The organism is Mycobacteroides chelonae (assembly GCF_016767715.1).
In the GTDB taxonomy this organism is placed as follows: Bacteria; Actinomycetota; Actinomycetes; order Mycobacteriales; family Mycobacteriaceae; genus Mycobacterium; species Mycobacterium gwanakae.
The window spans coordinates 3,260,266-3,314,311 of sequence record NZ_CP050145.1 but is presented as its reverse complement, the minus strand read 5'-3'; the positions used below and the strand labels follow the sequence as shown (position 1 = coordinate 3,314,311).

General features: G+C 64.1%; 68 protein-coding genes (2 of these 68 running past the window's edge). 47 read left to right on the top strand and 21 right to left on the bottom strand.

What is annotated here, in order from left to right; genetic code table 11:
• From HBA99_RS16360 to HBA99_RS16330, 7 genes are all read left to right on the top strand, one after another.
• Positions 1-128, top strand: partial view of an ammonium transporter gene (locus HBA99_RS16360; RefSeq protein WP_202692835.1) — the end only. The gene continues 1,240 nt to the left of window position 1, outside the view; the window shows 128 of its 1,368 coding nt (coding positions 1,241-1,368); its start codon lies beyond the left edge, outside the window; it ends in the stop codon at positions 126-128.
• A 5-nt stretch (positions 129-133) separates the two neighbouring features.
• Positions 134-472 carry a P-II family nitrogen regulator gene (locus HBA99_RS16355; protein ID WP_005056967.1) on the top strand — a complete coding sequence of 113 codons (339 nt, stop codon included), beginning with the start codon at positions 134-136 and terminating at the stop codon, positions 470-472.
• Between the two features lie 19 nt (positions 473-491).
• Positions 492-2,870 carry a [protein-PII] uridylyltransferase gene (locus HBA99_RS16350; protein ID WP_070923622.1) on the top strand — a complete coding sequence of 793 codons (2,379 nt, stop codon included), beginning with the start codon at positions 492-494 and terminating at the stop codon, positions 2,868-2,870.
• A 76-nt stretch (positions 2,871-2,946) separates the two neighbouring features.
• Positions 2,947-3,420, top strand: coding sequence for a limonene-1,2-epoxide hydrolase family protein (locus HBA99_RS16345; protein WP_070931394.1), 474 nt, complete (start codon positions 2,947-2,949; stop codon positions 3,418-3,420).
• Positions 3,421-3,495: 75 nt separating this feature from the next.
• Positions 3,496-5,067: a signal recognition particle protein gene (ffh, locus tag HBA99_RS16340; RefSeq protein WP_070923624.1), complete on the top strand. Its 1,572-nt coding sequence runs from the start codon at positions 3,496-3,498 to the stop codon at positions 5,065-5,067.
• Positions 5,068-5,072: 5 nt separating this feature from the next.
• A complete protein-coding gene (locus HBA99_RS16335; protein ID WP_070952655.1) occupies positions 5,073-6,140 on the top strand; it encodes an amidohydrolase family protein in 1,068 nt (355 codons plus the stop codon).
• 9 nt (positions 6,141-6,149) lie between these two features.
• Positions 6,150-6,419 (top strand): hypothetical protein, encoded by a 270-nt coding sequence (locus HBA99_RS16330; RefSeq protein WP_057969139.1) that lies wholly within the window; start codon positions 6,150-6,152, stop codon positions 6,417-6,419.
• Here HBA99_RS16330 and HBA99_RS16325 read toward each other — a convergent pair.
• The gene (locus tag HBA99_RS16325; RefSeq protein WP_109418574.1) at positions 6,416-7,291 is read right to left on the bottom strand and encodes a D-alanyl-D-alanine carboxypeptidase family protein; all 876 of its coding nucleotides are present in this window, start codon (positions 7,289-7,291) and stop codon (positions 6,416-6,418) included. The two genes, HBA99_RS16330 and HBA99_RS16325, sit on opposite strands and share 4 nt — an antisense overlap.
• Positions 7,292-7,355: 64 nt before the next feature.
• Between HBA99_RS16325 and HBA99_RS16320 the strand changes: the two genes are divergently transcribed.
• Complete coding sequence (locus tag HBA99_RS16320; RefSeq protein WP_081342864.1) at positions 7,356-8,375, top strand: LLM class flavin-dependent oxidoreductase; 1,020 nt, start codon at positions 7,356-7,358, stop codon at positions 8,373-8,375.
• Here the strand turns inward: HBA99_RS16320 and HBA99_RS16315 are convergent.
• The gene (locus tag HBA99_RS16315; protein WP_030094040.1) at positions 8,372-8,779 is read right to left on the bottom strand and encodes a PaaI family thioesterase; all 408 of its coding nucleotides are present in this window, start codon (positions 8,777-8,779) and stop codon (positions 8,372-8,374) included. The genes HBA99_RS16320 and HBA99_RS16315 overlap by 4 nt on opposite strands.
• An 11-nt stretch (positions 8,780-8,790) precedes the next feature.
• Between HBA99_RS16315 and HBA99_RS16310 the strand changes: the two genes are divergently transcribed.
• The 5 genes from HBA99_RS16310 to trmD all read left to right on the top strand — a co-directional run bounded on the left by HBA99_RS16310 (position 8,791) and on the right by trmD (position 11,395).
• Positions 8,791-9,228, top strand: a complete 438-nt coding sequence (locus HBA99_RS16310; protein ID WP_030094039.1) for a nuclear transport factor 2 family protein — start codon at positions 8,791-8,793, stop codon at positions 9,226-9,228.
• 170 nt (positions 9,229-9,398) lie between these two features.
• A complete protein-coding gene (gene rpsP, locus HBA99_RS16305) occupies positions 9,399-9,878 on the top strand; it encodes a 30S ribosomal protein S16 (RefSeq protein ID WP_030094038.1) in 480 nt (159 codons plus the stop codon).
• 8 nt (positions 9,879-9,886) lie between these two features.
• Entirely contained in the window at positions 9,887-10,129 is a 243-nt protein-coding gene (locus tag HBA99_RS16300; protein WP_005081564.1) for an RNA-binding protein, read from the top strand.
• Between the two features lie 5 nt (positions 10,130-10,134).
• Entirely contained in the window at positions 10,135-10,665 is a 531-nt protein-coding gene (gene rimM, locus HBA99_RS16295) for a ribosome maturation factor RimM (RefSeq protein WP_057966449.1), read from the top strand.
• A 10-nt stretch (positions 10,666-10,675) separates the two neighbouring features.
• Positions 10,676-11,395 (top strand): tRNA (guanosine(37)-N1)-methyltransferase TrmD, encoded by a 720-nt coding sequence (gene trmD / locus HBA99_RS16290; RefSeq protein WP_057969137.1) that lies wholly within the window; start codon positions 10,676-10,678, stop codon positions 11,393-11,395.
• Here the strand turns inward: trmD and HBA99_RS16285 are convergent.
• The gene (locus tag HBA99_RS16285) at positions 11,342-12,247 is read right to left on the bottom strand and encodes a serine hydrolase (RefSeq protein ID WP_070931285.1); all 906 of its coding nucleotides are present in this window, start codon (positions 12,245-12,247) and stop codon (positions 11,342-11,344) included. The two genes, trmD and HBA99_RS16285, sit on opposite strands and share 54 nt — an antisense overlap.
• A 281-nt stretch (positions 12,248-12,528) precedes the next feature.
• Here HBA99_RS16285 and rplS point away from each other — a divergent pair, with 281 nt between their 5' ends.
• From rplS to HBA99_RS16265, 4 genes are read left to right on the top strand one after another with little or no spacing between them, the layout of a single operon-like run.
• Positions 12,529-12,870 (top strand): 50S ribosomal protein L19, encoded by a 342-nt coding sequence (rplS, locus tag HBA99_RS16280; protein ID WP_030094034.1) that lies wholly within the window; start codon positions 12,529-12,531, stop codon positions 12,868-12,870.
• 16 nt (positions 12,871-12,886) lie between these two features.
• A complete protein-coding gene (gene lepB / locus HBA99_RS16275) occupies positions 12,887-13,765 on the top strand; it encodes a signal peptidase I (protein WP_070952656.1) in 879 nt (292 codons plus the stop codon).
• A 10-nt stretch (positions 13,766-13,775) separates the two neighbouring features.
• The gene (locus HBA99_RS16270) at positions 13,776-14,447 is read left to right on the top strand and encodes a ribonuclease HII (RefSeq protein ID WP_057966451.1); all 672 of its coding nucleotides are present in this window, start codon (positions 13,776-13,778) and stop codon (positions 14,445-14,447) included.
• A 10-nt stretch (positions 14,448-14,457) separates the two neighbouring features.
• The gene (locus HBA99_RS16265; RefSeq protein WP_005056986.1) at positions 14,458-14,763 is read left to right on the top strand and encodes a DUF2469 domain-containing protein; all 306 of its coding nucleotides are present in this window, start codon (positions 14,458-14,460) and stop codon (positions 14,761-14,763) included.
• 38 nt (positions 14,764-14,801) lie between these two features.
• Here HBA99_RS16265 and HBA99_RS16260 read toward each other — a convergent pair whose 3' ends face one another.
• The 4 genes from HBA99_RS16260 to mbp1 are packed head-to-tail and all read right to left on the bottom strand — an operon-like array spanning position 14,802 to position 16,168.
• Positions 14,802-15,224 (bottom strand): hypothetical protein, encoded by a 423-nt coding sequence (locus tag HBA99_RS16260; RefSeq protein WP_057966452.1) that lies wholly within the window; start codon positions 15,222-15,224, stop codon positions 14,802-14,804.
• Between the two features lie 13 nt (positions 15,225-15,237).
• Positions 15,238-15,525 (bottom strand): hypothetical protein, encoded by a 288-nt coding sequence (locus HBA99_RS16255; RefSeq protein WP_030094030.1) that lies wholly within the window; start codon positions 15,523-15,525, stop codon positions 15,238-15,240.
• Between the two features lie 41 nt (positions 15,526-15,566).
• Positions 15,567-15,872 carry a GlsB/YeaQ/YmgE family stress response membrane protein gene (locus HBA99_RS16250; protein ID WP_030094029.1) on the bottom strand — a complete coding sequence of 102 codons (306 nt, stop codon included), beginning with the start codon at positions 15,870-15,872 and terminating at the stop codon, positions 15,567-15,569.
• 53 nt (positions 15,873-15,925) lie between these two features.
• Positions 15,926-16,168 (bottom strand): microaggregate-binding protein 1, encoded by a 243-nt coding sequence (gene mbp1, locus HBA99_RS16245; RefSeq protein ID WP_046255897.1) that lies wholly within the window; start codon positions 16,166-16,168, stop codon positions 15,926-15,928.
• Between the two features lie 231 nt (positions 16,169-16,399).
• Here mbp1 and HBA99_RS16240 point away from each other — a divergent pair, with 231 nt between their 5' ends.
• From HBA99_RS16240 to HBA99_RS16200, 9 genes are all read left to right on the top strand, one after another.
• Positions 16,400-17,110, top strand: a complete 711-nt coding sequence (locus HBA99_RS16240; protein ID WP_070952657.1) for a TetR/AcrR family transcriptional regulator — start codon at positions 16,400-16,402, stop codon at positions 17,108-17,110.
• A gap of 130 nt (positions 17,111-17,240) precedes the next feature.
• Positions 17,241-17,498 (top strand): hypothetical protein, encoded by a 258-nt coding sequence (locus tag HBA99_RS16235; protein WP_227457772.1) that lies wholly within the window; start codon positions 17,241-17,243, stop codon positions 17,496-17,498.
• A 204-nt stretch (positions 17,499-17,702) separates the two neighbouring features.
• A complete protein-coding gene (locus tag HBA99_RS16230) occupies positions 17,703-18,062 on the top strand; it encodes a YraN family protein (protein WP_057969134.1) in 360 nt (119 codons plus the stop codon).
• 1 nt (position 18,063) lies between these two features.
• On the top strand, positions 18,064-19,563 hold the full coding sequence (locus HBA99_RS16225) for a YifB family Mg chelatase-like AAA ATPase (protein WP_070952658.1): 1,500 nt from the start codon (positions 18,064-18,066) through the stop codon (positions 19,561-19,563).
• Positions 19,560-20,696: a DNA-processing protein DprA gene (gene dprA / locus HBA99_RS16220; protein ID WP_070923631.1), complete on the top strand. Its 1,137-nt coding sequence runs from the start codon at positions 19,560-19,562 to the stop codon at positions 20,694-20,696. The genes HBA99_RS16225 and dprA overlap by 4 nt, the downstream gene beginning before the upstream one ends.
• A 692-nt stretch (positions 20,697-21,388) precedes the next feature.
• Positions 21,389-22,006 carry a carbonic anhydrase gene (locus HBA99_RS16215; protein ID WP_070952659.1) on the top strand — a complete coding sequence of 206 codons (618 nt, stop codon included), beginning with the start codon at positions 21,389-21,391 and terminating at the stop codon, positions 22,004-22,006.
• A 10-nt stretch (positions 22,007-22,016) separates the two neighbouring features.
• A complete protein-coding gene (locus tag HBA99_RS16210) occupies positions 22,017-22,838 on the top strand; it encodes a YoaK family protein (protein WP_057966669.1) in 822 nt (273 codons plus the stop codon).
• Positions 22,839-22,921: 83 nt separating this feature from the next.
• Positions 22,922-23,077: a hypothetical protein gene (locus HBA99_RS16205; RefSeq protein ID WP_109494466.1), complete on the top strand. Its 156-nt coding sequence runs from the start codon at positions 22,922-22,924 to the stop codon at positions 23,075-23,077.
• 51 nt (positions 23,078-23,128) lie between these two features.
• On the top strand, positions 23,129-24,028 hold the full coding sequence (locus HBA99_RS16200; protein WP_070952660.1) for a LysR family transcriptional regulator: 900 nt from the start codon (positions 23,129-23,131) through the stop codon (positions 24,026-24,028).
• Here HBA99_RS16200 and HBA99_RS16195 read toward each other — a convergent pair whose 3' ends face one another.
• Positions 24,029-24,412 carry a DoxX family protein gene (locus tag HBA99_RS16195; RefSeq protein ID WP_057966671.1) on the bottom strand — a complete coding sequence of 128 codons (384 nt, stop codon included), beginning with the start codon at positions 24,410-24,412 and terminating at the stop codon, positions 24,029-24,031.
• Positions 24,413-24,610: 198 nt separating this feature from the next.
• Between HBA99_RS16195 and HBA99_RS16190 the strand changes: the two genes are divergently transcribed.
• From HBA99_RS16190 to HBA99_RS16180, 3 genes are all read left to right on the top strand, one after another.
• Positions 24,611-25,198: a TetR/AcrR family transcriptional regulator gene (locus HBA99_RS16190; RefSeq protein ID WP_057966672.1), complete on the top strand. Its 588-nt coding sequence runs from the start codon at positions 24,611-24,613 to the stop codon at positions 25,196-25,198.
• Positions 25,199-25,273: 75 nt separating this feature from the next.
• Complete coding sequence (locus HBA99_RS16185) at positions 25,274-26,104, top strand: siderophore-interacting protein (RefSeq protein ID WP_070952661.1); 831 nt, start codon at positions 25,274-25,276, stop codon at positions 26,102-26,104.
• Entirely contained in the window at positions 26,101-27,015 is a 915-nt protein-coding gene (locus HBA99_RS16180) for a tyrosine recombinase XerC (RefSeq protein ID WP_101312521.1), read from the top strand. The genes HBA99_RS16185 and HBA99_RS16180 overlap by 4 nt, the downstream gene beginning before the upstream one ends.
• 5 nt (positions 27,016-27,020) lie before the next feature.
• On the opposite strand, the gene HBA99_RS16175 is transcribed toward HBA99_RS16180, so the two are convergent.
• The 4 genes from HBA99_RS16175 to HBA99_RS16160 form a co-directional block, all read right to left on the bottom strand.
• A complete protein-coding gene (locus tag HBA99_RS16175; protein WP_081342865.1) occupies positions 27,021-27,239 on the bottom strand; it encodes a hypothetical protein in 219 nt (72 codons plus the stop codon).
• 361 nt (positions 27,240-27,600) lie between these two features.
• Entirely contained in the window at positions 27,601-28,041 is a 441-nt protein-coding gene (locus HBA99_RS16170) for a hypothetical protein (RefSeq protein ID WP_131821657.1), read from the bottom strand.
• A gap of 105 nt (positions 28,042-28,146) precedes the next feature.
• Entirely contained in the window at positions 28,147-31,086 is a 2,940-nt protein-coding gene (locus tag HBA99_RS16165) for an MMPL/RND family transporter (RefSeq protein WP_070923638.1), read from the bottom strand.
• Positions 31,083-31,490, bottom strand: a complete 408-nt coding sequence (locus HBA99_RS16160) for an MmpS family transport accessory protein (protein ID WP_030094014.1) — start codon at positions 31,488-31,490, stop codon at positions 31,083-31,085. Before HBA99_RS16160 ends, HBA99_RS16165 begins: the two co-directional genes overlap by 4 nt.
• A 157-nt stretch (positions 31,491-31,647) precedes the next feature.
• Here HBA99_RS16160 and HBA99_RS16155 point away from each other — a divergent pair, with 157 nt between their 5' ends.
• Positions 31,648-32,613, top strand: a complete 966-nt coding sequence (locus HBA99_RS16155; protein WP_070923639.1) for a TetR family transcriptional regulator — start codon at positions 31,648-31,650, stop codon at positions 32,611-32,613.
• A 14-nt stretch (positions 32,614-32,627) separates the two neighbouring features.
• Positions 32,628-32,870, top strand: a complete 243-nt coding sequence (locus HBA99_RS16150; RefSeq protein ID WP_070923640.1) for a hypothetical protein — start codon at positions 32,628-32,630, stop codon at positions 32,868-32,870.
• On the opposite strand, the gene HBA99_RS16145 is transcribed toward HBA99_RS16150, so the two are convergent.
• Positions 32,858-33,316, bottom strand: coding sequence for a M23 family metallopeptidase (locus tag HBA99_RS16145; protein ID WP_081347053.1), 459 nt, complete (start codon positions 33,314-33,316; stop codon positions 32,858-32,860). The genes HBA99_RS16150 and HBA99_RS16145 overlap by 13 nt on opposite strands.
• Before the next feature lie 372 nt (positions 33,317-33,688).
• Between HBA99_RS16145 and rpsB the strand changes: the two genes are divergently transcribed.
• From rpsB to HBA99_RS16125, 4 genes are all read left to right on the top strand, one after another.
• A complete protein-coding gene (gene rpsB, locus HBA99_RS16140; protein WP_030094010.1) occupies positions 33,689-34,522 on the top strand; it encodes a 30S ribosomal protein S2 in 834 nt (277 codons plus the stop codon).
• Entirely contained in the window at positions 34,523-35,341 is an 819-nt protein-coding gene (tsf, locus tag HBA99_RS16135; RefSeq protein ID WP_046254186.1) for a translation elongation factor Ts, read from the top strand.
• Between the two features lie 76 nt (positions 35,342-35,417).
• A complete protein-coding gene (locus HBA99_RS16130) occupies positions 35,418-36,011 on the top strand; it encodes a TetR/AcrR family transcriptional regulator (RefSeq protein WP_057969245.1) in 594 nt (197 codons plus the stop codon).
• A gap of 26 nt (positions 36,012-36,037) precedes the next feature.
• Positions 36,038-37,420, top strand: a complete 1,383-nt coding sequence (locus HBA99_RS16125; RefSeq protein WP_070931283.1) for a family 1 glycosylhydrolase — start codon at positions 36,038-36,040, stop codon at positions 37,418-37,420.
• Here the strand turns inward: HBA99_RS16125 and HBA99_RS16120 are convergent.
• Complete coding sequence (locus tag HBA99_RS16120) at positions 37,417-38,034, bottom strand: uridine kinase family protein (protein WP_070923642.1); 618 nt, start codon at positions 38,032-38,034, stop codon at positions 37,417-37,419. The two genes, HBA99_RS16125 and HBA99_RS16120, sit on opposite strands and share 4 nt — an antisense overlap.
• A gap of 36 nt (positions 38,035-38,070) precedes the next feature.
• On the opposite strand from HBA99_RS16120, the gene pnuC reads away from it, so the two are divergent.
• The 5 genes from pnuC (at position 38,071) to HBA99_RS16095 (ending at position 43,366) form a co-directional block, all read left to right on the top strand.
• A complete protein-coding gene (gene pnuC, locus HBA99_RS16115) occupies positions 38,071-38,649 on the top strand; it encodes a nicotinamide riboside transporter PnuC (RefSeq protein WP_070923643.1) in 579 nt (192 codons plus the stop codon).
• Positions 38,650-38,740: 91 nt separating this feature from the next.
• On the top strand, positions 38,741-41,017 hold the full coding sequence (gene helR / locus HBA99_RS16110; protein WP_070931281.1) for an RNA polymerase recycling motor ATPase HelR: 2,277 nt from the start codon (positions 38,741-38,743) through the stop codon (positions 41,015-41,017).
• A 121-nt stretch (positions 41,018-41,138) separates the two neighbouring features.
• The gene (gene pyrH / locus HBA99_RS16105) at positions 41,139-41,864 is read left to right on the top strand and encodes a UMP kinase (protein ID WP_030094003.1); all 726 of its coding nucleotides are present in this window, start codon (positions 41,139-41,141) and stop codon (positions 41,862-41,864) included.
• 45 nt (positions 41,865-41,909) lie between these two features.
• A complete protein-coding gene (gene frr / locus HBA99_RS16100; RefSeq protein ID WP_030094002.1) occupies positions 41,910-42,467 on the top strand; it encodes a ribosome recycling factor in 558 nt (185 codons plus the stop codon).
• A gap of 20 nt (positions 42,468-42,487) precedes the next feature.
• Positions 42,488-43,366 (top strand): phosphatidate cytidylyltransferase, encoded by an 879-nt coding sequence (locus HBA99_RS16095; RefSeq protein WP_078322223.1) that lies wholly within the window; start codon positions 42,488-42,490, stop codon positions 43,364-43,366.
• On the opposite strand, the gene HBA99_RS16090 is transcribed toward HBA99_RS16095, so the two are convergent.
• Together HBA99_RS16090 and HBA99_RS16085 are read right to left on the bottom strand one after the other, a co-directional pair.
• Positions 43,363-44,160 carry a DUF6159 family protein gene (locus tag HBA99_RS16090; protein WP_070923645.1) on the bottom strand — a complete coding sequence of 266 codons (798 nt, stop codon included), beginning with the start codon at positions 44,158-44,160 and terminating at the stop codon, positions 43,363-43,365. The two genes, HBA99_RS16095 and HBA99_RS16090, sit on opposite strands and share 4 nt — an antisense overlap.
• Before the next feature lie 110 nt (positions 44,161-44,270).
• A complete protein-coding gene (locus HBA99_RS16085) occupies positions 44,271-45,089 on the bottom strand; it encodes a DUF6159 family protein (protein WP_070923646.1) in 819 nt (272 codons plus the stop codon).
• 88 nt (positions 45,090-45,177) lie between these two features.
• Here HBA99_RS16085 and HBA99_RS16080 point away from each other — a divergent pair, with 88 nt between their 5' ends.
• Together HBA99_RS16080 and HBA99_RS16075 are read left to right on the top strand one after the other, a co-directional pair.
• Complete coding sequence (locus HBA99_RS16080) at positions 45,178-45,915, top strand: dienelactone hydrolase family protein (RefSeq protein WP_070923729.1); 738 nt, start codon at positions 45,178-45,180, stop codon at positions 45,913-45,915.
• On the top strand, positions 45,915-46,529 hold the full coding sequence (locus HBA99_RS16075) for an ASCH domain-containing protein (protein ID WP_070923647.1): 615 nt from the start codon (positions 45,915-45,917) through the stop codon (positions 46,527-46,529). Before HBA99_RS16080 ends, HBA99_RS16075 begins: the two co-directional genes overlap by 1 nt.
• Here HBA99_RS16075 and HBA99_RS16070 read toward each other — a convergent pair.
• Positions 46,526-47,230: a hypothetical protein gene (locus HBA99_RS16070; protein WP_070923648.1), complete on the bottom strand. Its 705-nt coding sequence runs from the start codon at positions 47,228-47,230 to the stop codon at positions 46,526-46,528. The two genes, HBA99_RS16075 and HBA99_RS16070, sit on opposite strands and share 4 nt — an antisense overlap.
• Before the next feature lie 9 nt (positions 47,231-47,239).
• Positions 47,240-48,175 (bottom strand): DMT family transporter, encoded by a 936-nt coding sequence (locus HBA99_RS16065; protein WP_070923730.1) that lies wholly within the window; start codon positions 48,173-48,175, stop codon positions 47,240-47,242.
• A 165-nt stretch (positions 48,176-48,340) separates the two neighbouring features.
• Between HBA99_RS16065 and HBA99_RS16060 the strand changes: the two genes are divergently transcribed.
• Positions 48,341-49,207 (top strand): LysR family transcriptional regulator, encoded by an 867-nt coding sequence (locus HBA99_RS16060; RefSeq protein ID WP_070949501.1) that lies wholly within the window; start codon positions 48,341-48,343, stop codon positions 49,205-49,207.
• Here HBA99_RS16060 and HBA99_RS16055 read toward each other — a convergent pair.
• Entirely contained in the window at positions 49,204-49,857 is a 654-nt protein-coding gene (locus HBA99_RS16055) for a class I SAM-dependent methyltransferase (protein WP_030093993.1), read from the bottom strand. The genes HBA99_RS16060 and HBA99_RS16055 overlap by 4 nt on opposite strands.
• Positions 49,850-50,800, bottom strand: a complete 951-nt coding sequence (locus HBA99_RS16050; protein ID WP_070952729.1) for an NAD(P)/FAD-dependent oxidoreductase — start codon at positions 50,798-50,800, stop codon at positions 49,850-49,852. The genes HBA99_RS16055 and HBA99_RS16050 overlap by 8 nt, the downstream gene beginning before the upstream one ends.
• A 70-nt stretch (positions 50,801-50,870) precedes the next feature.
• Between HBA99_RS16050 and HBA99_RS16045 the strand changes: the two genes are divergently transcribed.
• Entirely contained in the window at positions 50,871-51,476 is a 606-nt protein-coding gene (locus tag HBA99_RS16045; RefSeq protein ID WP_030093991.1) for a helix-turn-helix domain-containing protein, read from the top strand.
• Between the two features lie 26 nt (positions 51,477-51,502).
• Positions 51,503-52,624 (top strand): dual-specificity RNA methyltransferase RlmN, encoded by a 1,122-nt coding sequence (gene rlmN / locus HBA99_RS16040; protein WP_057969304.1) that lies wholly within the window; start codon positions 51,503-51,505, stop codon positions 52,622-52,624.
• Here rlmN and HBA99_RS16035 read toward each other — a convergent pair whose 3' ends face one another.
• Positions 52,625-52,885, bottom strand: a complete 261-nt coding sequence (locus tag HBA99_RS16035; RefSeq protein ID WP_030093989.1) for a DUF2631 domain-containing protein — start codon at positions 52,883-52,885, stop codon at positions 52,625-52,627.
• A gap of 150 nt (positions 52,886-53,035) precedes the next feature.
• Between HBA99_RS16035 and HBA99_RS16030 the strand changes: the two genes are divergently transcribed.
• Positions 53,036-53,506: a toxin-antitoxin system HicB family antitoxin gene (locus tag HBA99_RS16030; RefSeq protein WP_057969604.1), complete on the top strand. Its 471-nt coding sequence runs from the start codon at positions 53,036-53,038 to the stop codon at positions 53,504-53,506.
• Between the two features lie 18 nt (positions 53,507-53,524).
• On the top strand, positions 53,525-54,046 hold the 5' portion of the coding sequence (locus tag HBA99_RS16025; protein ID WP_057969605.1) for a DUF4097 family beta strand repeat-containing protein. It continues 231 nt past the right edge of the window; the window shows 522 of its 753 coding nt (coding positions 1-522); its start codon is at positions 53,525-53,527; its stop codon lies off the right edge, out of view.

The window sequence follows — 54,046 nt, the reverse complement described above, 5'->3', positions numbered from 1 at the left end:
TGCGCATCAGCGACGAGGGAGAAGCGGCCGGAGCCGACGAATCCCAACACGCTGAAGGTGCATACGACTTTGTCGCACTGGGAAGTGGTTCGGTCATCGGCCGCCACAGCAGCGGCAGGGAGGAATGAGGGACATGAAGCTGGTCACCGCGATCGTCAAACCGTTCACGCTGGAAGATGTCAAGACTGGCCTGGAGCAGGCGGGCATCCTCGGCATGACGGTCAGCGAGGTGCAGGGCTACGGCCGGCAGAAGGGCCACACCGAGGTGTACCGCGGCGCTGAGTACTCGGTGGACTTCGTGCCGAAGGTTCGTGTCGAGGTAGTGGTGGACGACAGCGCTGTCGACAAGGTGGTGGAGGTCATCGTGACCGCCGCACGCACCGGCAAGATCGGCGACGGCAAGGTCTGGGTGAGCCCCGTTGACTCGGTGGTGCGGGTACGCACCGGCGAGCGGGGCGCCGATGCCCTCTAACACTTAGGACGGTAATCACATGGGCGCCGCAACGGACCTCGTGGCCGCCAGGGCGCAGCTGCTCGGTGATAGCGGCCGGCTGAATGCCGGCGCGATTCGCGAGGCGATGACCGACCTCAATGAGCTTTGGCTGACAACCAAGGCCGCTGAGGTTGGCATCACCGACTCCAGTGGATTTGCCATCGTGGCACTCGGTGGACTTGGTCGCCGCGAGATGCTGCCGCACTCGGATTTGGATCTGGTGCTGCTGCACGACGAGAACATCTCGACGGAGACTCTCAGTGAGGTCGCAGACGGCCTGTGGTACCCGTTGTGGGACGCCAATATTCGGCTCGACCACAGTGTCCGCACGGTGGCCGACACCCTGCATGTCGCCGGGCAGGAGATGTCGGCGGCATTGGCGCTGCTCGATGCCAGGCATATCGCCGGGGACGCGCAGTTGTCCAGCCTGATGATCGGGGGCGTACGCCAACAATGGCGTTCGCAGATCCGGACCCGACTCGACGAGTTGATCGAGTACACGCAGGCACGATGGCGGCGCAGCGGCGAGATCGCACACCGGGCCGAACCCGATCTGAAGTCCGGCCGCGGCGGTCTGCGCGATGTTCAGCTACTTCGGGCGCTGGCCATCGCCCAGCTCACCGATAGCGGGCTGGCGAAGTCGTTCGATGGCGCGCACGCAGTAATCCTGGATGTGCGCACTGAACTGCACCGAGTCGCCGGACGGGAGCGTGATCAACTGCTGGCTCAGTTCGCTGACGAGATTGGTGCGGCGCTGCGTATCGGCGATCGGTTTGATCTGGCCAGAATGCTGTCCGACGCCGCCCGCACCATCAGCTATTCGGTGGATGTAGGGCTGCGGACGGCCGGTAATTCGATTCCCCGGCGGGGCATTTCGGTACTGCGGCGCACGGTCCGCCGTCCGATCGACGAGGGTGTGGTGGAGCATGCCGGGGAGGTGGTGCTTGCCCGTGATGCTCGTCCCGAGCGCGACCCGTCGCTGATCCTGCGGGTGGCGGCGGCATCGGCGACCACGGGACTGCCGATCTCCTCGTCCACGTTGAGTCGGCTTGCCGAATCGGCACCGGAGCTTCGTGCGCCGTGGCCACGGGAGGCGCTCAAGGATCTGCTGGTGCTGCTGGAGGCCGGTCCGCCTGCGGTCGCCACCATCGAGGCGCTGGACCGAACCGGGTTGTGGGGCAGGCTCTTCCCTGAATGGGGGCCGGTGCGGGATCTGCCGCCACGCGACATCGTGCACATCTGGACCGTCGACAGGCACCTTGTCGAAACAGTCGCGCGAGCGAGCGCCTTCACCACCAGGGTGTCTCGCCCCGATCTGCTGGTTCTCGGTGCACTGGTGCACGACATCGGCAAGGGCCGCGGCGGTGATCACAGCGTTGTCGGGGCGGATCTGGCCGTGCAGATCGGTACCCGGCTGGGGCTGTGGCCGTCCGATGTGGACTTGCTGTCCAAGATCGTGCGTTATCACCTGCTGCTGCCCAACACTGCCACCCGGCGTGATCTCGGTGACCCGGAAACCATTGACACCGTGGTCAATACACTCGGCGGCGATCTGCTGCTGCTGGAGTTGTTGCAGCAGCTTGCCGAGGCGGACTCGCTGGCCACCGGTCCGGGGGTGTGGGGTGACTGGAAGGCGTCGCTGATCGGGGAGTTGGTGCGCAAATGCCGGATGGTGATGCGTGGTGAATCGCTGCCCGAACCCGATCCCATTGATCCGGAACTGCTTTCGCTGGCGGCCGATGGTGGGGTTCAGGTCCGCCTGGTGCCTGCGGGGTCGCCGCACATGTACACCGTGAGCATGATCGCGCCCGATCAACGCGGACTGCTCTACAAGGCCGCCGGGGTGCTGTCGCTGAATTCGTTGCGGGTGTTCTCGGCCTCGGTGGCCAGCCACGCCGGCTCGGCCATTAACACCTTCGAGGTGTCGCCGCGGTTCGGATCGCCTCCGGCGGCGGGGCTGCTGCGCCAGCAGCTGATCTCCGCTATCGACGGCGATACCGACATCATCGCGACGCTCGATGAGCGCGAACGCGAGTCAGCGCAGTTCTCCACCGGCCTTGTCGGGGATGCGACACCCGCGGTTCCCACCAATTACGTGCCGGCGCCGCCGCGCATCCGCTGGTTCGAGCCCGCCGGGAACCTCGACCAGCAGATCGTGGAGATCCGCACCTCCGATGCGCCTGGGCTGCTGGCGCGCATCACCGCGACCCTGGAACGACACGGCGTGGACATCGCATGGGCCAGGGTCAACACCCTCGGTTCTTCGGTGGTCGACACCTTCTGTCTCAGCACCGGTCCCGAGCAGGCAGTGCTGGAGGCGGCCATCGCCTCGGTGCTGCCTGTGGCCGCACCCGAGCCGAAGAAGGCCGCCAGCTAGCTCAGGCAAGCGATCTGGCAGCGGTTGGCAGCGCCGCGGGTAGTGATGGCAGCAGGTCACAGGCGATTGTCGGGGCATGGCATTTCTTGAGGATCGGATGAGCGGCGGGCACCCGTCGAACGTGCACCCCCGTGTGGAGCTTGTGAAAGACGCCTTCGCCACGATGGCGGCCCTGGATCTTGACGGCTATCTGAAGTTCTTCTCAGATGACGTCGAGCACGTGCTCGCGCCTCTTCCGAAGATCACGGGCAAGAAGAGTCTCAGGCCTGCCTTGGCGCGGGGCTTCCGGGCGTGCGTTTCCGGACTCACCGTGTCGCCGCTGAGCGTCGTGCAGCAGGGCGACTCGGTGATCAGTGACCGCGTCGACATCGCCAAGCTAGGCCCCTTGTGGGTGCGGTTTCGGATCAAAGCCACCATGAAGTTTGTCGACGACAAAGTCGTCTTCTGGCGCGACAGCATCGACTACCTCAGCCTCATCGGGTGGAGCCTGCGTGGCGTTGTCGGCATCCTCATTCCGTCGCTGCGCCCGCAACCTCCAGCCACCGGGTAGGCGGGGAAGGCCGGCGTATCCAGATTGCCTGCCACGACGGAGGCACAAAAGGGGCCGCCAGCTAGGCTGGTCGACGTGTTTGAATCGCTGTCTGACCGGTTGACCGATGCCCTTGCTGGCCTACGGGGCAAGGGACGTCTGTCCGACGCCGATATCGACGCGACCTGCCGGACCATCCGGCTGGCGCTGCTGGAAGCCGATGTCGCGCTGCCCGTGGTGCGCACCTTCATCGGTCGCATCAAAGATCGCGCTAAGGGGGCCGAGGTCTCCGGGGCGCTGAACCCCGCCCAGCAGGTCGTCAAGATCGTCAACGAGGAGCTCATCGGCATCCTGGGTGGGGAGACCCGCCAGCTGGCGTTCGCCAAGACCCCGCCGACGGTCATCATGCTCGCTGGTCTGCAGGGTGCCGGTAAGACGACCCTCGCCGGCAAGCTCGCCAAATGGCTTAAGGGACAAGGACATACCCCGCTTTTGGTGGCCTGCGACCTGCAGCGCCCCGGTGCCGTGAACCAGCTGCAGGTGGTCGGTGAGCGTGCCGGAGTTTCCGTCTACGCCCCGCATCCGGGCACCTCGACCGGCGGCCTGGAGGTCGGCTCGCTGGTCGGCGATCCGGTTGCGGTGGCACGAGACGGCCTGGCCCATGCCAAGGCTCAGCACTTCGATGTGGTGCTCGTCGACACCGCCGGCCGTCTCGGTATCGACGCCGAATTGATGGACCAGGCCGCCCGGATCCGCGAAGCCGTCGATCCCGACGAGGTGCTGTTCGTCCTCGACGCCATGATCGGTCAGGACGCGGTGAGCACCGCCGAGGCGTTCCGTGCCGGTGTCGGGTTCACCGGCGTGGTCCTGACCAAGCTCGACGGCGATGCTCGCGGTGGTGCCGCGCTCTCGGTGCGCGAGATCACCGGCACCCCGATCTTGTTCGCGTCCACCGGTGAAAAGCTGGAGGACTTCGATGTCTTCCATCCCGACCGGATGGCCAGCCGCATCCTGGGCATGGGCGATCTGCTGTCCCTCATCGAGCAGGCAGAGCAGCATTTCGACGCCGAGCAATCGCTGGCCGCCGCGGAGAAGATCACCTCGGGCGAGCTGACGCTGGAGGACTTCCTGGAGCAGATGCTCGCGATCCGCAAGATGGGGCCCATCGGGAACCTGTTGGGGATGCTTCCGGGGGCAGGCCAGATGAAGGACGCATTGGCCGCCGTCGACGATAAGCAGCTCGACCGCGTGCAGGCCATCATCCGCGGCATGACCCCCGCCGAACGGGCCGACCCGAAGATCATCAACGCGTCGCGGCGGCTGCGGATCGCCAACGGCTCCGGTGTGGCCGTTTCGGAGGTCAACCAGCTGGTGGACCGCTTCTTCGATGCGCGCAAGATGATGTCCTCGATGGCCGGGCGGATGGGCATGGGCGCCATCAACCGCAAGAGCAACCGCAAGGGCGGCAAGAACACCAAGAAGGGCAAGAAGGGTTCGAAGGGCCCGACGCAGCCGAAGATGCGGGGCGGATTCCCCGGTATGGCTGGGCTTCCCGGGGGAATGCCGGCCGGATTCCCTGATCTATCCGGGATGCCCGAGGGACTGGGTGAGCTGCCTCCGGGTCTGGCCGATATCGACATCTCGAAGTTGAAGTTCCCTAAGAACTGAGCCCGATGCGCTTGCACCTGCGGGGACGAACTCTTCCGTCGGAAGAGCCTGTCGATCTGTGGGTGTGTGAGGGCGTCCTCAGCCTGGAGCCAATCGCGGGCGCCGACACCATCTTTGACGGCGGATGGCTGCTGCCGGGGCTTGTCGACGCGCACTGCCACGTCGGCGTCGGGCCGCACGGACCGACCTCCCTCGAGGAGGCGGTCGCTCAGGCCGAGGCCGAGCGCGAGGTGGGCGCGCTGCTGTTGCGCGACGCTGGATCTCCGGTAGACACCCGTGGCTTCGACGACCGGGCGGACCTGCCGAAGATCATCCGCGCGGGTAGGCATCTGGCCAAACCCAAGCGGTACATACCTGGCCTGCCCATCGATATCGAGGATGAATCGCAACTTCCGGAAGCCGTTGCCCTCCAAGCGTGTTGGGGTGATGGCTGGGTGAAGTTGGTAGGGGACTGGATCGATCGTTCCGTGGGCGACCTGGCCCCGCTGTGGTCGGACGACATCCTTAAAGAGGCCATCGATGCCGCGCACGCCAACGGTGCCCGCGTCACCGCACACGTTTTCGGCGAGGACGCGCTGCCTGGCTTGATACGCGCCGGGATCGACTGCATCGAACACGGCACCGGACTCACCGATGACACCATCGCCCTGATGGTCGAGCACGGCACCGCGCTCGTCCCGACCATCATCAACATCGAGAACTTTCCCGGAATCGCCGACTCCGCAAGCAAATACCCGGTGTACGCCCAGCACATGCGCGACCTGTACGCCGGTCTGCATACGACATTCGGGAACGCGTACGACGCCGGAATTCCGATCTACGCGGGCACCGACGCCGGCGGCGGGATCGCGCATGGGCGTATCGCCGATGAGGTCGCCGCACTCACCCGCATCGGCATGGATGCCACCGATGCGCTGGGTGCGGCCTCGTGGCGGGCCCGCGAGTGGCTGGGGAGGCCGGGTCTGGAGCACGGCGCACCCGCCGATGTGGTCGGATACCGCGAGGACCCGCGGACCGGGCCGCAGGTGCTCTCGCGACCGGATCTCGTTCTGCTGCGCGGGCAGATTCGTTAGAGTTCGGCCATGCGTTATGGGGTGGTGCTGCTGATGACTGTCGGACTGCTTGTCGCCGTGCCGGGGACCGCCCAGGCCGATACCACCTGTGCGGAATTCAATGGCGCCGACGATGCCGGAAAACTCGCAGCGGTTCAGGAGGCGGCGGCTGCGGGCAATGCCATCGCTCAGATCTCGCCGCCGGACGCCGTGTCGTTGGCTGTTGCCATGTGCCGGGTACGTGTCTCGGAGACTGTTGTTCAGGTATTGAACTCCGACGGTAAGGGTGGATACCGCTAGAGCGAACCGACGGTGACCTGACCGTCGTTGGCGAAGCCCCAGTCGAACAGGCTCGTGGCCTGGTCCCAATACGTCGGCCCGCCCTCGTGCACCAGGCCGTACATCATGGACACCACAAGGCGCTTGCCGTCGCGCTCAGCGGCCACGACATAGGTCTTGCGGGCCATGTCCGTGAAGCCGGTCTTGCCGCCGATCACTCCCGGATAGCGGTACATCAGCTCGTTCTGATTGCGCAGCCCGCGCCCCGGGAAGGGCGCGCCCGGCTGGGCGGTGATCCCGGCGAATATCGGATTGGCCAGTGCCGCACGGAATATGACGGCTAGATCGTGCGGGGTGGAGCGCATGTCCATGCCAGGTGCATCCAGACCCGACGGTGAGTCGGTGTGGGTGGACGTCGCACCCAGGGCCGCGGCCTTGGCGTTCATCTTGTCGACGGTGGCCTGTCGTCCGCCGAGTAGGTGCGCCAGTGTGTTGGCCGCATCATTGCCAGACTCCAGCAGTGCCGCGTCGAGCAGCTCGCGCGCGGTGTAGGTCTGGCCCGCCTTGATGCCCACGCAGTTGCATTCGGCTTTCGCGTCCGCGGCATCGGCGACCACGGTGGCATCCAGCGGCACCTCGTCGAGAGCCACCAGGGCCAGCAGCACCTTGATGGTGCTCGCGGGGGGATGTACGGCGTAGGGGTCGCGTGCGGCAAGGATCTGACCGGAGTCCAGATCCGCCACCAACCATGCTTGCGCCGGACCCTCCGGCGGCGGTGCCGCCGTATCGGCATGCGCGACACCGGGGATCGCGAGCATGAGGAGCAGGGCGCTGAGCACCGCGAATACGCGGAAGCGGCGAGGCCGCGGCAGGGAAGACATCGGCTCCGACACTAGCGCGGCGGGTATCGGGAACATAACCGGACTGCGGTCCGTTTATGTGGTCATGACTAATCACGTGCAGTTTGGATTGGACACGTTCGCCGACGTTCCCGCGGGTATGACCAACCCGGAAGCGATCCGCGCCGTGGTCGAGGAGGGGGTGCGCGCGGACCAGGTCGGCGTCGACATCTTCGCGATCGGGGAGCATCACCGCATCGAGTTCGTAGGGGAGTCGCCGGAGATGATGCTGTCCGCGATCGCGGCGCGTACCGAGCGGGTCACCCTCGCGACCGCCGTGACGGTGCTCAGTACCGACGATCCGGTGCGGGTGTATCAGCGGTTCGCGACCCTCGACGGAATCTCCCATGGCCGTGCCGAGGTCGTGCTTGGCCGGGGGTCGTTCACGGATTCCTTCCCGTTGTTCGGATACGACCTGGCAGAGTACGACGAACTCTTCGAGGAGAAGTTCGATCTCATGGCCAAGCTGCTGCCGGGAGACCCGGTGACCTGGTCGGGGAAGCTGCGCGCCGGGTTGGACAACGTCGAGGTGTATCCCAAGACAGAGAACGGTTTGCGGGCGTGGGTGGGCGTGGGCGGATCGCCGGAATCGGTGGTCCGCAGCGTGCGGTACCGCATACCCATGATCCTGGCGATCATCGGTGGTGACCCCATGCGATTCGAGCCGTACGTCGACCTCTACCGGCGGGCTCAAGATCAGCTCGGTGTCACCGAGCCGATGCCGCTGGGCATTCACAGTCCGGGGCATATCGCGGAATCCGATGAGGAGGCGATCGCACAGTATTGGCCGGGCTTCCGGGAATTGCGCACCACGATCGGGCGTGAGCGTGGCTGGCCGGCGCCGCGGTACGAGGAGTACCTGGCCGAGGTGAAGTCGGGATCGCTGTATGTCGGTTCACCCGACACGGTGGCGGCCAAGATGGCCAAAACCATTCGTGGTCTCGGTGCCGACCGGTTCAGCCTGGTGTACCAGGCCGCGCAGCCGGGGCTGGGCATGCAAAACGTCGAGCTGTATGGCACCGAGGTCATTCCCCGGGTGCGGGACCTGCTGGCTGCGGACGAGGCCGGCGCGGCCTAAGCGAAGTTGTAGGTGGCCAACGCCTTGGCCACCACCTGTCCGGTGCCGTCGGACACGGTGACCTCGATATTCGACAGACGCTTACCGCGGCGGACCACCTGGCCCACCGCGGTAAGGTCGGCCGCCTCGGCCGCCGAGACGTAGTTGACCGTCAATGAAGCCGTTGAGCCGCCGAACTTTTCGGGCACGACGTCGTCGGCCCACGCCGCCGCCATGGCCGCGGTATCGGCGAGGGTCGCGATCGCGCCGCCGTGCACGGTGTGGCCCATGGTGGCCAGTTCGGGCCGGAAAGGCATGCTCAGCACGGCGCGATCGGTGCCGATCTCGGCCAACACGATTCCCAGGTGCTGACACAGCGGGGAGTTCGGGACGAATTGCGTGATGATTTCGGTCCGAGTGGGCATGCTCACAAGTTATGACATCCGCCTGGACCATCGACGAAGTTTCCGACCGCCTGCAGATCCAGCAGCTCCTGGTCGATTACGCGACCGCCATCGACACCCGCCAGTTCGACGACCTGGACGAGGTGTTCACCAACGACGCATATATCGACTATCGCGCGATGGGTGGGGTGGACGGCGAGTATCCCGACGTCAAGGCGTGGCTGGCGCAGGTGCTGCCGGCATTCCCGATGTATGCGCACATGCTGGGAAACGTGTCGATCAGTTTCGACGACGAAGAGCGCAGCTCGGCCACCGTGCGCAGCCTGTGTTTCAACCCGATGGTTCCGGGCGGCGACACCGAACAGGTGCTTTTTCTGGGACTTTGGTACGACGACGCGGTAGTGCGGACACGGCACGGCTGGCGCCTGACACGGCGCGTCGAGACGAAGTGCTTCAATCGGCTGGTGTAGTCCGGCCGGAAGGATTTGGGCTGGTAGGCCCCGCTCTGGCACAATGACAAACCGTCCGTTGTGCTGGCCATGGCCAGCTGCGGTCAGACCCACGCGAGGCAAAACCGGATCGTGCATGTCCGCACGGATCGCCGAATTGCCGCGTGATACCTCAAGGAGAAGTTGTAGTCATGGCTGTCAAGATCAAGCTCACCCGCCTCGGGAAGATCCGCAACCCGCAGTACCGCATCCAGATCGCCGATGCGCGCACGCGCCGCGAAGGCCGCGCCATCGAGGTGATCGGCCGGTACCACCCGAAGGAAGAGCCCAGCCTCATCGAGATCGATTCCGAGCGTGCGCAGTACTGGCTGTCCGTCGGCGCGCAGCCGACCGACCCGGTGCTGGCCCTGCTGAAGATCACCGGTGACTGGCAGAAGTTCAAGGGCCTGCCCGGCGCCGAGGGCACCCTGAAGGTCAAGGAGCCCAAGCCCAGCAAGCTGGAGCTGTTCAACGCCGCTCTGGCCGAGGCCGACGGTGCCCCCACCGGTGAGGCCATCCAGCAGAAAAAGAAGAAGGCCCCGAAGAAGGCCGAGCAGGACGAGGCCGCCGAGGCCCCGGCCGCGGAAGCCGCCGAGGCTCCGGCCGAATCTGCTGACGCCGCAAGCGAATAGGACCTCAGATGAGTTCTGTGGTGGTCGACGCCGTCGAGCATCTGGTACGAGGAATCGTCGATAACCCCGACGATGTCCGCGTTGACCTAGTGACGAATCGTCGCGGCCGCACCGTAGAGGTTCACGTCCACCCCGACGATCTCGGAAAGGTGATCGGTCGGGGCGGGCGTACCGCCACCGCGCTGCGCACCCTGGTCGCGGGTGTGGGTGGCCGCGGCATCCGGGTCGACGTGGTGGACACCGACCGGTAGCTCCGATGGAGCTTGTGGTCGGGCGTATCGCCAAGGCGCACGGCGTCACCGGCGAGTTGTCGGTCGAAATCCGTACTGACGATCCAGACGAGCGTTTCGCCGTCGGTTCGGTGCTGACCGGGCGGCTGCCCCGGGGCGGCGGTAATCGTGAATTCACCGTCGAATCGGTACGTGAGCACACCGGAAGGCTGCTGATTAGGCTTTCCGGCGTGGCCGACCGTGACGCGGCAGACGCTTTGCGCGGCACCCTTTTCACGGTTGAGGCCGGCGAGCTTCCTGCGCTTCAAGATCCCGACGAGTTCTACGACCATCAGCTCGAAGGGCTTACGGTGCGGACCCTGGAGGGTGCGATCGTCGGAACCGTTTCCGAGGTGCTGCACACCCCGGGTGGCGAGCTGCTTGCGGTGAAACCTCACAACAGGGACCAGCGCGGCGAGATCCTAGTGCCGTTCGTCTCCGCGATCGTCACGTCGATCTCCTTGGCAGACAAGGTGATCGAGATAGATCCCCCCGAAGGTCTGTTGGACCTGTCGTGAGCATTCCGGCATGAAAATAGACGTCGTCACGATCTTCCCGGACTATCTGCAGCCGGTGCGGCAGTCTCTGCCGGGCAAGGCAATCGAGGCCGGGCTTGTCGATGTCGCGGTGCACGATCTGCGGCGCTGGACGCACGACGTCCACAAGTCCGTCGACGATTCACCCTACGGCGGTGGTCCCGGCATGGTGATGAAGCCGACGGTCTGGGGTGAAGCCCTGGACGAGATCTGCACGCCGGAAACGCTTTTGGTGGTACCAACGCCCGCCGGATACCCCTTCACGCAGGAGAGTGCCCATCAATGGTCCACTGAAGACCATCTGGTGATCGCGTGTGGACGCTACGAGGGAATCGATCAGCGAGTCGCCGATGACGCTGCGACCCGGATGCGGGTGCGCGAGGTGTCGATCGGCGATTATGTGCTCAATGGCGGCGAGGTCGCCGCGCTGGTGATCATCGAGGCGGTACTGCGGCTGATTCCCGGGGTGCTGGGCAATGCGCTTTCCGCGCAAGAAGACTCACACTCCGACGGGCTCTTGGAGGGGCCGTCCTACACCAGACCGCCGAGTTGGCGGGGGATCGATGTACCCCCGGTGTTGCTCTCAGGTGATCACGCCAAGATTGCGGCCTGGCGGGCCGAGCAGTCGCGTCAGCGGACGGCGCAGCGTCGCCCGGATCTACTCGGCTTCGATACGTCCACCGGGGAACATGGTGGAGACGGCCTGAGTTAGCGTGTTGCGCGCCGTCACGTCGTTGGCGGTCTGCAGGGACGACACCACCACGATGAATCGACGGTCGGGACCGACCACGCCGGTCGACAGATGCATCCACGCGGATCCGACACAGCACATCCAGCCCTGCTTCACCGCGACGGGCTCGCCGGGGATTCCGTCCGGGATTCCGAAACGCTGGGGGTAGCCGTCGATGCCGTTGGGCGTCGAACGGGCCAAGTCGTCGACGATGATGTTCGCGCGCTCGGGTGGTAGGCCACCGGTGCCGGAAAGCAGCATGTCGTAGTACTGCACCAGGTCGTTGGCAGTGCTGATGGTGTTCCACCACATCCCGTCGGAGGGCACGGTGGTGGAGGGCAGCCCGTATCGCGCGGCGACCCGGGTGATGATCGAGTTTCCGCCCCCGCGCTGCCAGAAGATCTCGGCTGCGCTGTCATCGGAGGACTGCAGCATCCGGTCGAAAGAGGCGCGATCTGCGGGAGTCAGAGTGACGTCGCCGGTCGATTCCCGCATGAGCAGGTCGTCGGCGATAAACAGCTTCGCCACAGAGGCGATGGCAATGGTGCTGTTGTTGCCATTGGTGACCATGGCACCGGAGGCGCGGTCCTTGATGACCGCGGTGAGTACGGCGCCGGCACTCTTGGCCTGGGTGGTTGCTGCGATGGTGCGCTCGGGCAGGGTCTCGAAGGATGGGGGGCTTTCCACCTCGAAGACCGGCGCAGGCTCGGCGGGGGCACTGACAACTGCCAGCACCGGGGTAGCCGGGTCGCTGCGCACCGATGCCACACATCCAGAGGTCAGGGCGGTCACTGCAGTGAGCGTTAAGCCCGCAAACAGGTGATGGCCGCGCATAACCTAGACCCCCTCTGCGGTCAGACTCTGAATTGTTACCTATGTGACAGGTGTTCCGGTCACGGTAGCTTACCGGTACTGTCTGGATAGCCGCTGCCCAAGGGGTGCTCGGGTGGGCGATTTCACTGAAAGGGCCCCTGTCTGGCACAATCGGGTAGCTGTCTGCTGCCGCTTGGCCACAAGTCAGACAGAACTACGCAACTACTGATCGGCGCAGGTGCATACCCGGTATGCGATCCGGCCGCGCGATTGAGTCGAGAGACCAAGAGGGAAGTACACCGATGAACACGCTGGACTTTGTCGACCAGGCGTCGCTGCGCCAGGATGTGCCCGACTTCCGCCCCGGTGACACCGTCAACGTGCACGTCAAGGTGATCGAGGGCTCCAAGGAGCGCATCCAGGTCTTCAAGGGTGCCGTGCTGCGTCGCTCCGGTGGTGGCGTGAGTGCCACCTTCACGGTCCGCAAGGAAAGCTACGGCGTCGGCGTCGAGCGCACCTTCCCGGTGCACTCGCCGAACATCGACCACATCGAGATCGTCACCCGTGGTGCGGTCCGTCGCGCGAAGCTGTACTACCTGCGTGAGCTGCGCGGCAAGAAGGCCAAGATCAAGGAGAAGCGCTGACCGAGTCGGCGCTTTCGTGACAGCACCGGTGTCCGGGGAATCAGGGCCGTCTGAAACGTCCACGCAGACTACTGCCGACGCTCCCGAAACCGAACCAGCCGCTGAGGCATCATCCGCAGCATCGTCGAAAGACGAAGACAGCGGCTCCGGCATGCTCAAAGAGGTCGGCGTCCTCCTGCTGATCGCTCTGGTCCTGTACTGCATCACACAGAATTTCATCGCCCGGCCGTATCTCATTCCGTCGGAGTCGATGGAGCCGACCTTGCACGGCTGCCGTGGTTGCACCGGTGACCGGATCATGGTCGACAAGGTGGTGTTCCGGTTCATCGATCCGGAGCCCGGCGACGTTGTGGTGTTCAAAGGCCCCCCGGAGTGGAACGGCAACTACCGATCGATCCGGTCGGACAACACCGCCGTCCGATACCTGCAGAACGCTCTGTCGTTCATCGGCGTGGTGCCACCGGACGAGAACGATCTGGTGAAACGTGTCATCGCCACTGGCGGGCAGACAGTGCAATGCCGCTGGGATACGGGCCTGACGGTCGACGGCAAGAAGCTCAACGAGCCGTATCTGGATCCGGAAACCATCGGTCCCGGTAGCGACATCGACCCCACCAACGCCTGCTGGAGTTTCCAGTTCGGGCCCGTCAAGGTGCCGGAAGGCAAGCTGTGGATGATGGGGGACAACCGGACGCACAGCGGCGACTCGCGCGCACACTGCCAGAGCCTCGAACGTGATGCTGGGCCCGCGATGGATGAGCGTCAGCGCGTCTATTGCACGGGCGACCCGAACATCGGCACTGTGCCGTTGGACAACGTCATCGGCAAGGCGCGTTTCATCGCATGGCCGCCCGGACGGTGGGGCGGCGTCGCATCGGTGAACCCTCAGACCTAGTTCTCGCGGTATGAGTACCAGCTGGCCACCGCGGACGGTGATTCGCAAAGCATCCGGATTGCGGACCCTCGAATTGACCCTGGACAGAGTGGGTTTGGGTCCTGTCGCCGGAGTGGACGAGGCCGGACGTGGAGCCTGTGCGGGACCGTTGGTAATCGCCGCGTGTGTGCTTGGCCCAAACCAACGGAAAAGCCTTGCCGCGCTCAATGACTCCAAGAAGCTCAGCGAGAAGATGCGCGAGACGCTGTTTCCCCTTATCTGCCGGTACGCCGAGGCGTATCACGTGGTGTCGGTGCCAGCCGAAGAAGTGGACCGCATCGGCGTGCACGTGGCCAACATCGAGGGAATGCGGCGCGCGGTGGCCGGTCTGGGCGTCAAGCCGGGATATGTGTTGACGGACGGATTCCGGGTGCCGGGACTGCCGGTGCCCTCCCTGCCGGTCATCGGTGGCGACGCCTCGGCGGCATGTATCGCCGCGGCCAGTGTGCTGGCGAAGGTCAGCCGGGATCGAGTGATGGTGGCCATGGATTCCGATCATCCGGGGTACGGATTCGCGGTGCACAAGGGCTACAGCACGGCCGTCCATACCGAGGCGCTGCAGCGTCTGGGGCCGTCAGTTCAGCATCGACAGTCGTTCGTGAACGTGCGCAATGCGGCGCAGGGAAGTTCACAGGGGGGATAATGGAAAGTCTATGAGCGCTGAAGACCTCGAAAAGTATGAAACCGAGATGGAACTCTCGCTGTATCGCGAGTACAAGGACATCGTCGGGCAGTTCAGCTACGTGGTGGAGACCGAGCGTCGGTTTTACCTGGCCAATAGCGTCGAGGTGATTCCACGGAACACCGACTCCGAGGTGTACTTCGAGCTGCGCCTTTCTGACGCGTGGGTGTGGGACCTTTTCAGGCCGGCGCGCTTCGTCAAACACGTGCGCGTGATCACCTTCAAGGACGTCAACATCGAAGAGGTCGACAAGCCAGAACTGCGCCTACCGGAGTAGATCTCCGAAAGGCGCAGCTCTGTTTGGCCGTACGTGCTTTACGGGATGCTGACGCAACCCACGTTGTCGACGCATCCGCCGCCGCCACCCGGGCCGCCGTGGCCGCCGCCGACGCCGGGGATGTGGCCTCCGCCGCCTTCGGGTCCGCCGCCTCCGGTCGGACCGCCTGGGATGCTGCCGCTCCCGCCGCCGGGTCCGCCGCCTCCGGTCGGACCGCCGGGGATGGCGCCGGATCCGCCCTCGGGACCACCGCTACCGGTCGGGCCGCCGGGTGCCGGGGTGCCTTCCGGTGCACCGCTGGGCGCGGGAACGGTCGTCGTGGTGGTTGTGGTTGTTGTGGTCGTCGTGCTGGTGCTCGTCGGGCCACTGTCGGTGCTCGTGCCACACCCGGTCAGAGCCGCGCCAATAATGATGGCGAATCCGGCAAAAACCTTGGTGGGCTTGGCTGTTGGCATTCTCATGTGATGCTCCCGGTTAGAGGTGTGGGGCTTCTTTGATCTTGCTGTTCTCGTTGCCCAGCGTCTTGCAGTAGGCCAACGCGGAGTTTCGTGCTGCCGTCGACTGCAGACCACTGGGGTCTTGTTGGTTCTCGTCCTTGAGCATCTTGATGACGGCCTCATTTTGCGTGGCCTCATCCTGGGTGAGGTATTCCTTGCAGGTGGTGTCACCACCTTGATTGATCACACTGGAACAGCCCGCCAGCGAGATGGCCGCGGCCATACCGGCGGCCACCGCGAGTTTCTTCGAAATGGACGGAATCACTAGGGCCCCTTCTGTTGTGGACTGCTGGGATCTGTTGCTACTCATCGCCTGCCGCTGACGAGGCGCACGAGGAACAAGAGAATGCAGGCGCCCGCGAGTGCAGTGACGAATGTCAGAATCCAGCCGAAGCCGTAGGTGCCGACGTTGAGCAGACTCAGCAAGAATCCGCCCAGCAGCCCGCCCACGATCCCCACCACGATGTTGAGCAGGAGCCCTTGCTGGGCGTCGGTGCCCATGATCTTGCTGGCCACCCATCCGGCGAGGCCGCCGATCACGATCCATGCGATCCAGCCGATGCCAAAGCCGAGGTGAGCTGCCGCAACATCAGCGGCCAGAGGTGAAATCATTTGTGGTTTCCTGGTTCTCGTGGGAGTGGAGCGGGCTGCTGTGCGGTGTGTTGCTACTTCTCGGCGTCTTCGCGTGCCTGATGCACCGCAGCCTCGGCGCGGGCCTTCTCGGCCTCGGCTTCCTTGGTGGCTACCTCACGCTGGGCTTCGGCCTTGTCCTGCTGCGCCTGACCTTCGCGCTCCAGCGACTCGTCATCGGTCAGCTTGCCGAAGGCTTCCTTGGCCTTGCCCTTGACGTCTTCGACGACGCCCTTGATCCCGGCCTCGAGACCGCTGTCCTTGTTGTCATCGCTCATCTGTCGCTCCTTTTCAGTGCGTGCACGGTGCAACCGCTCGATGTCGCCTCGTCGTGAGGCGACCAAATCCACCGTAGCAAGGGTTGTGTACCACGTAAACTACTTTGTAAACAAATAGCCGCTGGCCAGCTGTTTAGCTGGCAGAGGTACCGTCGTGGAGGACGGCAAAGCCGCCACGGGAACGCCGTCATAACCCGAACCCCGAAATGCACGGTGGGAGTGACCGACGCAGTGGACGAGACGGACAACCGAACAGGTGCAGGCACCCCGGAGGGGCGCCGCCCACGATCGCTGACCCGTGCGGAAATCCTCGATACCGCGATCGCGCTGGTGGACCGCGATGGGTTGGATCAGCTGACGATGCGGCGGCTCGGTTCTGCCTGCGGTGTCGAAGCGATGGCCCTCTACCGCCACGTCCATGGCCGCCAAGACCTACTCGGCGGCATTGTGGACCACCTGGTCGAAAAGCTGTACGACGATCAACTCGCTGCCCGACGGCAGGAAGACGGTTGGCAGGACTATCTCGTTCGGCTCGCGCATGGGGTGCGGGCGATTGCCATCGATCACCCGCACCTGTTTCCGACGTTGGCGACCCGGCCACCGGAGGCCCCATGGGTTCGGCCGCCGCTGCGGAGCATGAAGTGGATGGAGACCTTCCTGGACACACTGATCTCCTACGGCTTCGACGACCGGGGAGCAGTGACCGCCTATCGCGCGTACACCACCTTCCTGCTGGGCCAGCTGCTCCTGGAGGTTTCAGCACGCGGCGTCTCGCTGAGTCCGGTGGAAGACGAGCTGCCCGAGAAGACGCTGCGGAGCCTTTCGAACTACCCGAATCTGCAGCGGATGCAGCAACAGCTCAGTGAAGACCACAGCGTGACAGAGTTCGAAGAGGCGCTCGAATCGCTACTTGATCGGCTCGAGGGCAACGCGCCGCGCTAGGTCGCGGCGATGGTTTGCTTGGCACTGTCCCTCCAGACCTGACAGATTCTGGCCGGCTGTGATGGGAATTACTCGCCAGCAGGACATCGTTCGAGTTGCGGATCTCGTGGGCGTGTCCCATTCTCGGCCGATGGGTATTTTGCTGATGAGGGCGATGGCGATGATTGCGCCGGCAATTGTGGTCGCGCTGCCGTTGGGCTCGCCAGCTGTCGCGGTGGCTGCGCCTGGTGTGCACTGTGCGCCATCGAAGGCCAGCAAGGACGTGTGCACCGCGACGGACGACGTCGAGATCAAGTCGGCCCCCAACTCCAAGGACCTGCCGGGACCCGCAACGGGTGCGATCGGCAAGGTTGCGCCGGTGGTTCATCCGGTCAAGATGTGGAACTAGTGGGCGGACTGCCCTAACGCAGTAGGCGTTCGACCACGCGCCGGATGTATCGAAGTCCTGGTTCGCTGTGTGAGCACCGTCCAGAACCGCGGTAGGAGCCGCCTGCGGCCGCCGTCCTGTGGAGGAATGCCGGAATGTGGATAACTCTCGACCGTGAGGCATCTCAGCTGAGCCTGTGTCGGTACCGGCGCAGATGGTGTGGCCATGACAACCAGCACACGTGCACAGATCGGCAGCCGTGGAGAGGATCTCGCCGCTGATTACCTGAGCAAGGACGGTTTCACGGTCCTCGATCGCAATTGGCGGTGCCGGTACGGAGAATTGGACATCATCGCAGCCGACGGCGAAGCGTTGGTTTTTGTTGAGGTGAAGACACGTACCGGCCGCGCGTTCGGAACACCTGCGGAGGCCGTGACGCACACCAAGTTACGTAGGCTGCGGCGGCTTGCGGGCATCTGGCTGGCGGCGCAGGACGGTTCGTGGGTGGCCGTGCGTATCGATGTCATCGAAGTGCGGTTGAGCGGCTCGGGACCGGCGATCACCCACATCCGCGGGGTGAGCTGAGATGGCCCTAGGGAGAGCTTATTCCGTTGCGGTCAAGGCGGTAACCGGCCAAACGGTCGAAATCGAGGCCGATATCAGTGCTGGGCTCCCCGGTGTGCACCTGGTCGGGCTGCCCGATGCCGCACTGCAGGAATCTCGTGACCGTGTGCGCGCGGCGATCACCAACTGCGGGTTCACCTGGCCGTCGTCGCGTCTGACCTTGGCGCTGTCACCTGCGACATTGCCGAAGATGGGATCGGTGTATGACCTGGCGCTGGCAACCGCCGTGCTGTCGGCCGGTAACGCGATCCCGCCGACGAGGCTGGAAAAGAGCCTGCTACTAGGGGAGTTGGCGCTCGACGGGCGCGTGCGCCCGATCCGCGGAGTGCTCCCCGCAGTGCTGGCGGCCAAACGCGACGGGTGGCCAACCGTGGTGGTACCCGAGGCGAATCTAGGGGAGGCGGGTTTGGTCGACGGTATCGAGGTGCTGGGTGCTCGGACCTTGCGGCAACTGACGGGCTGGCTGTGTGCTGATGGCGAGCTGGAGCCGGTGCGGCCGTTGGACGTGCCATGCAAGAGCGATATGCCGGACATGGCGGACGTTGTTGGACATGCCGATGCGCGATTCGCGGTCGAGGTGGCGGCGGCGGGCGCTCACCACCTCATGCTGACCGGTCCGCCAGGCATCGGCAAAACAATGCTGGCGCAACGATTACCGGGGCTGCTGCCACTGCTGACCGATAGCGAGGCACTTGAGGTCACGGCTATCCATTCGGTGGCGGGTCTGTTGACGACGCAGCAGCCGTTGATCACCCAGCCACCGTTCGTGGCGCCACATCACACGTCGAGCGTCGCGGCTCTCGTCGGCGGCGGCTCCGGTATCGCCAAGCCTGGCGCGGTAAGTCGAGCTCACCGTGGCGTGTTGTTTCTCGACGAATGCGCCGAACTCTCGACGCCCGCACTGGAGGCACTGCGTACGCCGTTGGAGGATGGGGAGATTCGGTTGGCGCGCCGTGACGGCGTCGTCGTGTACCCGGCCAGATTCCAGTTGGTACTGGCGGCCAATCCGTGCCCGTGCGCGCCGGCGAACCCGCGAGACTGCACGTGTCCGGCTCCGGTACGTCGTCGCTACCTGGGCAAGTTGTCCGGTCCGCTTCTCGATCGGGTGGATCTTCGGGTAAAGATGCACCCGGTCAGCCAAAGCGCGCTCGGCGAGGCTGCCGAGGGCACGGTGCTTGTGCGCGAGCGTGTCCTCTTGGCGCGTGAGCGGGCGGCGCAGCGATGGTCGGCTTATGGATTCCGTGTCAATGCTGATGCCCCCGGTCCGCTGTTGCGTAAGGAGTTTCGACCGTCGAGGACGGTTATGGAGCCGCTGCGTAACGCCATGGAACGCGGGCTCATCAGTGTTCGTGCTTTGGACCGATGCCTACGTGTCGCGTGGACTCTCGCCGACCTCGGCGGGCGTGACTTCCCGGGCACCGAGGATGTCAAGCTCGCATTGACGTTTCGCGATAAACGATGAGCGATGTGTCGCCCGATTGGGCCTACCTATCCCGGGTGGCTGAGGCGCCCTGCGCGGAACTCGCGGCCATGGTGTCGGTGTTCGGCGTGCAGGAGACGGCAGAGCGCGTCCGGCGCTTGGCGGTACCGGACAGGGTGCGCACCATCGTGCAGTCCCGCCACGACATCGACAGCAGTCGCCAGGATCTGGAGACCCTGGCCCGCCTTGGTGGGCGCTTGGTGACACCCGATGATCCGGAATGGCCAGGGTGGCAGTTCCAGGATTTCGCAACGCTCGATACGAAACGCATGCCCAACGGACGAGCGCCGCTGGCACTCTGGGTACTTGGTGAGCACTCCCTATCAGAGGTCACGTCACGGGCTGCAGCACTCGTCGGTACGCGCGCCTGCACCGGATATGGCGAGCACGTAGCGGCCGAACTCGCATCGGGTTTGGCGGCCCATGAGATGGCGGTGGTATCGGGCGGTGCGTTCGGCATTGATGGTGCTGCGCATCGGGCGGCACTGGCCTGCGAGGGCATCACAGTCGCGGTGCTGGCAGGCGGTGTAGACGTGCCGTACCCGTCCGCTCACTCCGGGCTGCTCTACCGAATCGCTCGACACGGATTGGTGGTCAGCGAGTATCCGCCGGGAGTGCGGCCTGCGCGATATCGATTTCTCACCCGAAATCGATTGGTGGCAGCACTTTCCGGTGCCACAGTGGTGGTCGAGGCGGGGGTGCGCAGCGGTGCCGCCAATACCGCGGCATGGGCGCGCGGGCTTGGAAAGCCCGTCGGCGCGGTGCCCGGGCCGATCACATCGGCGGCATCGGCGGGTACCCATATCGAGATTGCCGAGCGCGGTGCGCGGCTCGTTGTCTGCGCACAAGATGTGATCGAGTTGGCAGGCAGATTGGGCGAATTCGCGGCCGATCCAGAACGCCCCGCCAGCATTGTCGACGGGCTCGGCGAGGACGAGAAGCGGGTCTACGAAGCATTGCCCGGACGGGGCAGCGCCTCGATTCAACAGCTGATTGCCGAGTCGGGACTGACCAGCGGCCAGGTGCAGGGCGCACTGGCGATCCTCGAACTTGAGGAATTGGTGGTGGACGCGGACGGTGGCTGGAAGATTAGACGCCGCGGCCGAGCCCGATGACCCTGACACTAAGCGGACATATCGGCGATGGTCTGGCGGAAGGAACGCGGCGCACGTCCGGTGTGCGATGCTTCATCGCGACACTCGCGGATACATCCCATGGGTCGTCCTGTGTGCGTGACATTTTCACGCATCTCTTGTCTTCGTCGAGCGGGATGTCCGGTGGCCCCTTTCTATGGTGCAGCGAAGTAGTTCGCCAATGCCATCATCGGCTTTGTCTGACAGCTAGAACGATTTCTTATGAAGTGCCGCAGTCTGAGTTTTTCCTGTGAATATTTGGGCCTGCTTATCCGGGCGTGGCTTCGTATTGTCCAGGTACTGAAATAGTCTGCGCAGCTGCGGCTTTCGATTGAGGGGGGTACCCAAAGTCCAAGGAAATACAAGGCGTTCGACTGTGTTGTGGCAGTGGACGATTGCCAACCGATTGAGGATCGGCGTTGCGGCCTCCGCCGAATCCAGGCATATTGGAATTGGGTGCTTTCAATGACTGCGACGCCCACCGGAGAGGTCTGCCAAGGCTGTCACTGTCGGTTATCGAATCTGCGATCCGACGAATTCCCTTACAGCAGTCCATATTTCGATGATCCACGGGGTATCTTTTGATGTCTCGATGATCAACGGTTGGTTGATAGAAGTCAACTATGTGTTGAAGATCACAGGCATGAGATACCCCCGTAGGGTATGAAGGAAATATGAGATCTGATCCGAAGTCCGCGTGGACGGCGCTCAAAGAGGGCAATGAGCGTTTTGTGGGTGGTTTTCCGCAGCATCCGAGTCAGAGCATCGCGCGTCGTACTGAGCTGGCAAATGGTCAGAGCCCTGATGTGCTGTTGTTCGGGTGTTCGGATAGCCGGGTGGCTGCGGAGATCATTTTCGATCAGGGCCTGGGCGATATGTTCATCGTGCGTACCGCCGGTCAGGTGATCGACTCCGCCGTCCTGGGCTCCATCGAGTACGCGGTGGCGGTACTGGGTGTGCCGCTGATCGCGATCCTGGGTCACGACTCCTGCGGCGCGGTAGGGGCCACGGTGGCCGCCCTGGACACCGGCGAGGTACCCGGCGGGTACATCCGGGACTTGGTGGTGCGGGTGATGCCCTCGATCCTGGGTGGCCGCAAGGATGGGCTGTCGCGCATCGATGAGTTCGAGGCCCGCCACGTCGAAGAGACCGGCATCAAACTGCTGCAGCGCTCTCAGGTGGTCGCCGATGCGGTCAAGGCCAACAAGCTCGCCATCGTGTACCTGACCTACAAACTCGCCGACGGACGCATCGTCCTGCACGGCCACGTCGGCGACATCGACAAGTCCTGAGTTGGCCACCATGAACCGGAAGAGCAGCGGGTCCATGACTTTAGATAACAGATCTCAGGATGACGTGGAAATGGACGATCGCAAGGGCGATGCCGTGGTGTCTAAGACCGCCGATGCCGTCATAACTCGTGAGGCCGCAATCGGCAGCGAGGCTAGGCTTTCGTGGCTGCTTTCGGGACTTGCGGGCATGGTCGGCGCGGTCGCCTTCCTGCACAGCGCAGGCTACTTCGTGACATTCATGACCGGAAACACCGAACGTGCGGTGCTGACGTGGTTCAAGGTCACCGACAAACAGCAGGTGGCGGGTGCGGGTCCGATTGCCGCTATCTCGATGATCGGGGCCTTCCTGTTCGGGGTGATCGTCGCCTCCTTCTGCCGGAGAAAATTTTGGAAGAATCATCCGCACGGTGCGACGGTGCTGACCACGGTGGGTCTCCTCGCGGCTGCCGCGGTCGACTTCTATCAGGACCGGAGTTTCACGGCGAACATTGACGTGCATTTCACGCCGATTTTGTTGTTGGCCTTCTCGATTGGAGCGCTCAACACGTCGTTTGTGAAGAAGGGTGAAACCGCCATTCCCTTGAGCTACGTCACGGGAACCGTGGTCAAGTTGGGGCAAGGAATCGAACGCCATCTCTTTGGCAAGGGTTCGGTCTTTGAATGGCTTGGGTACGCGATGCTCTACCTGTCGTTCATCCTCGGTGCTGCCACGGGCGGAGTCATTGCCTCGGTCTACAGCGGATCCAAGGTGATACTCACCGTCGGATTAATATGTGGTGCAACGACACTCGTCACATTTTTCCACTCGGATCGCAAGACCATTCTCGGTTGAGTGATACGGCGATCCCTTCCGGCTGCATTGCCAGATCGATTTTCCAGAACAGTTGTTCAACCAAAGTAGGAAGGAAGCGCGGCATGGAGCCCGGATTTCAGATTTACGAGTCCCACAAGGTTGAATCGAGCAGCCCCATCGAGCACATGAACGACCTCGCCACGGCGATGATCATTGCGGTCCTTTTCATCGCGCTGGGAGTGGCCAAGTTCGGGCCGCTTTGGCTTATCAACTACTGACCCTGCCTTGTCAACCGCGGGAACTCCTGTCTGGCCTGTGGGTGATTCGCTATGGAACTGAGGCAGCTTGAGTACTTTCTCGCGGTCGCCGAACACTCGAATTTCACCCGCGCCGCGGAGGCTTTGCATGTCGCTCAGCCTTGGGTAAGTGCTCAGGTCCGGAGACTGGAGCGGGAGCTCGGTCACGAGCTTTTCGACCGTTCGAGCAGAGCACTCAAGCTGACCGAGTTTGGCAAGATGTTGTTCCCGCTCGCCGAAACGGCACTTCAGATCGTGGGCAAGATACGGTTGACCGCAAGCGCCATGGCGGGCGTCCTGTGTGGGCATCTGGCTATTGGAACGCTCGATCATCCGCTGCCGTTACTCGCCGATGCCTTGGCCGCGTTCCACCAAGCGCATCCCGCAGTGTCGATCACACTGACCGAAGCGCGATCGGATCAACTCACGGCGGCGGTGCTAGAACGCAAACTCGACGTCGCCGTGGTCAGGCAGGGCTCGTCAACGCCCCCGCTGTTACGCGAGCAGCCTCTCGCCCAACAGAACATCGTGGCCATCGTCCATCGCGACGACCCCTTGGCATCGCATGCGTCGATCAGTCTTGAGGATCTGCGCAACCGTGCGCTCATCAGTCATCCGCAGGGGTCCGGGATTCGGGCAATCCTTGATCAGGCTTGCCTGGCACAAGGATTCGTTCCTGACATCGCCTTCGAGACGAACTCAATCGACATGATGAATCACCTCGCTACCCGGGATCTGGGCGTTGCCGTAACGCCGGAGTTTCCTGCTGATCGTCTGGACCGAGTTCGCCAGATCGACCTGTCCGATGAGGTGATGCGTGGGCGCCTCACGCTGGTGTGGAGAGAAAAAGGCGCCACGCCGGAAGCTGAGGCCTTCGCCGCATATATGAGCGAATTGTGCAGCGCGCAGACCAATCTCGTGGGTGTGCCGTAGTCACTGTCCGGAGGTCGACAACGCGTACCACTCGAACGCGACGAATACCGCAAGCACGATGAGGATCACGTTGACCATGGTCAATTTCCATTCATTGCGGCGGACATGAACACCAAAGGCCCCCGCCTGTAACACTGCGAGTCCGGCAGCGGCAAGCGGACTCAGCACCGGGGCGATCCCGGTGGCGTGCGGGAGCACCACGCCGATTCCGCCGAGCACTTCCAGCCCGCCGATCGCCTTGACCACGTGAGGTCTGAAATCGGTGGCCCAGGCGAGGTTGGGATTGGCGGCGATCTTTTCGTACGGGGTGATCAGTTTGAACACGCCCGCGCCGAGATGCACCACGGCGAGCACACCGGCGCAGATCCACAACCAGGTATCCATCGCGCCAGTATGCCCGGCCGTAACGGTGGTATTCGGCAATCCCGATAAAGATCATGACCGTTGTGCGGAAGGCCTGAACGCGATTGCCAGCTAGTGGGGGGATGATGGTTGGGAAGGAAGGATGTGGCGGATTTCGTGACTGAAACGGGTGAGTTGACGCGGCGCCCTCGTGGCCGGCCGCGCAAAGGCGGCGAGGGAGTGTCGGCCGACGCGATCTTCACCGCGGCGCTGCAAGCGTTCGCCACGCATGGCTATCAGGGCATGTCGATGCGCACCCTCAATCGCGAGCTGGGCGTAAGCCATAACCTGCTACATCAACGTTTTTCGTCCAAGGAACAGCTGTGGTATGCGGCCGTCGACTGGGGATTTCAGGCGATCATCGACAAGGTGCTGGCAGATGACGACGAGAGCCTGAATTCTGCGGAGCGGATCAAACGATTCATCAAGATGTTTGTGATCTTCGCGGCCGAACACCCCGAATTGATCCGCATCATGGACATCGAGGCGGGCCAGGACAGCGAGCGGCTGCAACACATCTGTCAGGCCTACGTCATCCCCATGCAGGAACGGCTCGGGCCGGTGTACGAGGAGGCGGTCAAGGCAGGCGAACTGCGCGATGTGCCGCTGCAGACCAGCTTCTTTCTCATCACGTCCGGCACCGCCGCCTTGTTCAGTAGCGGAGCGCTGGCTCGTACCGTCTTCGGCGATGCCGTGTTCGATCCGGATCAGGTGCACGCGCACGCCGAGGCCGCCGCAGAGCTGATCGTCAGGGGCATGCTGCCCTGACGGGGGCGCCCATTCACGGGCATTCCTCCGTATAGTCAAGGCAATTGACATGGAGGATCCGACGCAGGAGGCGATATGGCACGCCCGCTCCACGAGTTACAGGTCGTTCGCACCGAACAAGTGACGCCGCACATCACCCGGGTGGTGCTTGGCGGTAACGGATTCGACGGTTTCGAGGCCAACGCGGATACCGACAGCTACGCCAAGCTGATATTCCTTCCCGAGGGCCACGAAGGGCCGGGTCCGCGCGACATCGATCAGGCACGCGACATGCAGGCCACGGTGCGCACGTACACCATCCGTTCCATAGATGCCGACCGTCGCGAGATCGCGATCGACTTTGTGGTGCACGGCGACACTGGGGTGGCGGGCCCGTGGGCTGCACGGGCCACGCCAGGTGACAAGCTGTATCTCACCGACTCGCACGGCGCCTACTCGCCAGATCCCGCCGCTGACTGGCATCTGCTCGCCGGCGATGAATCGGCCGTCCCGGCGATCACCGTCGCGCTGCAAGCACTTCCAGAGGGCGCCCGCGCCAAGGTGTTCATCGAGGTGGCAGGCCCGCAGGATGAGATCGCCTTCGACACCCGCGGCGATGTCGAGATTGTCTGGGTTCACCGGGGCGCTGGTGCCGACGAGGTCGATGAGAGCCTGGCGGGGGATAACGCCCCGTTGGTGGCGGCGGTTCGCTCGGCGGAGTGGCTGCCCGGACAGGTGCAGGTATTCATCCACGGCGAGGCCCAGACCGTCATGCACAACCTGCGGCCGTACATACGCAAGGAACGTGGGGTCGCACCGAAGTGGGCCGCCTCGATTTCGGGCTATTGGCGCCGTGGGCGAACCGAGGAGACTTTCCGCGTGTGGAAGCAGGAGCTAGCGGCCGCCGAAGCTACCGTGGGGGAGTGACTCCGCAGCTGACCGCGATTCTCGACGAGTTCGCCGAGCATCTGGCGCTGGAGCGCGGACGGTCGGTACACACCCAACGGGCCTATCGTGGCGATCTCACCTCGTTGTTTGATCACCTGTCGGCGACCAATCCGCAGGCATCCCTGGCTGATCTGTCATTGCCGGTGTTGCGGTCATGGCTCGGCGCTCAGGCCCGGCAGGGTGCGGCGCGGTCTACGGTCGCGCGGCGTACTTCGGCGGTGAAGATTTTCACCGCGTGGGCGACCCGTCGCGGATTGATGAAGACGGATCCCGCGATTCGCCTACAACAGCCCAAATCTCGCCGCACCCTCCCCGCGGTGCTACGACAAGACCAGGCCGTGGCGGCGATGGAAGCCGCGCATTCGGGTGCCGAGCAAGATGATCCGATGGCACTGCGGGATCGGCTGATCGTGGAGATGCTCTATGCCACCGGGATTCGGGTCAGTGAGCTTTGCGGTTTGGATGTGGACGATATCGATAGGTCGCGAAAGGTGTTGCGCGTCTTGGGTAAGGGCGACAAGGAGCGCACCGTGCCGTTTGGAGGTCCCGCCGCCGATGCGCTGACGGCGTGGCTGGAGCGCGGTCGGGCGGATCTCGCCAACTCGGGCTCGGGGGCTGCGCTGCTCCTGGGTGCGCGTGGCCGGCGTATCGATCCGCGTCAGGTTCGCACCGTGGTGCATCAAACCATGTCCGCCGTGCCCGGGGCGCCGGATATCGGCCCGCATGGTCTGCGGCACAGCGCCGCAACGCATCTGCTGGAAGGTGGCGCGGACTTGCGTGTCGTTCAGGAGCTGCTCGGGCACTCCACGCTGGCCACCACGCAGCTATATACCCACGTCACCGTGGCGCGTCTGCGAGCCGTACACGATCAGGCGCACCCGCGGGCGTGACGGTGTCACGGCCGCCCTCGCCATAGCCGGTTGGCCCAGCGCCGAATTCGCCGGGGACGGACATGGGCTGCCAAGTCCGCCTTCTCCTGCCGCGATTGCTTGCGCATCATGCGGTCCACTTCACGCTGGTAGTAGCTCATCGATCCGCCATTACCACCGGCTGCCCATAGGGCTACCACCACCAACAGGATAAGCAACGCGGTCAATCCGGCTACGGTAGGCATGGCGTGCACCCGCGATTCGAAACGGCTTCGAGATGTCCGGCGCCTAAACGTATCTCAATCGGGGTACGGGCGCGGAAGCCTTTCGGTACACCGAACCTACACATTGGTAGCTCACCTGCTTCGGTCTCTTGCGGCGCCGACTACACCAAATGCGTTTACGATAAGCCATCAATCGTAAATTGAATAGTCGGTTATATCGGGAATCACACCTTTTTTCTCTATGATTCAGATCACTTTGCCCCACATACTGGTCTCGGCGACGGCGCCTGGACGGCGGGTGTATCTTCTTGTTTTGCAAGAGTTTTGACTGATTTTTTGCCAGCATGTCAGTGTCGAAGTCCGCAGGTGGACGGCCGGTGCGTCATTTCTCGCCTTGCGGCACGGTGCTGGGCGGAGCCAACAGCGGGGCTACTCGATCGATGGCGGCGGCCAGTAGCAATGTGGCCGGCTTTCCGGACCTGCCAAGAATGCGCTTACCTCGACCGCGTCTGGATCCCATGCCGCCCGCGAAACCATTCAGAGTTTGGACTGTCAGACTGAAGGGCCTTACTTGCCAAGATATTTCGCGGACCTTTCCGCTCTCGTCGAGTCGTAGTACCCAGGTAGCATTGCCGGAGCGCGTACCTACAGTCACCGCGCCGATGAGAACCCGAGTCCTGTCATCGCCGAATTCTTCCAGTTCATCTACAGCCGTGAGGATTTCGCACAAGATCTCCATCAGCTCGGAGACGCCTCGGCCTACGATCGGGGTACTCATGACGGGGGAGTGATAGGTCACGTCACTTGCCAATGCGGCAACCATAGCGTGAGAGTCACGGTCCCGTAGCGCGATACCGAACTCATGCATATTGGCTCCTTCGGGTCTGTGGCGCTCAGTTCATCTCAATTCATCGCGTACAGGCGGCCCTCAGCGCGGCGTCCCAACCAGATGTCCGTGCTCTGGCGCACCCACGGGCGCAACGCTGTTCGGGACCGCGTCGCGGCTGGCGGCTCTGTCGTGTATCACCACTGGCCACCAGAACCAGCGGCCCAGCAGGGTCGCGATGGCGGGCACGAGGAACGATCGCACGATCAGGGTGTCCATGAGCAGGCCGAGGCCGACCGCCGTACCGAGCTGGGCGATGTTGCGCGCCGGCGCAACGATCATCGCGAACATGGTGAAACCGAAGACCAGACCCGCGGTTGTCACCACCCCGCCGGTGTTGGCCATAGAGCGGATGACACCTGTCTTGATGCCAGCGTGTATCTCTTCCCGGAACCGGGCCACCAGCAGCATGTTGTAATCGGCGCCGACGGCGACAAGGAACACGAATGACAGTGGAGCCACCGACCAATGCAGCGGGATGCCGACGAGGTCCTGCCAGACAAACACGGTGAGGCCCAGCGCCGAGACGTAGGACAACGCGACAGTCCCGATAACCACCATCGCGGCGACGAGGCTGCGTAGCAGGATCAGTATCACGCAGAACACGAAGGCGAACGCGGCCACGGCGCTGGTGATGAAGTCCTCACGTGTAAAGGCTTCGATGTTCAACAGGGTGCCGCCCGGCCCTCCGATACTCACTGTGCTGCCTGCCAGCGATGTGCTCTTAATGGACTGCAGTGCCGTCGGGATGATCTCGGAGCTCAGGTCCATAGCCTCCTGGCTGAATCCCTCCTTTTCCGGAGTGACGACCATCCGTGTCACCTTGCCGTCGGGGGAGAAGAAGTACGGCATAGCGCTTTTGAAGAGTGGATTCTCGAAGGCCTGCGTAGGTATGAAGAAGGAGTTACTCGGGTCGCCTGCCGTGAAGCTCTTGCTGAGGTCATCGGTGAACTGAGTGATCTCGGTGACCTGGGGCAGCAGAACCTGCAGGGTGCTCTGCAGTGGTGCGATAACCGCGTTGACCTGGGTGATGAAGTCCTTGAGTCCCGGTAGCTGTGCACCGAGCGCCGGCAAGGACTGTGCCAGCGTGCCGGTTCCGTTCACCAGATTGCCGACAAGCCCGTCGAAACGGTGCAGATCGTCGAAGAGGGAGAAGCCGGTGAGTGCAGCCTGGCAATAGTCGTTATCGCGGCAGTTCGGGATCCCGCCGATGAAGTCCTCGGCGGGTTTGGCCGTCCCGCGCAACGAGTCGACCTTCTGCACCACGGCGGCCAGGCTGGTGCGTAATTCCGTTGCACCTGAATGTATCTGGGTCGCACCTACGGTGCCGGTGCGCAGCGCCTGCTCCAAGCCCCGCACTGTCAGCGAAAGTTGGCCCACTCGGCCGCTGAGAGCGGTCAGGTCCTCGATGCGCTGCGTAAGCAGTTTGGTCATTTGGGTCAGCCGCCCACCGACATAACCGGCTTGCGCGGGCAGTGTCCCCAGTTCCAAGGGGGCCGCCAGCGGCCGGGTGATGCCCTGCACGTTGCTGATACCGGGGATATTCAGTACGGCATTGCTCATCTTCGCCAGGGCGATCAGATCCGCGGAGTTGCGCATGTCGTGGTCTGCTTCCACGATGAAGACGCTGGGGGACATGATATTTGGCGGCAAATGACGGTCCGAGGCGGCGAAGCCGATGTTCGCGGGGGAGTCGCTGGGCTGAGCTTGCCGCTCGTTGTAACTGGGCTGGAACCCGGGCACCGCCAGAAATGCGATCGCGAGCACGGCCAAGCTGCCTGCCAACACCGGCCCCGGCCACCGCACCACGTACGTGGCGATGCGCCGCCACCGGCGCTGCGACTTCTCCTCGCGCGGCTCGAAGAATCCGAATCTGCTACCGGCAGCCAGTGCGGCGGGCGCGAGAGTCAGCGCGGCGGCGAGGGTGACCACCACCGCAACCGTGCAGGGCAGCCCCGACGTACTGAAGATGGCCAGGCGGGTGAAGACCATGCAGGCTGTCGCCCCGGCAACGGTGAGCCCCGAGGCGATAATGATGTGTTGCACCCCCGCCAGTGCCGTGTAGTAGGCCCCGACCGGGTCTTCACCGGCCCGCCGTGCCTCCTGGTATCTGCCCAAAAGGAAAATGCCGTAGTCGATTCCGGCACCCAGCACGATCACCGCCAGTAGCGCCGAGGCGAAGATCGACACGCCGATGACTTGGTGTTCGCCGAGGAACGCGACGATGGGTCGACCGACGGCAAGCCCCGCTCCCGCGACGAGTAGTGGCAGTGCGATGGTGATCGGCGAGCGGTACACCACCAACAAGATGAGGCCCACCAGCCCCGCACATGCGATCAGCAGGATCAGGATCGAGTCGTTGATCGACACCAGCTCGTCGTTCACCACCGCGGAAGGGCCCGTCAGGTGCGCGGTGATTCCTTTGGGCGGCGGGTACTGGGCGATGAGTTCGCGGATCTTCGCGGTCGATTCCATGGCCAGGGCAGTCCCCATATTGCCCTTGAGGTTGATCAGGACGTATGCGGCCTTCCCGTCGGCACTTTCGTTGGCCGGCGCGAACTGCGGATCCGACCACAGATCCATGGAGGAGTTGACGTGCTTCTTGTCCTGGTTGATCCGATCAAGGATCGACGAGTAGTACTGGTGCGCCTCGGCGCCCAGCGGAGCTTCGCCCTCGAGGAGGAGATAGACAAAGTTGTTGGTACCGGCACCGCCGAAGTAATCGCCCATCTTCGAGATCGCCTGCACGGAGGCGGCGTCATCGGGCAGAAACGAGCGGGCGTGCTGTTTGATCACCGTTTCTAGCTGGGGCACAGCGAGATTGAGAATGCCGGCCGCGCCAAGCCACACCACGAGGATAGGTATGGAGAACCGGTAGAGCAGCCGCGCCAGCAGCGGTCGTCCCGGTGTGGGTGCCACGTCGGCGGGGCCGGCCCACAACTTGTCCCATACCTGTACGCGAAACTTGTCCAAGAGATTCACGCCACCGCCACCTGACAGGAGACGGCCGATGCGTCGGCCGCGCTTTGGTCACGTGTGAGCCCGTCGATCGTGATGCGACAAGACATCTGCCCCGAACTGGATTGCGCGACGAGTCCCGCTGGGACGACAAGTTGTTTGGCATGCAGGGTGGTCTGCCAGGGAAGCGTGCCCGACACTTCGCGTACGGCGCCGTCGACATCCAGGTAGGACGCGGTGATCGCGCTGCCTGCGGGCCCGTCGAGCCGGTACTCGACGACCTTGTCCCGTGGCTTGCCGATGACTGGTGGCTTGGCCGAATGGCCGATGGCGGGGTCAGGAATGTCGCTGAGCCGTAGATGGGCTATGTAGGCCCCGGCGATGCAGAGAACCGCCGTCGATACCAGATACACCCACGCGCCACGCATTCCAGCTCCTCATTGATCCGGTTGGTGAGCGTTGACGTTAACTGGCTGATTGTTAATTTAACAGTTGGTCATATGAACATCACACCGATCGGTCTACTGTGATGCCGCGCACATGAATACTCGGCACGGGAAGGCTCGAGGCTGGTACAAGGGACTGATGACACGGGCAGGCACCAAGGGCATGCCCCGCGCCGAGCGGGAGCAGCAGATCCTCGATGCCGCGTGCCAGGAGTTCGGCCGCAGCGGATACGCGGGCATGTCCCTGGCGGCGGTGGCATCGGCGGTCGGTGTATCCAAGCCCATGGTGCTGGCATATTTCGGGTCCAAGGAGCAGCTCTACATCGCGTGCGTGCGGCGCGCCGGAGCGATCGTCGGTGACCACATCGCTGCGGCAATGGAGGCGGCCCCGCCCACACTCGCGTTGCCACGGGCAGTGCTGCAGGCGATCTTTCAGGCGTTGGCACCCCGCCCATCCGATTGGCTGGTGATCTGGGATCAGACGCTGCCTGAGGACAGTGATGCACTCGCGGCTGCCCGGATCGCCAGAATGCGTCTCGCTGCCCTGGCCGGCCAGGGCGTGGCAGCGGTGGGAAGTGCGGCCACCGAGCTGCGCGATCCACAGGACATCGGTGTGCTCACGCAGGGCTGGATGGGGATGGTCGGCGCCATGATCACCTGGTGGATCCGGCACCCAGACCAGAGCGCGGAGCAGATGGCCGAGCGCGCCAGCCGACTGATCACGATCATCGCCAGTGCCGGGATATCCGAGGCGGAGTCGCCCGACGGGGTTGCCACGCCCCGCCCGGGCAAGCCCGTGCGGGGGTCCGGTTCCGGGCAGCCACTCAACGCGGCATTCGACCTTTTCGGTCGCCGTTGGGCCATTCTGGCGCTCTGGGAGCTGCGGTCCGGGTCAAAGACTTTCTCTGAGCTCAGGCAGCATATGAGCGATGTCGGGGAGGTATCGAGCGGCGTCCTCACCACACGCCTTAGCGAGCTGACCGCCGCCCACATCGTGCGCAGCCAGGACGGGCAGTACTCGCTGACGGCGGTGGGCAAGGCGTTGCTCGTCGCGCTGGCCCCGCTGGAATTGTGGGCAAGGGCCTGGTCGAAATCGGTCCGATGATTAGAGTGCCAAGCATGCGCGCCGGAATTCTGGTGGCGGCCACCGCCGTTGTGGGCCTCGGACTCGTGGCCGCGGGAACGGCGACCGCTGATGTCTACCCGCCATGGTGGGTGTGCATGGCCAACGGCGGTGAGATGCGTGCGTTTTACCAAGTGGTCACCGAGCAGGACGCACTCGACAGATTCCACGATGCGCTTACCAGGCTGTCGCAGGCCACCGGAAAGCCCGCGCACGTCGACATCTGTCAGCCCGCCTGAAGCGGTTTGAGTCGCAGTGGCGTAGTGGCCAACAGTCCCAGCGGGTCCAGGTAGTTCGCCGCCGAAGCAGGCCCGCGCAACGCGCCCCAGTGCAAACAAGCCGCACCATCGCAGCCGGGATGTCCGGGCCGCAATGTCCCGATGACCGATCCTTCGCTCACGCGCTGACCAGGCTTGACCAGCGGGGTAACCGGCTCGTAGGTGGTGCGCAGGCCGCCGACGTGTTCGATCGAGACCAGCGTCCTACCGGCGAGAGATCCTGCGTACACCACGATGCCCGGCCCGGCCGCAGCCACCCGCTGATCGGGGAAGCCGGCCAAATCGACCCCGCGATGGCCCCGATTCCAACGCTCGCGCGGCTTGTCGAAGTGCCGGGTTACCGCAGGTCGAGGACGTAGCGGCCAGCCGAAACGATCACCCGTGTCACCCGGTGCGGTGGCAGCCACGGGGGAGGCAGTCAGCGCCACGGCCAGGATCAGTCCGGGACAGCCGACCCTTCTGAACCTCACGACATCATCGTGACCGGACGATTGTGGTGGAGGAAAGAGCCATTTCGGCCCCTGTGGACAACCTCCGGGGTCTGCGCCCGATGCTTCGGTGCGTGGCGAAAAGCACTCGTCGCAGCATGTAAACTCATGACCGCAACTCGCCTAGCGGGTTGACTTCGCGCGTCTGTACACGAACTCGTGACCGGCATGCCGGGCGGTCCCATCCAGGGTTTCCTTCGGGAATCGAGGAATGGGTTCCGGCATCAGCAGACGCTAGGGCCCAGGATCACCCGATCCCGGGCGACAACCGACAAAAGGAACCATGGACTCATGGCTGTAGTAACTATGAAGCAGCTGCTTGACAGCGGCGCGCACTTCGGGCACCAGACCCGTCGTTGGAACCCCAAGATGAAGCGGTTCATCTTCACCGACCGCAACGGCATCTACATCATCGACTTGCAGCAGACGCTGACCTACATCGACAAGGCGTACGAGTTCGTCAAGGAGACCGTCGCTCACGGTGGGTCGGTCATGTTCGTCGGCACCAAGAAGCAGGCTCAGGAGCCCATCGCCGAAGAGGCGACTCGCGTTGGCATGCCTTACGTCAACCAGCGCTGGCTGGGCGGCATGCTCACCAACTTCTCCACTGTTCACAAGCGTCTGCAGCGCCTCAAGGAGCTGGAGTCGATGGAGCAGACCGGTGGCTTCGAGGGACGCACCAAGAAGGAAATTCTCATGCTCACGCGTGAGAAGAACAAGCTTGAGCGCAGCCTCGGCGGTATCCGGGACATGCAGAAGGTGCCGTCGGCGATCTTCGTGGTGGATACCAACAAGGAGCACCTCGCCGTAGCCGAGGCCCGCAAGCTGAACATCCCGATCATCGCGATCCTGGACACCAACTGCGATCCCGATGTCGTCGACTACCCGATCCCGGGCAACGATGACGCGATCCGCAGCGCCGCGCTGCTCACCAAGGTCGTCGCTTCCGCGATCGCCGAGGGCCTGCAGGCCCGCTCCGGCCTGGCCGGTGGCGACGAGAAGCCAGAGGCCGCCGAGCCGCTTGCCGAGTGGGAGCAGGAACTGCTTGCCTCCGCTGTCGCAACCACCGACGACGGTGCTGCGCCCGCGGCCGAGACCACCGAAACCACAACCGAGGAAGGCTAAATGGCGAATTTCACAGCCGCCGATGTGAAGCGGCTCCGGGAACTGACCGGTGCCGGAATGCTCGACTGCAAGAACGCCCTGGCCGAGTCCGACGGTGATTTCGACAAGGCCGTCGAGGTGCTGCGCATCAAGGGTGCCAAGGACGTCGGCAAGCGTGCCGAGCGCGCTACCGCTGAGGGCCTGGTTGTCGCGCGTGACGGCGCACTTGTCGAGCTGAACTCCGAGACCGACTTCGTCGCCAAGAACGCCGAGTTCCAGGGCCTGGCCGACGCCATTGTCGGTGCGGCCGCTGCCGGCAAGATCGGCGAGGTCGACGCCCTCCTGGCCGCCAAGGTCGAGGACGGCCGGACCGTTGAGCAGGCGATCGCCGACCTGGCCGCCAAGATCGGTGAGAAGTTGGAGCTGCGCCGGGTGGCGTACTTCGATGGCACTGTCGAGGCATACCTGCACAAGCGCGCCGCGGACCTGCCGCCGGCCGTGGGCGTGCTGGTCGAGTACACCGGTTCGGACGAGGGTGCCGCGCACTCCGTGGCGCTGCAGATCGCTGCGCTCAAGGCCAAGTACCTGACGCGCGAAGACGTTCCGGCCGACGTGGTCGAGAATGAGCGTCGCATCGCCGAGGAGACCGCCAAGGCCGAGGGCAAGCCCGAGGCCGCGCTGCCCAAGATCGTCGAGGGACGCGTGACTGGCTACTACAAGGATGTCGTGCTGCTGGATCAGCCGTCGGTGTCCGACAACAAGAAGTCCGTCAAGGCGCTGCTTGACGAGGCCGGTGTCACCGTGACCCGCTTTGCGCGGTTCGAGGTCGGCCAAGCCTAGGTTTCTCAAAACAATTCGGCCCCGCCAGGATTCGTTCCTGTGCGGGGCCGAACTGTTTGTGCGCTAGCCTCGGGCAATGCCAGCTGTTGGGCCTGACGCAAAGCGGTATCCCAAAGGGGAGGCCAAGCGCCGGGAGATCCTCGCCGCGGCGTTGACGGTGTTGGAGCGCGACGGGGAGGCCGGTGCCTCGATGCGTGTCATAGCCAAGGAAGCCAACATCAGCCTGGCCGGGCTCATGCACTACTTCCCGACGCGCGATGTGATCCTCACCGAGATCCAGCGCGATGCCGACGCCAGATTTGAACATTGGTATGGCAATTCGGACTCCGAGATCGACCCCGGCGAGGTGCTCGCACAAGCGATGCTCGACAAGGCGAGTAAGCCTGGCTCCGGGACGGTGTATCTCTCACTGGCGGCCGCCGCGGCCGTTGACCCGGGCCATCCTGCCGGCGCTTACCTGCGGGAGAGATACGAGAGGATGCGCACGCTCATCGCCGAGTACGTGCGAGGGCGCCAAGCCGCGGGCGAGGTTCCCGAGCATGTCGATGCCGAATTCGCTGCGGCGGCGCTGATCGCGGCCGCAGACGGCATTCAGATCCAATGGATGTCGGATCCATCCATCGACATGGGCAGCCACATGCGGCGGGTGTGGGAGCGGCTACTGGCCTAGAAAACCATACAGTGTATGGTTTTTGTATGAAATGGATCGTCTCCGTCGTGGCATCGGCCGTCGTCGTGGCATTGGGATTGGCCGCTTGCAGCCCGCAGCAGGAGAGTTCGAAGGACGACTCCGCCTGGGATCGCGGGTTCTACTGGGGTACTGCAACTGCGGGCTACCAGGTGGAGGGCAGTGCTCCCGACAGCAATTGGCGACGCTATGTTGATCGCACCGCCGGTAGGCCGGTAGAGCCCGGGGCTGATCCTCTGGGGGCTGGCCCGGTCGACCCGTACCGGCAGGCCGATGATTTCCGCCATCGATACGCCGAAGACATCGCCAATGCTCATGCCATGGGCGTCAATACATTTCGATTCGGGCTGGAGTGGTCGCGGGTGATGCCCGAGCCGGGCAAATGGGACGAGAAGGAACTGGCGTACTACGACTCCATCGTCGCGACGCTACGCGAGAACGGCATGACCCCGATGATCACGCTCATGCACTGGGTATACCCGGGCTGGGTCGCCGACCGCGGCGGCTTCATGAACAACATCGCGGCGTTCGAAGACTTTGCCAAGGCAATCACCAAACGCTATGCCGGACAAGGGGTGCTGTGGGTCAGCATCAACGAGCCACTGGCTTTCGGGGCGATGGAGGTGCGCACCGGCGCGATCAAACCCGATCAGTTCGAAGGCTTCCTGGATCGTCTTGCGCAGGCTCATCGTGCGGTGTACCGGGCTGCGCACGACGCCGACCCCAAGGCCAAGGTGACCACCAACGAGGCCTACATCCCCCCGGATGTGTTGGCGCAGTTCGCAGGCTTCGGGGTGAAGGGTCTGGACGGTTCGTTCTTCGACCGGGTCACCGGCAGCCTGGATTACCTGGGCTTCGACTACTACACCGGCACTGCCCTGGACAATCCAGCCTCGACGCAGAGCATGGCCGCACGCTGGAACATCAAGTTGCAGCCCGAGGACATCTACTACGTGTCGCGGCATTACGCGCAGCGATACCCCGGGCTGCCGATCTACATCGTCGAGAACGGCATGGTCACCGACAACGGAAAGCCGCGCTCTGACGGCGTGACCCGATCGCAGTACCTCAACGACACCGTCTTCTGGCTACAGCGGGCCAAGGCCGACGATATCCCGATCATCGGGTACAACTACTGGTCGCTGGTCGACAACTACGAATGGGGAAGTTACCGGCCACGTTTCGGCCTCTACACCGTAGACGCGCTGGGTGATCCGGCACTGAAGCGCGTGCCCACCGATGCCGTCCAGACCTACACCCAGATCACCCGGGATGCAGGCACCGCAGCCGGCTACCGCCCGGCGATCCCGGCGGCGAAATGCTCCACGACGGTAGGGCGGGACAGCTGTGCGCCACTTGACCCGAACGGGCCGACGGTGCCGTTGCGTTAACGGCCGAGCAGGAAGTCGCGGTCGGGGTCGTCCGGTGGCACCGCGGGATCGCCGTCGACGATGAGGTCGGCGCGGGCCGCGGTGGGATCCCGGCGGAAGTGCGCTTCCTCCTCGTTGAGCCACAATCGCCAGAACTCGCGGAGCTCCTCGCCATCGCGAACCTCCGCCCGGCGCCTACGGGTCAGTTGGCCGGTCTGCACCCAGATCAGCGAACTCAACCAGCGGTCGGCGGCTGCGCGGCCCGAGCCGACGCCCTCGAGAATCAGCACCGACGGCGGTGCGCACTGCTCCGGTGGGCCGAATTCTCGGGTCGTCCAGTCGTAGCGCCGGTACCGCGCCAAGTTGCCGTGCGCCCAGGGCGCGAGAATCTGCTCCTCGAACCGCGGCCACCACCCGAAGAACGTCTCCCAGGACGCGAAGTCGTCGGTGTGCAGCAGTGCCGTGGACGGGGTTGTCGCCGATACCGCTGTGTGTAGTCGTGCAGCAAAGGTGCTCTTGCCGGCGGCGCCCCTGCCGTCGACGGCCACAACACGCACATCGCCGCAGTGTGGCTCGCTCTCGCTGATGATCGTGGCCAGCCACGCGAAGCTTCGCAGTGGTGCCGGTGTCGCCATGGCGCGAGCTTACTGGTGCTCGGCTAGCCTGTTGCGGTGGACTGGACAGAGCTAATCGGCAGCCTGGCCGGTGTGCTGTTCGTGATCCTCGCTGTCCGCCAGAATATTTGGACCTTCCCGGTCGCGATCGTCAGCTCGCTGTTCTACATCGTGGTCTTTAGCCGGCAGACCCTGTACGCCGACGCTGCCCTGCAGGTCATGTTTATCGCGCTGGCCGCTCAGGGCTGGTACCTGTGGCGGCGGGGAAGCCCGGATCGGCATGGTGTCGTGGTGCGGCGGACGCCACGGCGGGCGTGGCTGCCGTTGGCGTTGTCCCTGGCGGTCCTGGTGGCGGCACTGTATGCGTTCCTGATCACGTTCACCGATTCCAATGCCCCTCAGCTTGATTCGGTGATCACCGGGCTCAGTATCGTCTCCCAATTCATGATGAACCGAAAATGGATCGAGAATTGGGCACTCTGGATCATCACCGACACGTTCTCCGTAGGTGTTTATCTGTTCAAGGGGTTGAACCTGACGGCAGGTCTATACGCGTTTCTCACCGTGATGGCCGCCGTCGGGCTATGGAGCTGGCGCAAAGAATTGCGGACGGAGACGACCGTCGACTCGGTATGAACAACCTGCCCCTTCCAACATATATCGGACAGGGGGCCTTGCGGCAAGGCCCCGGTCATACCGCACAATCGCTGGCCGAACGTCAGATGCCATGAATGAGAACGGAAACGGGGAAGTCCAGTTGACGACATACGAGGAAGAACTGGAATCCGAGCGGGAGTACATCGCTGGGCTCTATGTGCGGCTCGACGCCGAGCGTGCGCGCGTTAAGGGGCGATACCGCAGCACCCTGCGTGCGCCTGTCGATCAGCAGAACGGTGCGGCCATGGTCGAGCGCGACGACGAGGTGCGCGCACTGGCCAGTCAGGCGCAACGCTTGGATGTCGCCGACGACGGACTGTGCTTCGGCCGGCTGGATGCCGTCTCGGGAGAGCGGTCCTACGTCGGACGCATCGGTCTTCTGGACGAGACGAATGACTACGAACCACTGCTGATCGATTGGCGGGCTCCGGCAGCGCAGGCCTTCTACATCGCCACCGGGGCCAACCCGGAAAACACTCGGCGCCGGCGCCAATTTCGGACTCGGGGACGTCACGTAGATGCGTTCTCCGACGAAATCCTGGGCCGTCCCGACAGTGAAGATCGCGACGGCGAACGCGGAAGCATGAGTGATGCGGCGCTGCTCGCGGCCGTGAACGCACCGCGCGGCAACGGCATGCGCGACATCGTGGCGACCATCCAGGCCGAGCAGGACAGGATCATCCGGCTCGATCATCCTGGCGTGCTGGTCATCGAGGGCGGTCCCGGCACAGGCAAAACCGTCGTGGCGCTGCACCGCGTCGCCTACCTGCTGTACACCCAGCGCAAGCGGATGGAACGCCACGGTGTGCTGGTTGTGGGCCCGAATGCGGCCTTCCTCAGCCATATTTCGCGGGTCCTGCCGTCGTTGGGCGAGACGAACGTGGTGTTCACGACGGCGGGAGATCTGCTGCCCGGTCTGAAGGTGACGGCGGAGGATGGAGCGGAGGCCGCGCGTCTCAAGGGCTCGCTGCAGATTCTTGACGTGCTCGCGGCTGCGGTCGCGGATCGGCAGCGGACCCCCGTGGAACCACTGCGCATCCAGCTCACCGACGTTTCGGTGCGCATCGATGCCGATATAGCGCAGTGGGCCATCGAGGAGGCGCGTGCGAGCAGGCTCCCGCACAACGAGGCGCGAACGGTCTTCACCGACGTACTGACGTGGGCGATCACGGAGCGGGCGATCCCACGTATCGGCAAGGGGTGGCTCACACGCGAGGACCGCAAGGCATGGGAGCACCTGCGCGCGGAGCTGCTGGATGAACTCGGGGATCACGAGGGATTCGCCGCCGCACTCGACGAGCTATGGCCGATGCTGACGCCGGAGATGCTCTTGTCGGAGCTGTACACCTCACCGGAGCGGCTGCGCGCTGCCGGTGCGGATCCGGCACTGGCACGCCCTGTCGGTGACGCATGGACGGTCTCAGACATACCCCTGCTCGATGAGCTTGTCGACCTGGTGGGCCGCGATAAGGCCGCAGAGGAGGCGGCTGAACAGGAGCGCAGGGCCGAGGCCGAGTACGCGGCCGGGGTGTTGGACCTGATGACCGGCCGTGAAGACATGATGGACGACGAAGACCACCTCTTCGCCACCGATCTGCTCGGCGCCGAGGACCTCGCGGAACGATTCACCGAACGTGACACCCGCGACCTGGTCGAACGCGCCTCGGCCGACCGGGACTGGACGTACGGGCACATCGTGATCGACGAGGCGCAGGAGCTGTCCGAAATGGACTGGCGAGTTTTGATGCGCCGGTGTCCAAGCCGCTCGTTCACGGTGGTCGGGGACCTGGCTCAGCGCCGATCGGTGGCCGGTGCCACCTCCTGGGACGCGATTCTGGCCCCGTATGTGCCGGGACGCTGGCTGTACCGGTCGTTGTCGGTGAACTACCGCACCCCAGCAGAGATCATGGCCGTCGCCGCGGCGCTGCTTGCCGAGTTCGCACCGGGCGTCCAGCCACCCGAATCCGTCCGTTCCTGTGGCGTGCGCCCCTGGTCGAGACATCTCACCGAGGGCGAATTATCAAAAGCCATCGAGGAATTCACGAGCGATGAAGACGCTCGGGAGGGCACGAGTGTGGTGATCGGGCCACCGGGTGTACCCGGCACGGTGCCCGCCTCCGAGACCAAGGGCCTGGAGTTCGACGCGGTGCTGGTCGTGGAGCCGGAACGGATCCTGGCGGATGGGCCGCGCGGTGCGGCCGAGCTCTATGTGGCGCTCACCCGCGCCACACAGCGTCTGGGCGTGCTGCACGTGGCGCCGTTGCCGCAAGCTCTCGTCGGCCTCACCGAAACCACAGTCGGCCCCGGCTCGGTTCGCCGGGTCGTGCCAACGAGCGTCGCCCAATAAGGCAGGATAGACACCGCCGTCGCGGCCTTCCGATGAGCCGCTTGCGCGATGAGCAGAAGCAGCGGGCCCGATGGCTGAGTTTTGTGCACCGGCGTTGTTGAACCCGTACCGAGGAGGCGTGATGACTCGCGATGTGAGCCGCACCGGATATAAGCGGGTGCTGCTCAAGCTCGGCGGCGAGATGTTCGGCGGGGGAGCTGTCGGTCTTGACCCGGATGTGGTCCATAGGGTGGCCAGCCAAATTGCCGAGGTGGTTCGCAGCGGTGCCGAGGTGGCGGTCGTCATCGGCGGTGGCAACTTCTTCCGTGGCGCGCAGCTGCAGCAGCGCGGGATGGAACGGACGCGCTCGGACTACATGGGCATGCTCGGCACCGTCATGAATAGCCTTGCACTGCAAGACTTTCTGGAAAAAGAAGGCATTGTCACGCGCGTGCAGACGGCTATCACCATGGGCCAGGTTGCCGAACCGTACATCCCGCTGCGGGCCAGGAGGCATCTCGAGAAGGGCCGCGTTGTCATCTTCGGTGCCGGCATGGGATTGCCGTACTTCTCCACCGACACCACTGCGGCACAGCGCGCGCTGGAGATCGGCGCCGAGGTGGTGCTGATGGCCAAGGCGGTCGACGGCATCTTCACCGATGACCCGCGCGCCAATCCTGACGCCGAGTTCCTGCCGGAGATCACGCACCGCGAGGTCATTGATCGCGGATTGCAGGTCGCCGATGCCACCGCGTTCAGCCTGTGTATGGACAACCGGATGCCAATCCTGGTGTTCAACCTGCTTACCGAAGGCAATATCGCCAGGGCGGTCGCAGGTGAGAAGATCGGAACGCTGGTAACACCATGATGAGCCGCTTGCGCGAAGATCATCAGACCCGATGGGAGATCAATCGTGATTGACGAGGTTCTTCTCGACGCCGAGGAGAAGATGGAAAAGGCCGTGTCGGTCGCCCGCGATGACTTCGCGACGATTCGCACGGGCCGTGCCAACCCTGGAATGTTTCAGCGGGTTGTCATCGACTACTACGGCACCATCACCCCCATCACGCAGATCGCCGGCATCAACGTGCCCGAGGCCCGCCTGGTGGTCATCAAGCCGTACGAGGCCAATCAGCTCAAGGCCATCGAGGAGGCGATCCGCAACTCGGACCTGGGCCTGAACCCGAGCAACGACGGCAGCATCATTCGCGTTGCCATTCCGCAGCTCACCGAGGAACGTCGTCGCGAGCTCGTCAAGCAGGCCAAGGGCAAGGGCGAGGACGCCAAGGTGACCCTGCGCAACATCCGGCGTAAGGCCAATGACGAACTGAACCGGATCAAGAAGGACGGCGAGGCCGGCGAGGACGAAGTGGGCCGCGCGGAAAAGGATCTGGACAAGACCACCTCCCAGTACGTGACTCAGATCGATGAGTTGGTGAAGCACAAAGAAGGCGAGTTACTGGAGGTCTAGGGCCCCCGGTAATGACGACCATGGGAGATACCGACGCGGCTCCGGCCCCCGGCAACAGCCCTGCGCCCCCTTCGGGGACGAAGTCCCGGGCCGGACGCAATTTGCCGGCGGCCATCGGCGTCGGCGCTGTTCTCGCCGCCATGATCATTTTCTCGCTGCTGTACCAGAAGGAGATCTGGGTCGGCATCATCTCGGTCTTCCTCGGCATCGCGATGTGGGAGGTGACCAAGCGGCTGCGCCAGGCCGACATCTCGGTGCCATTCATCCCGCTCTTCGTTGGTGGGCAGGCCATGATCTGGCTGACCTGGCCGTGGGGGACCGCCGGAGCGTTGGGTGCGTTTGGCGCTACCGTCGTGGTCTGCATGATCTGGCGCCTGGTCGGGCACGGGTTGAACCAGCAGCCGGTGAACTATCTGCGCGATGTCGCCATCACGGTGTTCGTCGCCGCGTGGATCCCGCTGTTCGCATCCTTCGGCGCGCTTCTGGTCTATCCGGAAAATGGCGCTGAGCAGGTCTTCTGCCTCATGCTCGGGGTCACCTTCTCCGACATCGGAGGGTATGCGGCCGGTGTGCTGTTCGGTAAGCATCCGATGGCACCCGCAATCAGTCCCAAGAAATCCTGGGAGGGCTTGGCCGGCTCGCTCCTGGTGGGCACGACCGCATCGACCCTGGCGGTGACCTTCCTGCTGGGTCACCATCCCTTTGTCGGTGTGGCACTGGGCATCATGCTCGTCATCACGGGAACCCTCGGCGACTTGGTCGAGTCGCAGGTCAAGCGCGACTTGGGCATCAAGGACATGGGCACGCTGCTGCCCGGACACGGCGGCATCATGGACCGTCTGGACTCGTTGCTGCCTTCCGCGGTGGCCACCTGGATCGTGTTGACGCTCTTTATCTAGGTTGTGTTTGACGCGGCTGCGCTTCGGTACAGCACCGTTTGATAAATCCCGCTGACGGTCACGGCGGTCAAGACTGCGGCCGCGATCCAGAGACCACCGCACAGTCCGAGCAGGCCCGCGAGCACTCCTTGGCCCACCGTGGCGGCGGCGAAAAGCAAAGCCGCACCTGGCAGTACCAGCACCAGGGTGAAGATGCGAAGACCCACCTGGGCAAGGACATTTTTGGTCAGCACGCGCCGGAGGACGCTCTTGGAGGCCTTGATGGCATCCGTGGTGCGTGCGTCGTGCAGGACGATTGCCGGAAGCACCTGGAATGAGACTGCGCGCCAGACGAGGTCGAGAAAACGTCCGATGAAGAGAACGTGCACGAGGCTCCCGACATACAGGAGATTCTCGTCGATGACACCAATGCCCCAGGTGACGGCCGCATCGATGAGAACCCAGGGGACTAGCCGCCAGCGGTAGCGGGCTGCTGTCCGGAAACCGTTGGCGAAGATCGGCTTTCGACCCTCCAGTGCGGCGTCCGCCTGTGTTATGAGGGCCGTGAGCCAGAACATCACGAGGTACCACAGGATGAGGTAGTCGACGGTCAGCGCGGCACGGATGAACTGTGGCGCAGTCTTGTCGATGCCCGGCGGCAAGAGAAGTCCCAGGGTTATCAAGATCACGATGAACAGCGCCGCAGAGATGCCGGCAGCGACGGGGAAGAGCGCGAGCGTCCTGTGACGGCGCAGGAGGCGTATCGATGTCTTGAAAATGTCCCACGATGTCGGCAGTGCGTTGGAAGAAGCCACCGAGTCCCCTGATGTGTAACAACTCTTGTTACACAAGTTACCAGTGTGACAACTGAGGTGTGAGGAAGAGTGACAGGTACCACCTGAATCCAGGATGGCGTGGAGGGCGTCTACCTGGTCTTGAGCGCCTGGCGCAGGTCTACTCCGGCGAACGGTCCCGGCACATGGCCATCAACCGTGAACCGGTACAGGGCGGTCTGAAAGATCCCGGTGAGTGCGGCTCCGATGATGGAGCCCGCCAGGATCCACAGCGCGCCGAGTGCCGCGAGCACGCCCGTCACAGCGGTGGCGTTCGCGGCGACTCCCAGATAGATCAACCCGGCCCCGGGCAGCGTCAACATTGCGGTGAAAAAGTTCAGGCCCACGACGCCGACGACGTTCTGGCCCCAGGCGTTCTTGAGCGTTTCCTTGGTCTTCTTGACGGCGTCGATCGCGCCGAGATTCTGCAGCACGATCGTGGGCAGCACCTGGAAGGACACCACGCGCCAGGCGACGTCCAGCAATCGTCCGACGAACGGCACCCGCTCCTCGATGGCGCTGATGATCCAGGAGACGACACCGGTGATAAGAACCCAGGGGAGCAGACGTCCGCCGCGCTGGGCTGCTGCCGAGATTCCCCCGGCGACGCTCGGGTCTCCGCCCTCTAGTGCGATGTTCGCCTGTGAGATGAGCGCCGCCTGCCAGAACGTCGCGACGTACATCAGCACGAAGTACCCGACGGCGAAGACCGGGTAAAAGAGCGGCGGCACCGAATCTCCGGTCGTCGCGGGCAGTAGCAGGACGCCGAGGGTCACCATTCCGATGAGCACAAGCAACGCGGTGAGCCCGGACAAAATCGGGAAGACGACGAGCTCCTTACGTGAGCTCAGCACCTTCGCGGATGTCTTGAAGATTTGCCACGATGTCGACAGCGTGCTGGTGACGGCCATCAGATTTCCCCCTGGTCATTGACGGATCAATGAGGCTCAAGATACCAGTGCAGTAGCTACCCGCATGGGTGGCTGGTTTGATGGACATATGTCTCGTCGCGACGTTCAGATCCCGACAGCCGACGGGCAATGCCCGGGCACTCTGCACCTGCCGGACCAGCCCGGCCCCGCTGTCATCCTCTACCCCGACGCCGGCGGTGCCCGCGAGGTCATGCGCGAGATGGGAGACCGCCTCGCGACGCTGGGATACGTCGCATTGGTGCCCGACGTCTACTACCGCGAAGGCGATTGGGAACCTTTCGATCTGGCGACCGCGTTCGGTGACCCGCAGGAGCGTGGTCGTCTCTTCGCGACCATGGCCACCCTCACCCCCGAGCGCATCGACGCCGACGCGGGGGCCTTTCTGGATTTCCTCGGCCAGCAGGTCGAGGTCACGGGCGACACGGTAGGTCTGACCGGATACTGCATGGGAGGGCGGATCTCGTTGCGGGTAGCGGCGACTCACGCTCCCCGGGTGGGCGCCGCCGCGTCATTCCACGGTGGCAACCTGGCCAAGGCCGACGACCCGAATAGTCCGCATCACCTCGCCGACCGGATCACCGGTGCCGTGCTGGTTGCCGCCGCAGAGCAAGACGCCTCCTTTCCGCCCGAGCAGGAGCAGCTCCTGGCGCAGGTGCTGACCGATGCCGGGGTGCGACACACCATCGAGACATACCCCGCCCGGCACGGGTTCGCGGTCACGGACAACGCCACCTACGACGAGGCGACGGCCGCGCGGCATTGGCAAGCCCTCGCCGAGCTCTACGGCTCACACCTGGGGGTTTAATGCTGTTCGAGCCCAGGCTGCGGGCCGGAATTCACGATGGCACCATCTCGGTGGCTTACCGCCGCTGGAAGCGCCCCCAGGTGAAGATCGGTGGTCGTTACCGCGTCGGCTCGGATCGCATCCGTTCCATGACCGAGTTCGATTTCATCGAGGTCGATGCTGTCGATGAGATCACGGCGCGCGACATCGGCGATGCCGACGCGCTACTAGCCGGTTATCCCTCAGCCGCGGCAGCGCGAAGCGATGTCGGCGCGAGCGGTAACGATCCTTTGTACCGCTTGGCGTTTCGAAAGATAGCGATGGTCGATCCGCGCGCGGAGCTGGCCTCTGCGGTAGCGCTCACGGATGCCGACATCGCCGATATCGACGCGCGATTGGATCGGATGGACCGCAGCGCCACGCCGGGGCCGTGGACTCGCGAGGTGCTGCGAGAGATCGCCAAGCGCCCGCAGGTACGTGCCAAAGACCTCGAATCTTGCTCCCGCTGGCCCGATTTGGCGACGTTCAAGGTGCACGTGCGCAAGCTCAAGAACCTTGGTCTGACCCTGAGCCTGCCGGTGGGCTATCGGCTCTCACCGCGCGGTGAGGTGTATCTGGCCCGGGCGCTGAGCTAGCAGCTGAATTCCCGGCCGCTGCCGTCGGATGGGGTGGTCTCCTTCAGGCAACCGAAGGGCTCGATCCCGGCGTCACTGACCCGAATCGCGGACTTGGTTTTGGTGTTCGCACAGAACAATCCGGAAGTCTCACTGCGGCAAGCGAAATCCCCGAACGTCAGGCGGCCGCCGTAGTCGAGTGGGTTTCCGTCGCCGCTTTGGAAGGGGCCTGGGTCGCCATGGAGCCCGCCCACGGTGACCTGCTGGCCATTGAAATCTGTCCATCCGCCGACCCAGTTGCCCTCGGTACCGGCGGGCCGCTTTGGCGGATTCGTCAGGTTGACCAGGCAGGACAGTGTGCCGGGCTCGATGTTGCTCGTCATGCATCGCGTCTTGCCTGAGGGAGTCTTGAACGCGACATTCTCCCCGAGATCGGTCTTCTGGCCATCCTGGCTGGTCGCCGAGTGAAAGTTGGTGGCATTTACCGGCGCTCCCTTGGAAATCCACTGCGCCACAGCGTCATATGGCGTACCGGCGACGGGTTCCGGCAATTCGATGGGAGTCGTCGTGGTGGTCGTGGTGGGGGCCTTGCTTGTGGTGCTGCTTGACGCTGATGTGCTCGATGAGGGAGTGGTCGGGGAGACCGAGGCTCCCTTCGAGCATCCTGCGACCAGGAGCGTCGCTCCCAGCATGATCAGACCACCGTGTAACAGGGCACGCATGCAGCCAGGCTAGCTGGCTGCCACCGACTGACGGGTAGGCGCGGCGGCCGCCACCTCGATTCCGGGATTCTTCTCAGCCGCGGCGGGCCTGCTGGCACGGGCGTTCAGCCAGCAGGCCAGTGCGCCGAGGACCAACCCGATACCGATGCCGACATCCACACGCTGGCCGAGAATCGCCCACGACAACAGTCCTGCGACGGCAGGGATGACGCAGAACAGCATGGCCACCGCGGAAGCGCCGAACCGGCTCACAGCGTGGACGTACGTGGAGATGCCGAGTACCGCGCTGAACACCACCATGGCGCACACGGCCCAGGTGGCCTTCCATGGATCATGTACGGCAGTGGGCGTCAGCAGGGCCAATATGCCGGCGGGCACCAGCCCGGCGATGTTCTGGATGGTGCAGTTGACCCGGAAATCCACACCTGCGCAGAAACGCTGCTGGTACACGCCCCCCGCGGCCAGGCCGAGCAGCGCGATCAAGAGCAGCACCAGCACCGTGTCGACGCCGCCCGTCGCGAGCAGCCGGCTGGCGCAGGCGGCCAGTACGGCAACGATGCCGAGCACCAGGGCAAGGACTCGCCACCCGTTGAGCCGCTCACCCAGAAACAGGGCCGCGAGCACCGCGGTGACAACAGGATTCATGGAAATGACGACCGCGCCGAGGACGGCGGGCGCGCCGTGTTCGAGGGCTTCGTACAACGCGCAGAACTGCACCGCCTGCATCAGCAGGCCGGTAATGACGACGTGCCCGAGCTTGCGACCCGTCGGCCAGGCCGCCTTGGCCAGTAGGGCCCAGGCGGCGACGATCAGACCGGCGAAGGTGAAGCGGGCGACCAACACCAGCATGGGTGTCATGGCGGACACCGCGAGCGCGCCAACGGGGTAGCCCAGTGCGTAGAGGAATGTCAGCATCGACGCGAACCACATCGGCATCTTCTGCATGCCTGCCATGGTCGCCGGTTTCGACGACCGATGTCCAACGATAATTACTGATCGAAATCAATCAGCAATTGTTATCAATTGATACATCCCACCCAGTGTGGAGCTCATGATCACCCGACGTGGAGAAACATTGATCAAGAATTGTGATCGGACTACGGTGGCGATATGGCGAGTTCGACACTCGATATCGCACCGCTGCGGTCGCTGGTCGCAGTGGCGGATTGCGGGGGATTCCACCGGGCCGCGGCCGTGCTGCATCTGACCCAATCCGCGGTCAGTCAGCATGTGCGCAAGCTGGAGGCTGCGGTCGGAGAGCCGGTGGTCCGGCGTTCGGGGCGCGGTGTGGTGTTCACCGATAAGGGTGCGCAGCTGCTGGCGCACGCTCGTCGCATCCTTGCCGCGCATGACAGTGCGGTCGACGATCTGATCGCCGGCCAAGAACGCACGCTGATTCTGGGGGTCACCGAGCACGGTGCGGATTTGATACTGCCCAGCATCACCACTGCGCTGCGCAGTCATCTCCCGGATTGGTCGGTGCGGGTGCGGTTCGATCGCAACCTTTATCTCGCCGAGTCCGTGGACCGGGGGAGCATGGATCTGGCGGTCATCCTCGACGGATCGGGCCTGGATCGGGCCAACGCGGTGGGCACCGTTCGGCTGCGGTGGGTTGCGGCGCGTGGCTACAAGGCGAGTTCCATTGAGCCCCTGCAGGTCGTGACCTTCACCGAACCGTGCACCCTGCGTGCGCCCATGTTCAGCGCGCTGCACACGCTGGGGCGCCAGTACCAGATTGTGGGGGAATCACCGGACTTATCGGGGTTGTACGCGGGCCTGCGATCCGGGTTGGGAATGGCGCTGCTGCCCATCATCGGGTGGCTGCCCGACGGCATCGCCCCGGTCGAGGCCATGCCCGCGGCGAACCTGGCGACCCTATCGGTCGTCGGCCGCCGCGGGCTTGAAGCCGACGTGTATGCCGCTGTGGAAGGGGCTGCACGCGAGGCGCTTTCGGGCGCCGCCGCGGCGATCGCCTAGACCAATTCTGCGGCAGCGGTGCGGTGGGCTCGCAGCACCGTATCGGCGATATCGAACTCCTCATCGTCTCGCGTAAATGTGCGGTTGCGTGACTCGGCGACGAGGATGCGCCACAGGTCAGGATCGAGCGTGTCGGCGATGTCCTCGGCGGTGAAGTACCAGTCGGGCAGGTCCGGCCGGCCAATCGCCGCGTGCATGTCCGACGGATGGTGCCCGACGATCAGCAAGGTGCCCCCCGGTGCCACTGCTGCGGCCAGCGCGGCGAACACGGGCTCGCGCAGCTTTGTCGGCAGGTGCATGAAATGCGAGGTCACCAAATCGAATTGCCGATTCGGCTGCCATGTTGTCAGGTCGGCCTGCATCCAGGTGATCCTGTTGGCGAGCTCGGGGTCGGCTCTGGTGGCATTATCGGCGGCACGAAGCAGGGCGGTCTCCGCGAAATCCATTCCGGTGACCTGCCAGCCCTTCTGGGCCAGCCAGATCGCGTCACCGCCCTCGCCGCAGCCGGCGTCGAGCGCGGTTCGTGGCGGCAGTGACGAAATCTCATTGACCAGTTGTGGATTGGCGTTCCCGCTCCATAGTGCGTCGTGCGACCGGTAAAACTCATCCCAGGACTTCTCGTCGGACGGCGGGTTCTGGTGATCACGCATGTTGTAGCTCCTGGGCGTCGGCGACCGCGAGGTCGGCGTTGATGATCGCGGCGACCTCGGTTCCGGCCGCCGCAGAAGTGATGACCTGTGCCTTGATATCGGTGACGTTTCCGGCGGCGTAGATCCCCGGCGCCGCGGTGGCTCCTCTGGTGACCGGCAGATATGTCCCCAACAGATGGTCTTCGAGTCGCATTTCCTGCGCCGTCAGGCGTACCGGCGCCAACATGTCGACGCGCGCCGACACCACGGTCGCGACGACCAGCGCATCACACGGAAGCACGGCGCCGGTTCCCAGCTCTACCGCGGTGAGCGAGTCATCGCTGATCCGCAGGCGTGCAACGGGGCCGTCCACCACGCCGATGTCCCGGCGAGCCAGCTGCGCCGCATCCTCGGGTGATAGCGGAAAATCGTTGTGCCGCACCAGGCTGACGTTATCGCTGAGCTGGCGGAAGAGCAGCGCGTGGTGAACCGCTAGTGGGCCGGTGCCGAGCACGGCGATGGCGCGATCGCGCACTTCCCAGCCGTGGCAGTAGGCGCAGTGCAGGACGTCACGGCCCCAACGCTCGGCTAGGCCCTCGATATCGGGTAGTTCATCCACCACTCCGGTGGCCACCAGAACGCGGCGGGCTTGCACCGTTGAGGTCGTGCCGTCTGGCCAATCCACCGTCACGTTGAAATGGTTGTCCGCGTGGGATACCGAGGTGGCGCGCGCGTCGCGGAAGGCCGCGCCGTACTCTGCCGCCTCGCCGCGCCCGATATCAAACAGCTCGGACGGCGGAGTCGACTCGCGTCCGAGGTAGTTGTGAACCCGATCCGCCGGCGCGTTGCGCGGGTGGTGATCGTCGATCACGACCACCGACCGCCGCGACCGAGCGAGGGTGATGGCGGCCGACAGGCCCGCGGCACCGCCACCGATGATGGCTACATCCCAGAGTTTGTTCATGACACCACTATTGGGGCGGACCTGCGAAATGCGCAAGCTTTCTTGCCAAAGCAGCAATTTGGCCGCCATCATGGTTGGTATGGACGACCAGAATCAGCGGTTAGAGGCCGTGCTTGATGCGTTGGGGCCCCGGCTGCGGGCGCTGCGCCTGCATCGTCAGGTCACCCTGGCGCAGTTGTCCGACACGACGGGTATTTCCGAGAGCACGCTGTCGCGCCTGGAATCCGGTCAGCGGCGGCCCACTCTGGAACTTCTGCTGCTGCTGGCCGAGGCACACCAGGTGCCGCTCGACGAGCTGGTGAACGCACCCGCCACGGGTGACCCGCGCATCCACCCCAAACCGTTCAAACGACACGGGTCGGTCTATCTGCCGCTGTCACGCCGGCCCGGTGGGGTGCAGTGCTACAAGCAGATCATCCCGCCGCATTCGCCGAAGGGGGAACCGAACCTGAAGGTCCATGAGGGCTATGAGTGGATGTACGTGCTCTCCGGAAAGGTCCGCCTACTGCTCGGCGAGCTGGACCTGATTCTGCCCGCCGGTGAAGCCGCCGAGTTCGATACGCATATCCCGCATTGGTTCGGCAATCCGACCGATAAACCCGTCGAGGTATTGCACATTTTCGGCCCGCAGGGGGAGCGGATGCATGTGCGGGCACGTTCCGGTTCGGGGAACTAGCGCGAGCCTGGGATACTAGGTGGGTTATGTCTGCCGATAAAGGGTCCCTGCCGCTGGTTTTCGACGCTCCGCGCCGGGCCATGCCGCCGCGTCACCTGGCGGATATGACGGCCGAGCAGACGCGTGAGGCTGTGACCGCATTGGGGCTTCCGGCGTTTCGTGCCAAGCAGATCGCCAACCAGTACTACGGACGGCTGGTGGGCGACCCCGCGGCAATGACAGACCTTCCAGCGGGGGCGCGCGATGGTGTGGGCGAAGCACTGTTTCCCCGGCTGCTTCATCCGCTGCGCCAGGTGGCCTGTGATTCCGGGGACACTCGAAAGACGTTGTGGCGCTTACATGACGGCAGCACCGTCGAGTCCGTACTGATGCGCTACACCGACCGCAACACGCTGTGTATCTCTTCGCAGGCGGGGTGTGGCATGGCCTGCCCGTTCTGTGCCACCGGGCAGGGTGGACTGACGCGCAACCTCTCGGCCGCGGAGATCCTGGAGCAGGTCCGCGATGCCGCGGCCTCACTGCGTGACGGTGAGCTGCCGGGCGGCCCCGGCCGGTTGTCGAACATCGTCTTCATGGGCATGGGTGAGCCCCTGGCCAACTACAACCGGGTGCTCACAGTGCTGCGCAAGATCACGGCGCCGCCCCCCGACGGATTCGGTATCTCGCAGCGCGGTGTCACGGTCTCGACAGTGGGGCTGGCGCCGGCCATTCGCAAACTTGCCGATGAGGGACTAGGGGTCACTCTGGCGGTGTCGTTGCACTGCCCGGACGATGAGCTGCGCGACACCCTGGTGCCGGTCAACACCCGGTGGGCCATCAGCGAGGTGCTCGATGCCGCGCGGTACTACGCCGATGTCACGGGACGTCGGGTGTCCATTGAGTACGCGCTCATCCGCGATGTGAACGATCAGCCCTGGCGCGCTGACATGCTCGGTAAGAAGCTGCGAAAAGCCTTGGGGCAGTTCGTTCATGTGAATCTGATTCCGCTTAATCCGACGCCGGGCAGTCAATGGGATGCCAGCCCGAAGCCGGTCGAGCGTGAGTTCGTGCGACGCGTGCGCGAGCAGGGGGTTTCCTGCACGGTGCGTGATACCCGAGGTCGCGAGATTGCCGCCGCATGCGGCCAATTGGCCGCGTCCGAGCGCTAGCTAGCGGATACGGCCCGAGCGGCGACCGAAGTAGTCGTTCGCGGTGAAGGCCAGCACGATGACGGCGAAACCGACACAGAAGATGTCTTCGACCTTGCCGACGTGATTGCCCTTGAGGAGCAGCAGCAAGAAGGCCGCGATGGCGAGGCCCAGGATGTGGAAGATGCGGGGGTTCTGGCCCGAGAGCCCACGCCCGAACGCTGCGGACGGCACGTCCTCGACATCGACTCCGTCGTGCTTGACAACCTCAGTCGTGGCCACCGCCAGCCCTCCAATCTCAGACGTCTACTACAGCCCATAGTGTGCCACGCCCATCCGCTCCCGGGTACGCACACCCCGCACGGCGTGGAAACTTGACCTGATGCGACAGTGACACTTGTGGTGACACCGAAATGATGTCATCATGACACCATGGATTTGCAACCGTATGTCGACTCGGTGCGTCGGGACCTCGCCATAGCCGCGAAAGCGGGCGGCGCCGAGGCCGAAGAGCTCGCGGATCGATTGACTGCTCCGTTGGAATCGGCGATCCGGCTCGCCCTGCTTGACGCGCTGTCGGCGGCGGCCGAGCACATCACCCGAGAGCTCGCACCTGCTTCCGTCGATCTGCGGTTGCGTGGCCGCGAGCCGGAATTCGTAGTGAGCCGGCCGGTGGATCAACAGGAGGCTGAACCCGCCGCCGCGATCGACGAGAGCGCCGGCACCTGGCGAGTGACGCTGCGACTCCCGGAAAGCTTGCGCGCCGTCGTCGAGGCCGCCGCCGGAAACGAGGGGATCTCGCTCAACAGCTGGCTGGTCCGCGCCACAGCCGCTGCGGCCAAAAAGCCCTCCAGTTCAACAGTATTCAGTACGGGTCGCACCATCAGCGGCTGGGTCCGCTAACAAAGGAAAGGGAAAACCATGACTGCTCTGCCGGAATTTGAAACGCTTGACCCCATCGCCGCCAAGGTTGAACTCGCCCGCGGCACACTGCAGATCGTCGCGAGCCAGCGCACCAATACCGTGGTGGACGTCCGGCCACGTGATGCAGGCAAGGCGCTGGACGTCAAGACCGCTGAGCGCACCAAGGTCACCTTCTCCAAGGGATTACTCTCGGTGCTTTCTTCACAAGGGCTGACCTTCCGCACGGGCACCATCGACATCATCATTGAGCTGCCCAGCCAGTCAATCCTGGACATCGCGGTGGCGTCGGCCGAAGTGCGCGCCGACGGCGCGTTCGGTGACGTGCAATTTCAGTCGGCCAGTGGTGATTTGTTGATCGACACCATCACCGGGGACGCCCGCATGAACACCGCCTCGGGCGGGGTATCGATCCGAGAGCTCACCGGCGATGCCGGCTTCAACACCGCTCGGGGAGAGCTCGCAGTGAAGGAGCTGCGCGGCAATATCAAGGCCGCCTCGTCCTCGGGATCGGTGACCATT

Coding starts and splice junctions, on each gene's coding strand:
- HBA99_RS16355 (WP_005056967.1), top strand. CDS start 134: ATGAAGCTGGTCACCGCGATCGTCAAACCGTTCACGCTGGAAGATGTC.
- HBA99_RS16350 (WP_070923622.1), top strand. CDS start 492: ATGGGCGCCGCAACGGACCTCGTGGCCGCCAGGGCGCAGCTGCTCGGT.
- HBA99_RS16345 (WP_070931394.1), top strand. CDS start 2,947: ATGGCATTTCTTGAGGATCGGATGAGCGGCGGGCACCCGTCGAACGTG.
- HBA99_RS16335 (WP_070952655.1), top strand. CDS start 5,073: ATGCGCTTGCACCTGCGGGGACGAACTCTTCCGTCGGAAGAGCCTGTC.
- HBA99_RS16330 (WP_057969139.1), top strand. CDS start 6,150: ATGCGTTATGGGGTGGTGCTGCTGATGACTGTCGGACTGCTTGTCGCC.
- HBA99_RS16315 (WP_030094040.1), bottom strand. CDS start 8,779: ATGCCCACTCGGACCGAAATCATCACGCAATTCGTCCCGAACTCCCCG.
- HBA99_RS16310 (WP_030094039.1), top strand. CDS start 8,791: ATGACATCCGCCTGGACCATCGACGAAGTTTCCGACCGCCTGCAGATC.
- rpsP (WP_030094038.1), top strand. CDS start 9,399: ATGGCTGTCAAGATCAAGCTCACCCGCCTCGGGAAGATCCGCAACCCG.
- HBA99_RS16300 (WP_005081564.1), top strand. CDS start 9,887: ATGAGTTCTGTGGTGGTCGACGCCGTCGAGCATCTGGTACGAGGAATC.
- rimM (WP_057966449.1), top strand. CDS start 10,135: ATGGAGCTTGTGGTCGGGCGTATCGCCAAGGCGCACGGCGTCACCGGC.
- trmD (WP_057969137.1), top strand. CDS start 10,676: ATGAAAATAGACGTCGTCACGATCTTCCCGGACTATCTGCAGCCGGTG.
- HBA99_RS16285 (WP_070931285.1), bottom strand. CDS start 12,247: ATGCGCGGCCATCACCTGTTTGCGGGCTTAACGCTCACTGCAGTGACC.
- rplS (WP_030094034.1), top strand. CDS start 12,529: ATGAACACGCTGGACTTTGTCGACCAGGCGTCGCTGCGCCAGGATGTG.
- HBA99_RS16270 (WP_057966451.1), top strand. CDS start 13,776: ATGAGTACCAGCTGGCCACCGCGGACGGTGATTCGCAAAGCATCCGGA.
- HBA99_RS16265 (WP_005056986.1), top strand. CDS start 14,458: ATGAGCGCTGAAGACCTCGAAAAGTATGAAACCGAGATGGAACTCTCG.
- HBA99_RS16260 (WP_057966452.1), bottom strand. CDS start 15,224: ATGAGAATGCCAACAGCCAAGCCCACCAAGGTTTTTGCCGGATTCGCC.
- HBA99_RS16250 (WP_030094029.1), bottom strand. CDS start 15,872: ATGATTTCACCTCTGGCCGCTGATGTTGCGGCAGCTCACCTCGGCTTT.
- mbp1 (WP_046255897.1), bottom strand. CDS start 16,168: ATGAGCGATGACAACAAGGACAGCGGTCTCGAGGCCGGGATCAAGGGC.
- HBA99_RS16235 (WP_227457772.1), top strand. CDS start 17,241: ATGGGTATTTTGCTGATGAGGGCGATGGCGATGATTGCGCCGGCAATT.
- HBA99_RS16230 (WP_057969134.1), top strand. CDS start 17,703: ATGACAACCAGCACACGTGCACAGATCGGCAGCCGTGGAGAGGATCTC.
- HBA99_RS16225 (WP_070952658.1), top strand. CDS start 18,064: ATGGCCCTAGGGAGAGCTTATTCCGTTGCGGTCAAGGCGGTAACCGGC.
- dprA (WP_070923631.1), top strand. CDS start 19,560: ATGAGCGATGTGTCGCCCGATTGGGCCTACCTATCCCGGGTGGCTGAG.
- HBA99_RS16215 (WP_070952659.1), top strand. CDS start 21,389: ATGAGATCTGATCCGAAGTCCGCGTGGACGGCGCTCAAAGAGGGCAAT.
- HBA99_RS16210 (WP_057966669.1), top strand. CDS start 22,017: ATGAACCGGAAGAGCAGCGGGTCCATGACTTTAGATAACAGATCTCAG.
- HBA99_RS16205 (WP_109494466.1), top strand. CDS start 22,922: ATGGAGCCCGGATTTCAGATTTACGAGTCCCACAAGGTTGAATCGAGC.
- HBA99_RS16200 (WP_070952660.1), top strand. CDS start 23,129: ATGGAACTGAGGCAGCTTGAGTACTTTCTCGCGGTCGCCGAACACTCG.
- HBA99_RS16195 (WP_057966671.1), bottom strand. CDS start 24,412: ATGGATACCTGGTTGTGGATCTGCGCCGGTGTGCTCGCCGTGGTGCAT.
- HBA99_RS16185 (WP_070952661.1), top strand. CDS start 25,274: ATGGCACGCCCGCTCCACGAGTTACAGGTCGTTCGCACCGAACAAGTG.
- HBA99_RS16175 (WP_081342865.1), bottom strand. CDS start 27,239: ATGCCTACCGTAGCCGGATTGACCGCGTTGCTTATCCTGTTGGTGGTG.
- HBA99_RS16170 (WP_131821657.1), bottom strand. CDS start 28,041: ATGGTTGCCGCATTGGCAAGTGACGTGACCTATCACTCCCCCGTCATG.
- HBA99_RS16160 (WP_030094014.1), bottom strand. CDS start 31,490: ATGCGTGGCGCGTGGGTGTATCTGGTATCGACGGCGGTTCTCTGCATC.
- HBA99_RS16155 (WP_070923639.1), top strand. CDS start 31,648: ATGACACGGGCAGGCACCAAGGGCATGCCCCGCGCCGAGCGGGAGCAG.
- HBA99_RS16150 (WP_070923640.1), top strand. CDS start 32,628: ATGCGCGCCGGAATTCTGGTGGCGGCCACCGCCGTTGTGGGCCTCGGA.
- rpsB (WP_030094010.1), top strand. CDS start 33,689: ATGGCTGTAGTAACTATGAAGCAGCTGCTTGACAGCGGCGCGCACTTC.
- tsf (WP_046254186.1), top strand. CDS start 34,523: ATGGCGAATTTCACAGCCGCCGATGTGAAGCGGCTCCGGGAACTGACC.
- HBA99_RS16130 (WP_057969245.1), top strand. CDS start 35,418: ATGCCAGCTGTTGGGCCTGACGCAAAGCGGTATCCCAAAGGGGAGGCC.
- HBA99_RS16125 (WP_070931283.1), top strand. CDS start 36,038: ATGAAATGGATCGTCTCCGTCGTGGCATCGGCCGTCGTCGTGGCATTG.
- HBA99_RS16120 (WP_070923642.1), bottom strand. CDS start 38,034: ATGGCGACACCGGCACCACTGCGAAGCTTCGCGTGGCTGGCCACGATC.
- helR (WP_070931281.1), top strand. CDS start 38,741: ATGAATGAGAACGGAAACGGGGAAGTCCAGTTGACGACATACGAGGAA.
- pyrH (WP_030094003.1), top strand. CDS start 41,139: ATGACTCGCGATGTGAGCCGCACCGGATATAAGCGGGTGCTGCTCAAG.
- HBA99_RS16095 (WP_078322223.1), top strand. CDS start 42,488: ATGGGAGATACCGACGCGGCTCCGGCCCCCGGCAACAGCCCTGCGCCC.
- HBA99_RS16085 (WP_070923646.1), bottom strand. CDS start 45,089: ATGGCCGTCACCAGCACGCTGTCGACATCGTGGCAAATCTTCAAGACA.
- HBA99_RS16080 (WP_070923729.1), top strand. CDS start 45,178: ATGTCTCGTCGCGACGTTCAGATCCCGACAGCCGACGGGCAATGCCCG.
- HBA99_RS16075 (WP_070923647.1), top strand. CDS start 45,915: ATGCTGTTCGAGCCCAGGCTGCGGGCCGGAATTCACGATGGCACCATC.
- HBA99_RS16070 (WP_070923648.1), bottom strand. CDS start 47,230: ATGCGTGCCCTGTTACACGGTGGTCTGATCATGCTGGGAGCGACGCTC.
- HBA99_RS16065 (WP_070923730.1), bottom strand. CDS start 48,175: ATGCAGAAGATGCCGATGTGGTTCGCGTCGATGCTGACATTCCTCTAC.
- HBA99_RS16060 (WP_070949501.1), top strand. CDS start 48,341: ATGGCGAGTTCGACACTCGATATCGCACCGCTGCGGTCGCTGGTCGCA.
- HBA99_RS16055 (WP_030093993.1), bottom strand. CDS start 49,857: ATGCGTGATCACCAGAACCCGCCGTCCGACGAGAAGTCCTGGGATGAG.
- HBA99_RS16050 (WP_070952729.1), bottom strand. CDS start 50,800: ATGAACAAACTCTGGGATGTAGCCATCATCGGTGGCGGTGCCGCGGGC.
- HBA99_RS16045 (WP_030093991.1), top strand. CDS start 50,871: ATGGTTGGTATGGACGACCAGAATCAGCGGTTAGAGGCCGTGCTTGAT.
- rlmN (WP_057969304.1), top strand. CDS start 51,503: ATGTCTGCCGATAAAGGGTCCCTGCCGCTGGTTTTCGACGCTCCGCGC.
- HBA99_RS16030 (WP_057969604.1), top strand. CDS start 53,036: ATGGATTTGCAACCGTATGTCGACTCGGTGCGTCGGGACCTCGCCATA.